The organism is Segeticoccus rhizosphaerae (assembly GCF_005222685.1).
Taxonomy (GTDB): domain Bacteria; phylum Actinomycetota; class Actinomycetes; order Actinomycetales; family Dermatophilaceae; genus Segeticoccus; species Segeticoccus rhizosphaerae.
Window position 1 is genome coordinate 54327 of sequence record NZ_SWMA01000005.1, and the last position, 57671, is coordinate 111997.

Consider the following 57671-nt stretch of genomic DNA (forward strand, 5'->3'; position numbering starts at 1 on the left):
GCGGCCGGGGGTGGCGCACCCGCCGATGGAACCAGGCTTGCGGTGGTTCTTGTGCGCGCCGTGGGAGGAGCTCACGCCGTGGAAGCCGTGCCGCTTCATGACGCCGGCGAAGCCCTTGCCCTTGGTCGTGCCGGTCACGTCGATCTCCTGGCCGACCTCGAAGGTCTCCACGGTGATCTCCTGGCCGAGCTCGTAGGAGCCCGCGTCGGACGTCCGCAGCTCCACCAGGTGACGGCGCGGGGTGACCCCGGCCGCGTCGAAGTGACCCTTCATGGGCTTGTTGACCTTGCGCGGGTCGATGGCGCCGTAGGCGATCTGGACGGCCTGGTAACGGTCCGTGTCGTCGGCGCGCACCTGCGTCACGACGCACGGGCCGGCCTGGACGACGGTCACCGGCACGAGCCGGTTGTCGGCATCCCAGACCTGGGTCATGCCGAGCTTCTCGCCGAGCACGCCCTTGACGGTGCGTTGGAACTTGGTAGAAGTGTTGGTCATCGTTCTCACAGCTTGATCTCGATGTTGACGTCGGCCGGGAGATCGAGGCGCATCAGCGAGTCGACCGCCTTCGGCGTCGGGTCAACGATGTCGATGAGCCGCTTGTGCGTGCGCATCTCGAAGTGCTCGCGGCTGTCCTTGTACTTGTGCGGCGAACGGATGACGCAGAAGACGTTCTTCTCCGTCGGGAGCGGCACGGGGCCGACAACCGTCGCGCCGGCACGGGTCACCGTGTCGACAATCTTGCGCGCCGAGCTGTCGATGACCTCGTGGTCATACGACTTCAGCCGGATGCGGATCTTTTGTCCCGCCATCGATTCGTCTGACTCTCTCTCGTCTACCGCCTGCTGATGGCCGACCAGTGCTGGCCTCCGACCCCCGCGCTCGGGTGTGTCGCACCCTCCGCGCGGTGCAGACCCTGCGATTTTCGCGCGGTAGGCCTGCGGATCGTCCTGGAGACCGGCCGAGGCCGGGGCTTGCGCTTCCCTTGCTCCTGCCTGCCGGGTCGTGCACAGTCAGTTGCTGCAAGGGACGGCGGTGGACGACATGGGTCGGCACCGCGCGTCAAGCAACTGGTCAATAGTGCCAGACACCGGGCCCTGCCACCAAATCGAGCCATCCCTCCCCAGGCCCGGCGGTACGTCCTGCGTCCTGGCTGGTGGGGCGACCGCAACGCAGGACGTTGCGACCCTCCCGGGCTGGGACGTCCTGCGCCCTGGCTGCCGGGGCGACCGCAACGCAGGACGTTGCGGCCCTCCCGGCCGGGGGGCCCACCGGGGTGCGGCACGGCATACGGAGGACGGCGAAGGGCCCCACAGCCGAAGCTGCGGGGCCCTTGCGGTGAAGCTGGGTCAGGCGGTGACCGGTGTGGTCACTTGTTGATCTTGGTGACGCGTCCGGCGCCCACGGTCCGGCCACCCTCACGGATGGCGAACTTCAGGCCCTCCTCCATGGCGATGGGCTGGATCAGCTCAACGGTCATCTCGGTGTTGTCGCCGGGCATGACCATCTCGGTGCCCTCGGGCAGGTGCACGACGCCCGTCACGTCCGTGGTGCGGAAGTAGAACTGGGGACGGTAGTTGTCGTAGAACGGCGTGTGCCGGCCACCCTCGTCCTTGGACAGGATGTAGACGTTGCCCTCGAAGTTGGTGTGCGGCGTGATCGAGCCGGGCTTGCAGATGACCTGCCCGCGCTCGACGTCCTCACGCTTGGTGCCGCGCAGCAGCAGGCCGACGTTCTCGCCCGCACGACCCTCGTCGAGCAGCTTGCGGAACATCTCGATGCCGGTCACGGTCGTCTTGGCGGGAGGACCGTCGTGGATGCCGACGATCTCGATCTCCTCGTTGACCTTGAGCACACCGCGCTCGATGCGGCCGGTGACGACGGTCCCACGACCGGTGATCGTGAAGACGTCCTCGACGGGCATCAGGAACGGCTTGTCGATGTCACGCTCGGGCTCGGGGATGGCGGTGTCGACCGCGTCCATGAGCTCCATGATCTTCTCGCCCCACTCGGCGTCGCCCTCGAGCGCCTTGAGCGCCGAGACCTTGACGACCGGGAGGTCGTCGCCGGGGAACTCGTAGGAGGACAGCAGCTCGCGGACCTCCATCTCGACGAGCTCCATGATCTCCTCGTCGTCGACCATGTCGGCCTTGTTGAGCGCCACCACGATGTAGGGGACACCGACCTGGCGGGCCAGGAGCACGTGCTCCTTGGTCTGCGGCATCGGGCCGTCGGTCGCGGCCACCACGAGGATCGCGCCGTCCATCTGCGCGGCACCCGTGATCATGTTCTTGACGTAGTCAGCGTGGCCCGGGCAGTCGACGTGGGCGTAGTGACGAGCCTCGGTCTGGTACTCGATGTGCGCGATCGAGATCGTGATGCCGCGCTGCTTCTCCTCAGGTGCCTTGTCGATGTCGTCAAAGGCAAACTGCGGGTTCAGCTCGGGGTGCTTGTCGTGCAGGACCTTGGAGATCGCTGCCGTCAGCGTCGTCTTGCCATGGTCGATGTGACCGATGGTGCCGATGTTGACGTGCGGCTTGGTCCGCTCGAACTTCGCCTTCGCCACTGGGGTCCTCCTCAGGACTTGTTGTGTAACGCCGTACGACCAGGCAGGACGTGGCGCGTCTGTGGGTTTGGGGTTGGGATGTTGGTTGCGTGCGCGGGAGTCTACCCGCGTCACTCGCCTCGGATCTTCTTGATGATCTCCTCCGCGACGTTCCGGGGAACCTCGGCGTAGGAATCGAACTGCATCGAGTAGTTGGCCCGCCCCTGGGTCTTGGACCGCAGGTCGCCAACGTACCCGAACATCTCGGACAGCGGGACGAGGCCGCGGACGACCTTCGCACCGCTGATGTCCTCCATGGCCTGGATCTGGCCACGGCGGGAGTTGATGTCGCCGATCACGTCGCCCATGTAGTCCTCGGGCGTGCGCACCTCGACGGCCATCATCGGCTCGAGCAACACCGGGTCGGCCTTGCGGACGGCCTCCTTGAGCGCCATCGAACCGGCGATCTTGAACGCCATCTCCGAGGAGTCGACGTCGTGGTAGGCGCCGTCGAGCAGCGTGGCCTTGATGCCCACGAGCGGGTAGCCCGCGAGGACACCGAGCTCCATGGCGCTCTGGATGCCCTGGTCGACGCTCGGGATGTACTCCCGCGGGATGCGCCCACCGGTGACCTTGTTCTCGAACTCGTAGAGCTCACCCTCGTGGGTGTCCAGCGGCTCCAACGTGATCTGGACCTTCGCGAACTGGCCCGAGCCACCCGTCTGCTTCTTGTGGGTGTAGTCGTACTTCTCGACGGTGCGACGGATCGTCTCGCGGTAGGCCACCTGCGGGGCGCCGACGTTGGCCTCGACCTTGAACTCGCGGCGCATCCGGTCCACCAGGATGTCCAGGTGCAGCTCGCCCATGCCGCCGATGACGGTCTGGCCGGTCTCGTCGTCCTGACGCACCGTGAAGGTGGGGTCCTCCTCGGCGAGCCGCTGGATCGCGGTGCCGAGCTTCTCCTGGTCACCCTTGGTCTTGGGCTCGATCGCCACGTGGATCACGGGCTCGGGGAAGCTCATCGACTCCAGGACCACCGGGTCCTGCGCGTCGCAGAGCGTGTCACCCGTGCTGGTGTCCTTCAGCCCGATGAACGCGTAGATGTGGCCGGCGCTCGCGCTGTCGACCGGGTTCTCCTTGTTGGAGTGCATCTGGAACAGCTTGCCGACGCGCTCCTTCTTGCCCTTGGTCGAGTTGAGGATCCCGGTCCCCGACTCGACGTGGCCGGAGTAGACCCGCACGTAGATCAGCTTGCCGAAGAAGGGGTGCACCGCGATCTTGTAGGCCAGCGCCGAGAACGGCTCCTTGGCGTCCGGCTTGCGGATGATCTCCTTCTCCGGGTCCTTCGGGTCGTGGCCCACCATCGGGGGGACGTCGACCGGCGAGGGCAGGTAGGAGACGACCGCGTCGAGCATGGGCTGGATGCCCTTGTTCTTGAAGGCGGTGCCGCACATGACCGGGTAGGCCTGCGACGAGATGGTCAGCTGGCGGATGCCGGCCTGGATCTCCTCGACGGTGAGCTCCTCGCCACCGAGGTACTTCTCCATCAGCTCGTCATCGGCCTCGGCCACCTGCTCCACGAGCTTCTCGTGGTACTCCGCGGCCTTGGCGGCCAGGTCGGCCGGGATCTCCTCGACGTCGTAGTCCTCACCCTTGACGGTCTCGCCGCGCCAGGTCAGGGCCCGCATGCGGACCAGGTCGACCACACCGATGAAGTCGTTCTCGGCACCGATCGGCAGCTGGACCACCAGCGGGGTCGCGCCCAGCCGGTCGATGATCGTCTGCACGGTGAAGTAGAAGTCGGCGCCCAGCTTGTCCATCTTGTTGACGAAGCAGATGCGGGGCACGTTGTACGTGTCCGCCTGCCGCCAGACGGTCTCGGACTGGGGCTCGACGCCCTCCTTGCCGTCGAACACGGCGACCGCGCCGTCGAGGACGCGCAGGGAACGCTCGACCTCGACCGTGAAGTCGACGTGCCCGGGCGTGTCGATGATGTTGATCTGGTTGTCTTTCCAGAAGGTCGTCGTCGCGGCCGACGTGATCGTGATGCCGCGCTCCTGCTCCTGCTCCATCCAGTCCATCGTCGACGCGCCGTCGTGCGTCTCGCCGATCTTGTAGTTGATCCCGGTGTAGAACAGGATCCGCTCGGTGGTCGTCGTCTTGCCGGCATCGATGTGAGCCATGATGCCGATGTTGCGGACCTTGGTCAGGTCCGTGAGGACGTCGAGTGCCACGGTGTCTTTTCTCGTCTCGTCTCGTGAGGTGGGTGCGACTGCGAACGCTGGTGCGCGGCCGGCATACCGGCTGCCGCTCCCCGCTCGCGGTAGTCCGCCCCGGGCCGGCGAACGTGGCCCGGGGGGAAGTGGTTACCAGCGGTAGTGCGCGAAGGCCTTGTTGGACTCGGCCATCTTGTGGGTGTCCTCGCGGCGCTTGACCGCGGCACCCAGACCGTTGCTGGCGTCGAGGATCTCGTTCATCAGCCGCTCGGTCATGGTCTTCTCGCGGCGCTGGCGCGCGTATCCGACCATCCAGCGCAGGGCCAAGGTGGTGGAGCGACCGGGCTTGACCTCGACGGGGACCTGGTAGGTCGCACCGCCGACGCGGCGGCTCTTGACCTCGAGGGCCGGCTTGATGTTGTCGAGGGCACGCTTGAGCGTGACGACGGGGTCGGTGCCGGTCTTGGACTTGCAGCCCTCGAGTGCGCCGTAGACGGTGCGCTCGGCGATGGACTTCTTGCCGTCCAGCAGGATCTTGTTGACCAGCTGGGTGACCAGCGGCGAGCCGTAGACCGGGTCGATGACGAGGGGGCGCTTCGGAGCGGGTCCCTTGCGAGGCATTACTTCTCCTTCTTCGCGCCGTAGCGGCTGCGTGCCTGCTTGCGACCCTTGACACCCTGGGTGTCGAGCGAGCCGCGCACGATCTTGTAGCGCACGCCCGGCAGGTCCTTCACCCGGCCGCCACGCACGAGCACGATGGAGTGCTCCTGCAGGTTGTGACCGACGCCGGGGATGTAGGCGGTGACCTCGATGCCGCTCGTCAGCTTGACGCGCGCGACCTTGCGCAGCGCGGAGTTCGGCTTCTTGGGCGTGGTCGTGTAGACGCGGGTGCAGACGCCGCGTCGCTGGGGGCTGCCCTTGAGGGCCGGGCTGTTGGTCTTGGTGACCTTGTCCTGGCGCCCCTTGCGGACGAGCTGGTTGATCGTGGGCACTGATTCTCCGTCAGTTGTCTGTGGTCTGCTCGCGGCCGCCGGGGCGGTACGAGCTCCTTGTCGTGTGCCGCTCCGACCCCCGCGTTCGGGTGTGTCGGACCGGCGCTCCCCCCTGCACTTCCCAGGACGCGTACCGTGTGGAGGCACGCTATGGACTGCCCGGCGAGAGGTTCGGGTCCTGGCCGCGGCCGCGTCGTGAACCTGCTTCGACGTGATCGCTGCTGGGTACCCTCGCGCATGGGTGAGCCCACGCACAGTCCGCAAGTTTAGCGCCCGGGCGGTGGCCGCACCAAATCGCGAACGGGACGGCCCCCGCAGGGTCCGTCCCGTTCGCGATCTGGGTATGCCGTGTGGCCTCCCCGGTGACTCAGTCGCGGTCGAAGCCGAGGCTCGCGTCGTCCAGACGGACCGCCTCGCCCGACCCCGGGCCGAACCCGGTGTAGTCGAACTGCTGGTAGTCCGGCATGGCGTACATCGCGGCCTTGGCCTCTTCGGTCGGCTCCACCTTGATGTTGCGGTAGCGGGGCAGACCGGTGCCGGCCGGGATCAGCTTGCCGAGGATCACGTTCTCCTTCAGCCCCAGCAGCGGGTCGGACTTGGCGTGGATCGCCGCGTCCGTGAGCACCCGGGTGGTCTCCTGGAAGGAAGCCGCCGACAGCCACGAGTCGGTCGCGAGCGAGGCCTTGGTGATGCCCATGAGCTCGGGACGGCCCGAGGCGGGACGCCCACCCTCGGACACCACGCGACGGTTCTCCTCCTCGAAGCGACCACGCTCGGCCAGTGAACCGGGCAGCAGCTCGGCGTCACCGTTGTCGATGATCGTCACGCGGCGCAGCATCTGCCGCACGATGACCTCGATGTGCTTGTCGTGGATCGACACACCCTGCTGGCGGTAGACGTGCTGCACCTCGTCGACCAGGTGCGTCTGCACCGAGCGGGGGCCGAGGATGCGCAGGATCTGCTTCGGGTCGATGGCGCCCTGGACCAGCTTGGTGCCGACCTCGACGTGCTCGCCCTCGGCGACCAGCAGGCGGGCCCGCTTGCTCACCGGGTAGGCGTGCTCGTCGGTGCCGTCGTCCGGCGTCAGCACGATCCGGCGCGCCTTGTCGGTCTCCTCGATCTGCACGCGGCCGGTGGCCTCGGCGATCGGCGCCACTCCCTTGGGGGTGCGGGCCTCGAAGAGCTCGACGACACGCGGCAGACCCTGGGTGATGTCGTCACCGGCCACACCACCGGTGTGGAAGGTGCGCATCGTCAGCTGGGTGCCGGGCTCACCGATGGACTGGGCGGCGATGATGCCGACCGCCTCACCGATGTCGACCATCTTGCCGGTGGCCAGCGAACGGCCGTAGCAGTGGGCGCAGGTGCCGACACGGGACTCACAGGTGAGCACCGAACGGACCCGGACCTTCTCCACACCGTGCGCGACCAGGGCGTCGATGACCACGTCACCGAGGTCCATGCCCGCCTCGGCGAGCACCTCCCCGTCCTGCACGACGTCCTCGGCGAGGGTGCGCGCATACACGCTGGTCTCGACGTCCTCGTGCTCGACGAGCTCGCCGCGGGCGTTCTTCTGCGCGATCGGCAGGACGACGCCACGCTCGGTGCCGCAGTCCTCCTCACGGATGATGACGTCCTGGCTGACGTCGACCAGCCGCCGGGTCAGGTAACCCGAGTCGGCGGTCCGCAGCGCGGTGTCCGCCAGGCCCTTGCGGGCGCCGTGCGTAGAGATGAAGAACTCACCCACGGACAGACCCTCACGGAAGTTGGCCTTGATCGGGCGCGGGATGATCTCGCCCTTCGGGTTGGCCATCAGACCGCGCATACCGGCGATCTGCCGCAGCTGGAACCAGTTGCCTCGGGCACCCGAGGACACCATGCGGAAGATGGTGTTGTCGTGCGGGAGGTTGTCCTCCATCTCCTTGGCGACCTCGTTGGTGGCCTGCGTCCAGATCTCGATGAGCTCCTGACGGCGCTCGTCGTCGGTGATCAGACCGCGCTCGTACTGCGCCTGGACCTTGGCGGCCTTGGCGTCATACGCCTCGAGGATCTCGGTCTTGCGCGGCGGGGTCACCACGTCCGAGATCGCGACGGTCGTGCCGGAGCGGGTGGCCCAGTGGAAACCGGCCTCCTTGAGGGCGTCCAGGGACGCGGCGACCTGCACCTTGGTGTAGCGCTCGGCGAGGTCGTTGACGATGCGCGAGAGCCGCTTCTTGTCGACGGTCTCGTCGATGAACGGGTAGTCCATCGGCAGCGTGACGTTGAACAGCGCACGGCCCAGGGTCGTCTCGACGATCAGCGACGGCACGGCGCCGTTCTCGTCGGGCTCGAGGCCCTCGGGCAGCTCGGTGCCGGGGATCGGGACGACGTCCTCGAGGCGGATCTTGGCGACCGCGCCGAGGTCGAGCTCGCCGGCGTCGAAGGCCATACGGGCCTCGCTGACCGACGAGAACGCCCGACCGGTGCCGACGCCGTTCTCCTTGACCGAGGTCAGGTGGAACAGGCCGATGATCATGTCCTGGGTGGGCATGGTCACCGGACGACCGTCGGCCGGCTTGAGGATGTTGTTGCTCGAGAGCATCAGGATCCGGGCCTCGGCCTGCGCCTCCGCGGACAGCGGCACGTGCACGGCCATCTGGTCACCGTCGAAGTCGGCGTTGAAGGCCGAGCAGACGAGCGGGTGGATCTGGATGGCCTTGCCCTCGACCAGCTGCGGCTCGAAGGCCTGGATGCCGAGGCGGTGCAGCGTGGGTGCGCGGTTCAGCAGCACCGGGTGCTCGGTGATGACCTCTTCGAGCACGTCCCAGACGACGGGACGGGCCCGCTCGACCATCCGCTTGGCCGACTTGATGTTCTGCGCGTGGTCGAGGTCGACCAGACGCTTCATCACGAACGGCTTGAACAGCTCGAGCGCCATCTGCTTGGGCAGGCCGCACTGGTGCAGCTTGAGCTGCGGGCCGACCACGATGACGCTGCGGCCGGAGTAGTCGACGCGCTTGCCGAGCAGGTTCTGGCGGAACCGGCCCTGCTTGCCCTTGAGCATGTCGGACAGCGACTTCAGCGGCCGGTTGCCCGGCCCGGTGACCGGACGACCGCGGCGGCCGTTGTCGAACAGCGCGTCCACGGCCTCCTGCAGCATCCGCTTTTCGTTGTTGACGATGATCTCCGGAGCACCCAGGTCGAGCAGTCGCTTGAGCCGGTTGTTGCGGTTGATCACGCGCCGGTAGAGGTCGTTGAGGTCCGAGGTGGCGAAGCGGCCACCGTCGAGCTGCACCATCGGGCGCAGGTCCGGCGGGATGACCGGCACGCAGTCGAGCACCATGCCCATGGGGTTGTTGGTGGTCGTCTGGAACGCCGTCACGACCTTGAGCCGCTTGATGGCACGGGTCTTCTTCTGGCCCTTGCCGGTCGTGATGATCTCGCGCAGCGAGGCAGCCTCGGCGTCCAGGTCGAAGGTCTCGAGCCGCTTCTGCAGCGCTGCCGCGCCCATGCCGCCCTCGAAGTAGAGGCCGAACCGGTCGCGCATCTCGCGGTAGAGGATCTCGTCGCCCTCGAGGTCCTGAACCTTGAGGTTCTTGAACCGGTCCCAGACCTGCTCGAGCCGCTCGACCTGCTGGTCGGCGCGCTTGCGGATCTGGTTCATCTCGCGCTCGGCGCTCTCGCGCACCTTGCGGCGGGCGTCGGCCTTGGCACCCTCGGCCTCGAGCGCGGCCAGGTCGGCCTCGAGCTTCTTGGCGCGGGTGTCGACGTCGACGTCGCGGCGGTTCTCGTGCTCCTTCTTCTCGGCCTCGATCTGCGCCTCGAGCGAGGGCAGGTCGCGGTGGCGCCCCTCCTCGTCGACGGACGTGATCATGTAGGCCGCGAAGTAGATGACCTTCTCGAGGTCCTTCGGAGCCAGGTCGAGCAGGTAGCCGAGCCGGCTCGGCACACCCTTGAAGTACCAGATGTGGGTGACCGGCGCGGCCAGCTCGATGTGGCCCATCCGCTCACGACGCACCTTGGCGCGGGTGACCTCGACGCCGCACCGCTCACAGATGATGCCCTTGAAGCGGACCCGCTTGTACTTGCCGCAGTAGCACTCCCAGTCGCGGGTGGGGCCGAAGATCTTCTCGCAGAAGAGCCCGTCCTTCTCCGGCTTGAGGGTGCGGTAGTTGATGGTCTCAGGCTTCTTGACCTCGCCGTGACTCCACTCGCGGATGTCGTCGGCGGTGGCGAGTCCGATGCGCAACTCGTCGAAGAAGTTAACGTCCAGCACTGCGTGCTTCCTTACTTTCGTATGCCGTGAAAGTTGAGTTCGTGGGTTGCAGGGGTCGTAGACCTCAGACCTCTTCAACCGAGCTGGGCTCACGCCGCGACAGGTCGATGCCGAGCTCCTCCGCAGCGCGGAAGACCTCGTCGTCGGAGTCCCTCATGTCGATGGACGTGCCGTCGCTGGAGAGCACCTCGACGTTGAGGCACAGCGACTGCATCTCCTTGATGAGCACCTTGAACGACTCGGGGATGCCGGGCTCGGGGATGTTCTCGCCCTTGACGATCGCCTCGTAGACCTTGACCCGTCCGGTCACGTCGTCCGACTTGATCGTCAGCAGCTCCTGCAGCGCGTAGGCCGCGCCGTAGGCCTCGAGTGCCCAGACCTCCATCTCACCGAAGCGCTGGCCACCGAACTGGGCCTTACCGCCGAGCGGCTGCTGGGTGATCATCGAGTAGGGACCGGTCGAGCGCGCGTGGATCTTGTCGTCGACCAGGTGGTGCAGCTTGAGGATGTACATGTAGCCCACCGACACCGGGTCCGGGAACGGCTCGCCGGAGCGGCCGTCGAACAGCCGGGTCTTGCCCGACTCGCCGACCAGTCGCTGGCCGTCCCGGGTCGGGGTCGTCGACTCCAGCAGGCCGGTGATCTCGTGCTCGCGGGCACCGTCGAACACCGGTGAGGCGACGCGGGTGCCCGGCTCGGCCGAGCGAGCGTCCTGCGGGATCATCGACGCCCAGTCGGGATCGCCCTCGATCTGCCAGCCGCGCGACGCCGCCCAGCCGAGGTGGATCTCGAGGATCTGGCCGACGTTCATCCGGCCCGGCACACCGAGCGGGTTGAGCACGATGTCGACCGGCGTGCCGTCGTCGAGGAACGGCATGTCCTCGACCGGCAGGATCTTGGAGATGACGCCCTTGTTGCCGTGGCGGCCGGCGAGCTTGTCGCCGTCGGTGATCTTGCGCTTGTTGGCGGTGTAGACGCGCACCAGCTGGTTGACGCCGGGCGGGAGCTCGTCGCCCTCCTCGCGGTCGAAGACCTTGACGCCGATGACCGTGCCGGTCTCGCCGTGCGGGACCTTCATCGAGGTGTCGCGGACCTCACGGGCCTTCTCACCGAAGATCGCGCGCAGCAGGCGCTCCTCGGGGGTCAGCTCGGTCTCGCCCTTGGGCGTGACCTTGCCGACCAGCAGGTCGCCGTCACGGACCTCGGCGCCGATGCGGATGATGCCGCGGTCGTCGAGGTCGGCCAGGACCTCCTCGGAGACGTTCGGGATGTCCCGGGTGATCTCCTCGGGGCCCAGCTTGGTGTCACGGGCGTCGATCTCGTGCTCCTCGATGTGGATCGAGGAGAGCACGTCGTCCTGCACGAGGCGCTGCGACAGGATGATCGCGTCCTCGTAGTTGTGCCCTTCCCAGGGCATGAACGCCACGAGCAGGTTCTTGCCCAGGGCCATCTCGCCGCCGTCGGTCGCGGGACCGTCGGCGATCACGCCGCCGGCCTCGAGCCGGTCACCCTCGTCCACCATGACCCGCTGGTTGTAGCTGGTGCCCTGGTTGGAGCGGGTGAACTTGGCGATGCGGTAGGTCTGGTAGGTGCCGTCGTCGGCGGCCACCGTGACGGTGTCCGCGGACACCTCCTGCACCACGCCGGGCTTCTCCGAGCGCACGACGTCGCCGGAGTCGAGCGCCGCGCGGTACTCGATGCCGGTGCCGACGAGGGGGGCCTCGGACTGCACCAGCGGCACGGCCTGACGCTGCATGTTGGCGCCCATGAGCGCACGGTTGGCGTCGTCGTGCTCGAGGAACGGGATCAGCGCGGTCGCCGCCGAGACCATCTGCCGGGCCGAGACGTCCATGTAGTCGACGTCCTCCGCCGGGATGTCGGCGACCTCTCCACCCTTGGTGCGGACCATGACCCGCTCCTCGGCGAAGTGGCCTTCCGCGGTCAGGGGCGCGTTGGCCTGCGCGATGACGAACTCGTCCTCCTCGTCGGCGGACAGGTAGTCGACGTCGTCGGTGACCTGGCCCTTGACCACCTTGCGGTAAGGGGTCTCGACGAAGCCGAACGGGTTGATCCGTCCGTAGGAGGCGAGCGAGCCGATCAGGCCGATGTTCGGGCCTTCCGGGGTCTCGATCGGGCACATCCGGCCGTAGTGGCTCGGGTGGACGTCACGGACCTCCATGCCGGCGCGGTCACGGGACAGACCGCCCGGGCCCAGCGCCGACAGGCGGCGCTTGTGGGTCAGACCCGCGAGCGGGTTGTTCTGGTCCATGAACTGCGACAGCTGGCTGGTGCCGAAGAACTCCTTGATGGAGGCGACGACCGGCCGGATGTTGATCAGGGTCTGCGGCGTGATGGCCTCGACGTCCTGGGTGGTCATCCGCTCGCGGACGACGCGCTCCATCCGGGACAGGCCCGTGCGGACCTGGTTCTGGATGAGCTCGCCGACGTTGCGCAGACGGCGGTTGCCGAAGTGGTCGATGTCGTCGACCTCGACCCGCACGTCGACGTCCTTGCCGTCGCGCCGACCGGCCATGGTCGTCTCACCGGCGTGCAGCGCGACGATGTAGCGGATCGTGGCGACGATGTCGTCGAGCGACAGCACGGACTCCGCCAGCGGCGCCTCGATGCCGAGCTTCTTGTTGATCTTGTAGCGGCCGACCTTGGCCAGGTCGTAGCGCTTGGGGTTGAAGTAGAGGTTGTCCAGCAGCGTCTGGGCGGCCTCACGGGTCGGCGGCTCGCCCGGGCGCAGCTTGCGGTAGATGTCGAGCAGCGCCTCGTCCTGGTCGGCCGTGTGGTCCTTCTCCAGGGTCTGGCGGATCGACTCGTAGTCGCCGAACTCCTCCAGGATCTGCGCCTCGGTCCAGCCGAGGGCCTTGAGCAGCACGGTCACCGACTGCTTGCGCTTGCGGTCGACGCGCACGCCGACCATGTCGCGCTTGTCGACCTCGAACTCGAGCCAGGCACCGCGGCTGGGGATGACCTTTGCGGTGTAGACGTCCTTGTCGGAGGTCTTGTCCAGGCTGCGCTCGAAGTAGACGCCGGGGCTACGCACCAGCTGGGAGACGACCACACGCTCGGTGCCGTTGATCACGAAGGTGCCGCGGTCGGTCATGAGCGGGAAGTCGCCCATGAAGACCGTCTGGCTCTTGATCTCACCGGTGGTGGTGTTCATGAACTCCGCCGTGACGAACAGCGGAGCGGAGTAAGTCATGTCCCGCTCTTTGCACTCCTCGATGGAGTACTTCTTCTCCTCGAAGCGGTGGTCGCGGAACGACAGCGACATCGATCCGGAGAAGTCCTCGATCGGGGAGATCTCCTCGAAGATCTCCTCGAGGCCGGATCGGTCGGGGACGTCCACACGGCCCTCGGCCTTGGCGGCCGCGATCCGTGCCTGCCAACGCTCGTTGCCGAGGAGCCAGTCAAAGCTCTCGGTCTGGAGGGCCAGCAGGTCAGGAACTTCGAGAGGTTCGCGAATCTTCGCGAAGGAGAGACGGCCAGAAGCCGTACGAGCAGTGGACACAGTCTGGGTCGCGGTACGCGAGGCAGCCAAGGAGGGTCCTTCCACGGGCCTGAAGTCAATGCGGCAAGTCGTGCGCGGGAGCCCGGCGGCTCAACCATGCATCCTGTCGTGTCCACAGGGCGCGCCCAAGGGGCACGAACGGCGGCGCGGAGGAGGTGGAGGAGACGTCAAGGCAGCGCAAAGCGATAGCATACCCGCATCAGGGCAGACAAGTCCAACTGCCTGTCCGGCAGTCACCTCTCCGCACGCCTGACCTCGTCATCTCTTGCGACGATGGTGACGCCCCGAGGCCCCCGCGTCAAGACGAAACGCCCCACGAGATTGGCTCGGCGGCGGGTCGGCGGCCCCTCGCGGGCGACGAGGGCACGTCATACGGCCTTCTTCTCCGGCGGCAGCCGGCCCCGTCCGGGAACGACGAAGGCGGGAGAGACCGTGTGGTCTCTCCCGCCTTGCGGCTCTCCCGCGCGGGTGTGGCGCGGCCTCAGCCGCGGGCCGCCGCCCGGGAAGGGGTCACTTGAGGGTGACGGTGGCGCCGGCGCCCTCGAGGGCGGCCTTGGCCTTCTCCGCGACGTCCTTGGCGGCGGCCTCGAGGACCGGCTTCGGGGCGCCGTCGACGAGGTCCTTGGCCTCCTTCAGGCCGAGGCTCGTGAGGGACCGCACCTCCTTGATGACCTGGATCTTCTTGTCGCCCGCGGCCTCGAGGATGACGTCGAACTCGTCCTTCTCCTCCGCGGCGGCGGCGTCGCCGCCACCGGCAGCCGGGGCACCGGCGGCCGCGACGGCAACCGGGGCAGCAGCGGTGACATCGAAGGTCTCCTCGAACTGCTTCACGAACTCGGAGAGCTCGATCAGGGTCATTTCCTTGAAAGCCTCGAGGAGCTCGTCAGTGCTGAGCTTCGCCATGATGGCGTCCTTTCTGTTCTTGCCGTGAGTGGCGTGATCTGGTGTGGAAGCTGGCGCGGAGCGCGTCAGCTCTCGTCGCCACCCGCGGCGACGTCTGGGGTGGCAGAGGCGTCGGCCTGGACCGAAGCCGCCTCGTCCGTGGTGGTGCTCTCGGCGGGCTCGGTCGAGTCCGCCTCGTTCGCGGTCTCGGGGACCGCCGCCCCCTCCGCCTCGACCTTGGCACGCAGAGCCTCGACCACACGGGCCGTCTGCGACAAGGGCGCGGCGAACAGGGATGCCGCCTGGCTGAGCGACGCCTTCATGGCGCCGGCCAGCTTGGCCAGCAGCACCTCGCGGGACTCGAGGTCCGCGAGCTGGGTGAGCTCCTCGGGAGACAGGGGCTTGCCGTCGAGGACGCCAGCCTTGATCACGAGGTGGGGGTTGGCCTTGGCGAAGTCACGCAGGCCCTTGGCCGCCTCGACCGGGTCACCGGTGATGAAGGCGATGGCCGAGGGGCCCTGGAGGTGTCCGTCGAAAGCCGTGACTCCGGCTTCCTTCGCGGCGATCTCGGTGAGCGTGTTCTTCACCACGGCGTAGGTTGCGTGCTCGCGAATGGAGGTGCGCAGCGAGGTCAGCTGCGCCACGGACAAGCCGCGGTACTCCGTGAGCACGGCCGCATCCGAGCTACGGAACTTGTCCGCCAGCTCGGCGATGGCAGCCTGCTTCTCGGGCTTTGCCATGGGGCCTCCTTCCGGGTGAGTGCCGGTGTGAAGGCCCTGGAGACGACGAGAGCCCCGGCGCAGGGCGCGGGGCTCACGGCATACGAACGGGTATGCCACGTGCTGCTCACCTGCGCTGGTCGCCCGCCTTCGGCGGGACCTTCGGGCCCGTGCACTCGCGCGCAGGGTCGACCGGCGGTCTTTGGTGTCGTCATCCTACGGGCCCGGTGACGCGGCGACCAAATCGTCGTCCGCCACAGCCCGGAACGGGCGAGAGCCCGCCTCCCCAATAAGGGTGGCGGGCTCTCGTGGGCTGGGTCAGCTGGCGACGTCGTCGACCACGCGGGTGCGGGTCGCGTCGATCGGGATGCCGGGCCCCATGGTGGTGCTCACGGTGGCCTTCTCGATGTAGCGGCCCTTCGAGGACGACGGCTTGAGCCGCAGCACCTCGTCGAGCGCCGCCGTGTAGTTCTCGAACAGCTTGTCCTCGCTGAACGAGGTCTTGCCGATGATGAAGTGCAGGTTGGCGTGCTTGTCGAGCCGGAACTCGATCTTGCCACCCTTGATGTCGGACACGGCCTTGGCCACGTCCATGGTCACGGTGCCGGTCTTCGGGTTGGGCATCAGGCCGCGGGGGCCCAGCACCTTGCCGAGCCGGCCGACCTTGCCCATCAGGTCGGGCGTGGCGACGACGGCGTCGAAGTCGAGCCAGCCACCCTGCACCTTCTCGAGCATGTCGTCGGAACCGACGAAGTCGGCACCGGCAGCGGTCGCCTGGGCGGCGCGGTCACCGGTGGCGAACACCAGGACCCGGGCGGTCTTGCCCGTGCCGTTGGGCAGGTTGACGGTGCCACGCACCATCTGGTCGGCCTTGCGGGGGTCGACCCCGAGGCGCATGGCGACCTCGACGGTCGCGTCGTACTTGGTGGTGGAGGTCTCCTTGGCCAGGTGCACGGCCTCGCGGGGCGAGTAGAGCCGGTCCTCCTGGATCTTGTCCGCTGCGGCGCGGTAGGCCTTGCTGCGCTTCACTGCTTCTCCTTGAAACTGATCCTGCTGGATGGGTGGAGCTGTGGTGCGGGCCAGCGCTGGCCCTCCCACGGATGTTCAGTATGCCGTGTGCTCACCGGCGGCTGCTTTGCTCACCTCGGGCCGCTCTTGCGTCCTCGAGAACCGGTCCCGGCGGAGCAATGCGGCCCGGAGTGAGCACGAGCCTGGGCGGGCGGCGTACCGGGTCTGTCGGTCAGAGCTCGGTGGTGATGCCCATCGAGCGTGCGGTGCCGGCGATGATCTTGCTCGCCTGGTCGAGGTCGTTGGCGTTGAGGTCGGCCATCTTCTGCTCAGCGATCTCGCGGACCTGTGCCGCGGTGAGCTTGGCGACCTTGGTCTTGTTCGGCTCACCGGAACCCTTGGCCACGCCGGCGGCCTTCTTGATCAGCTCGGCCGCGGGCGGCGTCTTGGTGATGAAGGTGAACGAGCGGTCCTCGAAGACCGTGATCTCCACCGGGATGACGTTGCCACGCTGGGACTCCGTCGCGGCATTGTAGGCCTTGACGAACTCCATGATGTTGACGCCGTGCTGACCGAGCGCCGGACCGACGGGCGGTGCGGGCGTGGCCTGGCCGGCCTGGATCTGCAGCTTGATGAAGCCGGAGACCTTCTTGCTCTTGGGGGGCATGCGATTCCTCTTTCGGTGATGGGCCGACGCCATGGGCGATGACCCGGTTGCATCCGAACCGCGAACGGGGCGAGCGGTTCAGGGTAGGAGTATTCAGTTGTGCGCGAGGCGAACGCCTCGCAGTCGGGGGCGCACAGGGGGTCGAGCCCCCCGTGCGTCTAGATCTTGGCGACCTGGTTGAACGACAGCTCGACGGGGGTCTCGCGGCCGAAGATCGAGACCAGCACCTTGAGCTTCTGGCTCTCGGGGTTGATCTCGGAGATGGTGGCGGGCAGGGTCTCGAACGGGCCCTCCATGACCGTGACGGACTCGCCGACCTCGAAGTCGACGACCTTGACCTCGGCCTGCTTGCTGCCGGCCGCGACCTCGCCGGTCGCCAGGTCCTTGGACTCGAACTGCGGCGCGAGCATGGTGACGACCTCGTCGAGGCTGAGCGGCACCGGCTGGTGGGTGTGGCCGACGAAGCCGGTCACACCCGGCGTGTGCCGCACCGCACCCCAGCTCTCGTCGGTGAGGTCCATCCGGACCAGCACGTAGCCGGGCATCCGCACCCGGGTGATCTGCTTGCGCTGCCCATTCTTGATCTCGGTGACGTCCTCGGTCGGCACCTCGACCTGGAAGATGTAGTCCTCCATGTTCAGGCTGGTGGCGCGCGTCTCGAGGTTGGTCTTGACCCGCTTCTCGTAGCCCGCGTAGGAGTGGATGACGTACCACTCACCGAACTGGCTGCGCAGCTCGTCCTTGAAGGCCTCGAGCGGGTCCTGCTCCGGCTCGGCGGCAGTCGCGTCCTCGCCCTCGGCAGCAGTCGCGTCCTCGCTCTCGCCCTCGGCGGCAGTCGCGTCCTCGCCCTCGGCCGCAGTGACGTCCTCCCCGTCGGGGGCGGTGTCGGCGTCGGGCGCGGCGTCGGCGTCGGGCGCCGGCACATCCCCCACGGTGTCCTCGACCCCCGTTGCGGCTTCCTCGGTCGCGGGCGCGTCAGCCGCCTCGGGAACCTCGGGCTCGGCCGGCACCTGGGGTGCGGCGGTCTCCGTGGTGCTCTCGGCGCTCTCGGCGTCGGCGGTCCATTGCTCGGACATGACCTGCTTCCTCACTGCTGAAGTCTGCGGAACTCATCTGTTGTCACTACTGCGACGGCACGGTCACTCGTAGCACTGCGCCGGGCGCGGTGACGCCGCGCGCGGCGGACACCGCCGCCACGGGCATCGCGGACGGCCAGGTCAGCCGCCGCCGCTGCCGAACACGAAGCTCACCACGCGTACGAAGATCTGGTCGAGACCGAACACGTAGGCCATCATCGCGCCCACGAAGACGATCACGACCGTGGTGTAGGTCGTGAGCTCCTGCCGCGTGGGCCGCACCACCTTGCGCAACTCGTCGAGGATCTGCGCAATGAAGAGGCTGATCGCCGCGAACATCCGGCTCACCGGGTTGCGCCGGGGCGGCATCGACGGCGAACGACCGGAGCCACGGGCACCTGCCGTGCTCGTTTCGGTCACAGTTCCTCATCTCTGGCTGCGGTCACGCTGCCGGTGGCGGCTGCCACCGGCACCGCGTCCGCGCGGTGTCATCCAACTCACGACGTCGTCCAACTGCGGTGCGTCGTCCAAATCACTACGCAGGGCAGGAGGGACTCGAACCCCCAACCGCCGGTTTTGGAGACCGGTGCTCTACCAATTGAGCCACTGCCCTAAGGGTGCTGCTGGGTCATGCAGGTGCGTCGTGCTCGTGCGCTGTGTTCGTGCAGGCGACCGGCGACGGGCATGCGTCAGCATGGTTGTCGTCAACCACCCGAGGTGCGAGTGTACGCGAGACGGTGCGCCGATGGCGAACCCGGGACCCGGGCCCGCGCCGGCCACCCCGGGCGACCGAGGAACGGACGGCGAGCACACGGCATACCGGCCTTCTGTCATCCTGAAGGACGTGACGTCTTCCCAGCCCCGCCCCCCGCTCCCCCGCGTCTCCCACCGGATCGGCTCCATCGCCGAGTCCGCGACGCTCGCCGTCGACGCCAAGGCCAAGGCGCTCAAGGCCGCCGGCCGGCCGGTCATCGGGTTCGGTGCCGGCGAGCCGGATTTCCCGACACCCGACTACGTCGTCGCCGCCGCCGTCGCCGCCGCGCAGGACCCGGCCAACCACCGCTACACGCCGGCCGGTGGGCTGCCCGACCTCAAGGCGGCCATCGTGGCCAAGACCGAGCGAGACAGCGGTTTCGCGTGCGCGCCCGAGAACGTGCTGGTCACCAACGGCGGCAAGCAGGCCGTCTACAACACCTTCGCCGCGCTGCTCGACCCCGGCGACGAGGTGCTGCTGCTCGCGCCCTACTGGACCACCTACCCCGAGGCCATCCGGCTGGCCGGCGGCGAGCCGGTCGAGGTCTTCGCCGACGAGACCCAGGGCTATCGCGTCACCGTCGACCAGCTCGAGTCGGCGCGCACCGACCACACCAAGGTGCTGCTGTTCAACTCCCCCGCCAACCCGACCGGTGCGGTCTACACCCCCGATCAGGTGCGCGCCATCGGCCGGTGGGCGCACGAGCACGGCGTGTGGGTGGTCACCGACGAGATCTACGAGCACCTGCGGTATGACGGTGTCCCCCTGGCCTCGATGCCCGTCGAGGTCCCGGAGCTGGTCGACACGTGCGTCGTGCTCAACGGGGTGGCGAAGACCTACGCCATGACCGGCTGGCGGGTCGGCTGGATGATCGGGCCCAAGGATGTGGTCAAGGCCGCGACCAACCTGCAGTCGCACGCCACCTCCAACGTGGCGAACGTGTCGCAGCGCGCCGCCGTCGCGGCGCTGTCCGGCTCGCTCGAGGCGGTCACGCAGATGAGGACCGCCTTCGACCGGCGCCGCCGGACCATCGTGTCGATGCTGAACGAGATCGACGGTGTCGAGTGCCCGACACCCGAGGGCGCGTTCTACGCCTATCCCTCGGTCAAGGGTGTGCTCGGTCGGACCATTCGCGGCCGGACACCCAAGACCTCGGTGGAGCTGGCCGAACTGATCCTCGAGGAGGCCGAGGTCGCGGTCGTCCCGGGTGAGGCCTTCGGGCCCAGCGGCTACCTGCGTCTGTCCTACGCGCTCGGTGACGCGGACCTCGAGGAGGGGGTCGGCCGGATCCAGCGGCTGCTGGGCGAGGCGAAGTAGGCCGCTGGGGATGCCTCACGGCGCCTGTCGGCCTAGAGTCGCAGCATGAGGAGCGACCACAGGGGGCGCGCATGACTGATCACGAGGACACCGGCGCGGAGGCCATGGGCAGCTTCAGCCTCGACGACGAGGACCAGCTGTCGGAGGAGGACACGCTCGTCGACCGTGGCGTCGATGACGCCCTCGACGAGGGCTACTCGCCACCCGAGCAGCCGCGCGGGGTGGACCGCTTCGGCACCACCGCCGCGGAGCAGGAGCGGGGCGAGACCCTGGAGCAGCGGATCGCCCAGGAGGTGCCCGACCCCGACTCGGCCTACGGCGCGCCGGACAACGAGAGCGGGCTCGATGAGGACCGTCTCGGGGGCGACGACCCCGACTCGATCGCCGCCGACGACGACTTCCTCGGCGACGACGAGGTGGGCGACGAGCGCACCGGACGGCTGATGGCTCCCGACGAGGGCGCCCACGAGGACGAGGACTCCGAGCTCTACGCCGAGGACGAAGGAATCGCGGGCGGCTCCGCCTCGGCCGAGGAAGCGGCCATGCACACCATCGACGGCGACGCGGATCCGGACCGGTCTACTCGTCGCCCGTGAGGTTGAAGCCCTGCAGCCGGCGGGCCGCCAGCAGGACGAACCCGGCCACGACGATCACCGAGGCGATCACGGCATACGGCAGTCCCAGGTCGGGCGAGACCAGCCGCAGCCGGTCATCGACGGCCTCGGCGATCGCGCTGGCCCACCAGCTGATGCTGACCCACCGCACGCCGCTCACGAGGCCACCGATCAGGCCCTCCCAGAGCAACACGTAGATCAGCCCGATGACCACGGCGTGGCGGGTCAACGCGGACAGCCAGGTAAACAGCGCCGCGTATGCCGTGCCCGCCACCAGCGCGCCGACCGCGTAGGCCACCGCCAGCAGCGGTGTGCCGGTGGCGAGGATGAGTCCGGCGATCAGGATCGGCACGACCGCGAACACGACGGTGCACCCGAGCGCCACCACCAGCTTGCTGGAGGTGATGGTGAACCGGGAGATCGGCTTGGCGAGCAGGTAGACGATCGAGCCGTCGTCGATCTCGGGGGCCAGGACGCTCGAGGCGGCGATCAGCGCGACCAGCGGCAACAGGACGTGGAGCCCGAGCGGGGGCAGGAGGTGGCCCGCGGTGTCGGTCCCCTCGCCGGCGAGCGCGCGCACCACAAAGGCCAGCAGGATGAGGATCACCGGCAGGATGAACAGCATGATGCCGCGCCGGCGGCCGAGCACCGCACGCACGCCGAGGCGGACGATGGTGGCGTTCACGAGGACACCAGGTAGGCGAAGACGCTCTCGAGCGACTCGTCGGTCGGCGCGACCTCGAGCAGGCGGACGGAGTGGTCACGGGCGAGCCGCGGCAGCACCTGGGCGAAGCGGCCGAAGTCGCTCGCCTCGACATCGAGACCACCCTGGGTGCGTAGGGTGGCGCCGCGGACCGACGGATCGGTCAGGAGCGCGGACGCCAGCGCCCTGTCGTCGCTGCTGCGCAGGACGTAGCGGTTGGGCCGATCGGTCATCAGCCGGCGGATCGCGCCGAAGTCACCGGATGCGGCGTGCCGGCCCGCGACGACAACCTCGATCTGGCGTGCCACCTGCTCGACCTCCTCGAGGATGTGCGAGCTGAACAGCACCGTGCGGCCCTCCGCCCCCATCCGCCTCAGCAGCTCCATCAGGTGCATCCGCTGACGGGGGTCCATCCCGTTGAACGGCTCGTCGAGGAGCAGCACGGCCGGGTCGTGCACGAGCGCCGAGGCCATCTTGACCCGCTGGCGCATGCCCTTGGAGTAGGTGGAGATGGCCCTGTCCTGCGCGTCGGTCATCTCCACCACGGCGAGCGCGTGGTGCGCGGCTGCTCCGGGGTCGGGCAGCCGGTGCAGCTCGGCGTTGGCCGTGACGAACTGCCGGCCCGTGAGGTAGTCGAACAGCGCCTCGCGCTCGGGCACCAGGCCGATGACGCGATAGATCTCCGGGTTGCGCCACAGCCGCTTCCCGTCCAAGGTGACCGACCCGGCCGAGGGCGCGAGGAAGCCGGACATCAGCGAGATCAGCGTCGACTTGCCGGCGCCGTTGGGGCCGAGCAGACCGGTGACGCCGGGCCCGATGGTCATCGAGACGTCGTTGACGGCCACGACGTTGTGGTACCAGCGGGAGACGTTCTCCAGCGCGATCACGCTCACGGGTTCTCCTCGTCGCGGCTCCTCGGCGGCAGAGTCGCTCCGCCGAACTGTCGCCGCTGGTCGTCGCCCCTCACACGGACACCGCCTTCCGGTAGCGCAACAGCATGGCCGTGACCGACCCGGCCAGCACGAGGACGGTCACGATCAGGAAGACCACGCCGATGCCGGTGCCTTCGGGCGGTGCCGGCGTCGACGGCGGTGCGTTGAAGACCCAGTGCTGGAGGCCGTCGATGAGAGTGAACGGGGAGAACAGCCCGACGGCCTGTCCGAGGGTGTCGTTGCCCTGGTCGACGGAGATGCCCTGGATCGCGCTCACCACGGTGTAGCTGACCAGCAGCACGACGATCACGGCCGCCACCGCGATGCCACGTTTGGTGGTGACCGCCGAGACCAGCGCGGACAGGCAGGCGAGGACCGCGGCGAGGACCAGCACGGCCGCGGTGGCCTCGAGGAAGCCGCGCACCTGTCCCCAGACGGACAGGTCGGCCAGCAGCCCGCCGAGCAGCAGCACGAGCAGGGGTGCGACCAGCAGGATGAATACGGCGGCCGTCAGCGAGGCGAGCCGCACCAGCACGTAGGTGCTGCGGCGCAGGGGCCGAGCCAGGTACAAGGTGATGGTCCGGAAGCGCAGGTCGCGTGAGATCAGCGCCGGCGCCTGCGCCGCGACGAACACCGAGACGAGCAACTGGGTGACCATCGCGTAGCGCGCATACGGCAGTAGCTGCTGGTCCATCTTGAGCTGGACCATGACGGCGACGAGGATCAGCGCCGGCAGGACCATGAGCACCAGCAGGAGCAGCGGGAGCACCTTCGACTTGCCCGAGCGCCCGAGGCCGAAGCAGTTGCGCAGCCCGGTCAGGAACAACGAGAAGGCGACCTGCCCCTCCCCCAGGCGCGGACCGGCATACGGCCGGTAACCGATGTCATGGATGACGCCGCGCGGTGGCGCCACCCTCGGGTCAGACGGGCTGGACACTGCCGGCCTCCCCTTCCTTGAAGACGTCCTCGATGCGGCGGTGGTGCTGCTGCATGCGCACCAGGCCGAGCTCGAGATCGCAGGCTAGGTCGCGGATGACGTCGTGGACAGCCGGGTCTGCGGCCTCCACCTCGATGAGGTCGCCGTGCGGCCGAGCCGCCAGACCGGCGTCGACGAGGGCCTGCCCCATCCGGTCGTGGTCGGCCCGGTTGCCGAAGACCTCGACGAGCAGGAGACCGGTGGACTGGGTGAACTCGGAGGTCGCGGACGACCGCAGCATCCGGCCACCGTCGAGGACCACCACGTGGTCGCTGATCCGCTCGAGCTCACCGAGCAGGTGGGAGGTGACCAGCACCGAGATGCCGAAGTCGTGGCCGATCCTGCGGACGAGCTCGAGCATGTCGTCGCGCGCGGCGGGGTCGAGTCCGTTGGTCGGCTCGTCGAGCAGGACCAGCCGCGGGTCGTGCACCAGGGCCTGGGCGAGCTTGGCGCGCTGCTTCATGCCGGTGGAGTAGCCGCCCATGACGCGGTAGCGCTCCTCGGCGAGGCCGACGTGGCGCAGGACGTCGGCAGCCCGCTCACGGGCGGCGGTGTGGGGCAGGCCGGACATCTGGGCCATGTGCACGACGAAGTCGCTGGCGGACACGTCGGCGGGCAGGCAGTCGTGCTCGGGCATGTAGCCGACCAGGGCACGGATCTGCGCCCCCTGGGCCGCCACGTCATACCCGAGGACCCGCGCTTCACCGCTGGTCGCGGGGAGCAGCCCGAGCAGGATCTTGATCAGGGTGGACTTGCCGGCGCCATTGGCCCCGACCAGGCCGGTCACGCCGTCCCCGATCGTCACGGTGAGGCCGTCGAGCGCGGTGACGCGAGGGTAGGCCTTGGTGAGGCCCCCCGTCTCGATCGCCGCCATGCGCCCAACCTATCCGCGGGGCAACCGGGGGGCGAACACATTCACCTCGACGGGCGCAAATTCTGTCGGGTGGCGCCCGTCGGGGCCGTGGCCACAGTGAGCGGGTGCGCTGCACCTGCCCGGCGACGTGCTGAACGCGTCGGGCCGGCCCGACCTCGGGGCGCGACAGGGGCCGGATGGCAGACTGACGGCATGGCTCGCCCGGTGCAGACCCTGCCCAAGGCCCACCTGCACCTCCACTTCACCGGTTCGATGCGACTGCCCACCCTGCTCGACATGGCCGACCGGCACTCGATGCGGCTCCCGGACTCGCTCACCGCCTCCTGGCCGCCACGGCTGAAGGCGACGGACGAGCGCGGGTGGTTCCGGTTCCAACGCCTGTATGACGCCGCCCGCCACTGCGTGCGTGGCGAGCAGGACATGCGGCGGATCGTCCGCGAGGCGGCCGAGGACGACGCCGCCGAGGGCTCGCGCTGGCTGGAGATCCAGGTCGACCCGACCTCCTACGCCCCGCACGTCGGCGGTATCACTCCGGCCCTCGAGATCGTCCTCGACGAGGCCCGGTCGGCCTCGGAGGCCACGGGGACGGGCGTGGGTGTGATCGTGGCGGCGAGCCGGATGCGCCATCCGCTGGACGCGCGCACCTTGGCGCGTCTCGCCGCCAAGCACGCCGGCGAGGGGCCGGGCACAGTCGTCGGCTTCGGCCTCAGCAACGACGAACGCCGTGGCAACACACCGGACTTCGCCCCTGCGTTTGCGATCGCCCGCAAGGCCGGTCTGGCGCTCGTGCCCCACGCCGGCGAGCTCCTCGGGGCGGACGCGGTGGCCGAAACGCTCCACTTCCTCGCCCCGGACCGGCTTGGGCACGGGGTGCGGAGCATCGAGGACCCGCGAGTCCTCGATACCGTCGTGCAGGACGAGGTGACGCTCGAGCTGTGCCCGGGCAGCAACGTGGCGCTCGGGGTCTACGACGCCGCCGCCCGGGTGCCGTTGCGGCAGCTGGTCGACGCCGGCGCTCGGCTCGCCCTCGGCGCCGACGACCCGTTGCTGTTCGGCAACCGGCTCGAGGCGCAGTACGAGAGCGCGCGGGTGGACCACGGACTGGACGACGGGCAGCTGGCCGACCTCGCACGAGGTTCGATCCGCGGGTCGCGGGCCCCGGTGGCCCTGCAGAAGGCCCTGTTGTCGGAGGTCGACGCGTGGCTCGCCGGATCCGGGCAGGCGGGACGCGACCAGCCGCCCGAGCCGAACAGGTCCGGCACGCCCGTCGTCGACCCGAGGAGGACCCCATGAGCGCCCGCGTCCTGGACCCGGCCGAGGTGGCTCGTTCCTTCGCCGAGGAGGTGCGCGGGCGGGTGGCGGCGCTGGGCCGGCCGCTGCGCATCGTCGGGCTGCTCACCCAGGCCGACGGGCCGGCCGCGACCTATGCCCGGTATGCCCGCCAGGGCGCCGAGTCGGTGGGCATCAAGTTCGACCTGGTCCAACCCGCGCCGGAGGAGGTCGTCACCGCCATCCAGCGAGCCAACGTCGACCCGGACGTGCACGGCATCTTCCTCTACTACCCGCTGCTGGGTGCCGAGGAGGACCGGTGGTTGCGCGAGCTCGTCGACCCGCGCAAGGACATCGAGGGGATGCACAGCTTCTGGAGCCGCAACCTCTACGAGAACCTCCGCTGGCTGGACGGTGCCCACACCCAGAAGGCGATCCTGCCCTGCACGCCGCTGGCGATCCTCAAGCTGTTGGACGCCGCAGGCATCGCGAGCCTCGCCGCGCCGGGTCCGCTGCCGCTCAGCGGGGTGACGGCGTGCGTGATCAACCGGTCGGACATCGTGGGCCGTCCCCTCGCCGCGATGCTGGCCAACGACGGCGCCGAGGTGGTCTCCCTCGACCTGGACGGCACCCAGGTCTTCGAGCCGGCCGGACGCCACCTCACCCACACCGTGCGCGACTCCGACGAGACCCGCGCCGAGGCGCTCGCACGCGCCGAGGTGGTGATCACGGGCGTGCCGAGCCGCGAGTTCCGGCTCGTCGCGGGTGAGGAGATCAGGGCCGGCGCGATCTGCGTGAACTTCTCGCAGTTCCGCAACTTCGACGACTCGATCCGTGCGGTGGCCTCCGTGTTCGTGCCCCGAGTGGGTCCGATGACCGTGACCATGGCCACCCGCAACCTGACCCGCCTGGCCGGGATGGCGGGGGCCCCCTCGTCCGGCTGAGCGAGGGCCACCTCGGACGGGAAGAGGTCGCTGCACGTTCCGGCCGCAGCAACCGGGCGCCGACGCCGGACCGGGCGGTCGAGGCACGAAGAGGAGGCGACATGGAGCTCTGGCAGGACCTCGTCGAGCAGTACCGCTCCTTCGCGCAGCACGCGCGCGATGAGTCACCGTGCTTCCACGACTGGGCGAGCGCTGTGGCGGACGACCAGGAGGTGCTGACGTGGATCCGGCAGCTCCCCAGGATCAAGCAGCAACCCAACCTCGTCTTCGCCGCGGCGCGTTGGCACGGCGTCGCCGCACCGGGCCCCTACGACGGACTGCGCCGCGCGCTGCTGCAGGACCGCGGCGCGATCCGCGAGACGATCCTGGCCCGCGCCACCCAGACCAACGAGCCGGGCCGCCTCGCCACGCTGGCACCGGTCTTTGCCGCGCTGGCCGCTGGCGCCGGCCGGCCGCTGGCACTGCTCGAGGTGGGCGCGAGCGCCGGGTTGTGCCTGTACCCCGACCGCTACGCCTACCGTTTCCGCGCGACCGACGGCGACCTCACCTGGGACCCGGCCCCGTCCGCGCGGGGCGCCCGGCCGGAGCTCGCGGCGCGCATGGCCGGCGGCTTCACGGCCCCCACGGGAGGAGTCCCGGTGGGCTGGCGCGGTGGGCTCGACCTGCATCCAGTGGACCTGGCCGACCGCGACCAGGTCGCCTGGTTGGAGACGTTGGTCTGGCCGGAGCAGGACGACCGCCGCGCGCGGTTGGCGCAGGGCGTACGCATCGCCCGCCACGATCCCCCGGTCGTGGTGCGCGGCGACCTCCGCTCCGACCTGCCCGCCCTGCTCGACCGGGCCTCCCGGCACGGGGCGGTCATCGTGTTCCACACGGCCGTGCTCGCCTACCTCGAGGCGCCCGAGCGCGAGGCGTTCCAGGACCGTATGACGGAGCTCGTCGCCGCTGGTGCGTGTCACTGGGTGAGCAACGAGGGTCTGCAGGTGCTGCCACGGGTCACGGCCTCCGCGCCCGGATCGCCCGGTCCCGGCCTCGATTTCGTCCTCGGCGTCGACGGAGAGGCGGTTGCCTGGACGCACGGCCACGGCATCGCCGCGACCTGGTTCTGAGGGCCAGGGGACTCGGCCCGGCCGCACCTCGACCTCGTCGTGGCCCAGGACCTGACCTCGTCGCGGCTCAGGCCGCCCCGAGCAGGCCTCGCAGCACCGCCTCCACCTCGACCGCGGCCGGCGCCCGGCCGGTCACGTGCCCCTGGATCAGCATGCCGTCGACATAGGCACAGACCACTCGCACCGTCTGCGGGTCGGCGCCCCATCCCTGCGCGAGCGAGCCCAGGTCGGTCAGCCACCGGGTGGCCGCCGGGCGCAACGCCGGGGTACGAGCGGCCAGCAGGTAGAGCTCGTACTCGGCGAGACACGCCGCCTGGTCCGGGCCGAAGTCGTCGGCCAACCAGCGCGCCAGCTCGGCGACCGGGTCGGCAGCGGCCTCGATGCGCGCCAGCTCTGTCGAGTTGCGCTCGTCGGCGGCCAGCAGTGCCGCCTCGAGCAGGTCGGTGATGGACGGGAAGTGGTAGGCCGCCGAGCTGGCGGGCTGGCCGGCCTCCTGGCAGACCCGCCGGTGCGTCACGGCACCGATCCCGTCTGCGGCGACGACCCGCAGCGTCGCCTCCATGAGGGCATGCCGGGTCCGCTCGCCCCGGGCCCGCCGCCCGTCGACCTCCGGGCTGCTCACGCCGTCGTGCCGCCGAGCTCGAGCGCCGCGACGCCGAGGACGACCAGGAGGAGGCCGCCCACCTGCAGGGGGCTCAGGCGCTCACCGAAGAAGAGGATGTCGACGAGGACGATGAGCGCGACCCCGACAGCCGACCACACGGCATACACGACACCGAGGTTCATCCCCCTGGCCAGGATCCGCGCGAGCAGGTAGAAGGACACGAGGTAGCCGACCACGACGAGCCCCGAGGGCACGAACCGGCTGAACCCGTCGGAGACCTTGAGCGCCACGGTCGCGAAGACCTCGGCCACGATGGCGCCGCTGAGCATGAGCCAGCCAGCCACGAGAGCACCTCTTCAGACATCAATTTGAACGAACGACCAAATTGTATGCCGTGCCGCTGCACCGCCGCGAGCCGTTTCCCGCGCGGGAGATCGGTCAGAGGGTGTGGCCGACGAGCACCGGTTCGTTGACCAGGGTGACCCCGAAGGCGTCCCGCACGCCGTCGCGGACCTCACGCGCCAGGGCGACGACGTCGTCCGCCTTGGCGTCACCGCGGTTGGTGATCGCCAGGGTGTGCTTGGTCGACAGGGCCGCCGGACCGGGCATCGCGTAGCCCTTGGTGAAGCCGGCCCGCTCGATCAGCCACGCGGCGCTGGTCTTGCCCTTGCCACCCTCGCCGGGGAAGCGCGGGGGCGCCGGAGAATCGGCACCGAGCCGCTCCCGGACGCGGTCGTGCAGGGCGGCGAACTCCACATCGGTCAGGAAGGGGTTGGTGAAGAACGAGCCGCACGACCAGGTGTCGTGGTCGTCCTCGTCGAGCACCATGCCCCGTCGCCGGCGCTGGGCCAGGACCGCCTCACGCGCGTCACCCAGCGGGACCCGCTCCCCCGCCTCGGCCCCGAGGCCGCGTGCCAGGTCGGCATAGGCGATCGGGGTCGACAGCTCACTGATCGCGAGCTGGAAGACCACGTCGAGCACCACGAAACGGCTGGAGGACTTGAAGATCGAGTGCCGGTAGGTGAACCGGCAGTCGGCGTTCGCGAAGGTCCGCACCTGCTGCTCCCGGCGGTCCCACACCCGCACCTGCGCGATCGTCTGGGCCACCTCCTGGCCGTAGGCGCCGACGTTCTGGACCGGCGTCGACCCGGCCGCGCCGGGGATCCCCGACAGTGCCTCGATCCCCGACCACCCCTCGGTGACCGCCCGCACCACCACGTCGTCCCACGCCTCACCGGCGGCGACGCGGACGGTCACACCACCGCACCGGTCCGACGACTCGACGCGTATGCCCCGGGTCGCGATGCGCACGACCGTGCCGGCAAACCCCTCGTCGCTCACCACGAGGTTGGAGCCGCCCCCGACCACGAGCAGCGGCTCGTCGGCGTCGTCGACCTCACGGATGGCGTCGACGACCTCGTCGGTGCTCTCAGCGGTGACGAGACGCGCAGCGGGCCCACCCACGTGCATGGTGGTCAGGCCGGCCAGCGGTATGCCGTGCTCCTCACGCATCCGGGTGGTCGCCTGCTCAGTCCAGCGCCACGACAGCCAAGGCCCGACCGAGCACCTTCACTCCGTCACAGGTGACCGTCAGCTCGACGGTGGCCCGCCGGGTCTCCTGGTCGAGCTTCTTGACGACCGCGGCCACCTCGATGTCGGCACCGCCCTCGTAGCGGACGACGACCGGCTTGGTGAAGCGGACGCCATACTCGACCACCCGTCCCGCGTCACCGGCCCAGTCGCTCACGACGCCGACGACAGAGCCCATGGTGAACATCCCGTGCGCGATGACGTCGGGCAGGCCGACCGACTTCGCGAAGCGCTCGTCCCAGTGGATGGGGTTGCGGTCGAGGCTGGCCCCGGCGTACTGCACGAGGGTCGCGCGCTCGACGTGGACGGTGCGGCCGGGCAGCTCCTCGCCGACCGCGACGTCGGTGGCCTTGCGGATCGCCATCACTCGCGTCCTCGGATCACGATGGTGGAGGTGGCCGTGCAGAGCGGCTCGCCCCCCGTGGTGGCCAGCTCGGAGCGGGTGGTGACCATGGCGTGCCCGCCGGCCTCCTTGACGCTGTCGACGGTCAGCACGCCGACGACCTCGTCCCCTGCGGTGATCGGCCGGTGGTGGGCGAAGCGCTGCTCCCCGTGGACCACCCGGCTGTAGTCGATGCCCGCCTCGGGATCCCGGATCAGCTGCGCGTCGCACTGCTGGGCGATCAGCACGGCAAACGTCGGGGGCGCGATGACGTCGGCGTAGCCGCGGCCGGTCGCGACGGAGGGGTCGACGTGCACGGGGTCGGAGGCGCCGACCGCCTCGGCGAACTCGCGGATCTTGGCCCGGCCCACGGCATACGGCGGCGTCGGTGGGTAGGTGCGCCCCTGGAAGTCTGCGTTCACGGCCATGTCCGCGAGCCTAATGGGCCCGCGGGAACGCGAACGACCGCCCTGCCGGTGGGCAGGACGGTCGGGCGTGGTGCGTCAGCGGACGCGAAACCGTGGGCTCAGCGGGTCTCGCGGTGGGTGGTGTGCTTGCCGCAGTTGGGGCAGAACTTCATCATGTCCAGGCGATCCGGGTTGTTGCGCCGGTTCTTCTTGGTGATGTAGTTGCGGTTCTTGCACTCCACGCAAGCCATGGTGATCTTGGGGCGGACGTCGGCGCTCTTGCTGGCCACGGGGCAACCTGCTCTCGAAACTGGGGTAACTCACGGATCTGCGACACAACTCTCGGCGATGGCGCTGCACGACGTGAGCACGCAACGACACGCAAGGCTACGCGACCAGCACCCGATCGGGGAAATCGGGCGAGATCACGGCCAGTAGCGGGGGCGGGCATCGATCCCGCGACCTCACGATTATGAGTCGTGCGCTCTAACCATCTGAGCTACCCCGCCAAGGGAATCCGGCCACCGGGGTGGCACGGGACCGAGCCCCCAAACGGAATCGAACCGTTGACCTTCTCCTTACCATGGAGACGCTCTACCGACTGAGCTATAGGGGCCTGCACGCGCGCACGGACGTGGTGCGCAGCGGTGCAGCGACGAGGCTACACGGTCCGTGGCCTCGACGAGAAATCGGCTCAGCCGCCGGTGCCGGCGAGCATCCAGGACAGCACGGGCGTGGTCTGCAGGTAGACCAGCACGCACATGAACGCCAGGAAGAGCAGGCTCCACTTGAGCACCTTGCGGAAGACGTCGCCCTCCCGCCCGGACATCCCGACCGCCGCCGCGGCGATGGCCAGGTTCTGCGGCGAGACCATCTTGCCGAGGACACCCCCGGAGGAGTTCGCGGCGGCCATCAGCGCAGGGCTGAGCCCGGTCTTGTGGGCGGCCTGCACCTGCAGTGCTCCGAACAGTGAGTTGGAGGAGGTGTCCGAGCCGGTCACCGCGACACCCAGCCACCCGAGGATCGGGGAGATCACGGCGAAGGCCGCACCGGCCCCGGCCATCCAGGCGCCGAGCGAGGCGGTCTCACCCGAGGCATTCATCACGTAGGCGAGGCCCAGGACCGCCATGACGGTCACGATCGCACCGACCAGCTGCTTGTAGGTGTCGAGGTAGGCCCTGAACGCCCTGGCCGGTGAGATCCCGATGATCGGCATGGAGATCAGGCCGGAGATGATCAGCAGCGTGCCGGCGGCACCCAGCCAGTTGAACTTGAAGGTGGGGATCGTGGACGGGTCGCCGGTCGGCGTCGCCAGGTCGAGGCCGGGCCACTGGAACTTCACCGTCGGTGCGTCGAAGAGGTCCTTGACCCCTGGCAGCTGGGTGATGACGAAGACCGCGATGATCACCAGGTATGGCGCGTAGGCCCTGGCCACCTCGGCCGGGCTGTCGTGGGCGGCGGCGTCGCGCGCCTGGATGTCGTCCAGACCCAGGTTGTCGCCGACCGGCTCGTCGGTCCGGACCGTCGCGCCCGAGCCGGCGCCCAGTGCGGTCCCCGCGGACGTGACCGCCACCTCCTCCTCGGAGGTGTCCACGAAGGCGGCGCTCGGTGTCCAGACGCGCATCAGGAGCACCACGCAGGCTGCGCTGAACAGCGACGCCACGATGTCCGACAGCTGCACCGACAGGTAGTTGGACGTGACGAACTGCGCGAGCGCGAAGGAGATCCCGCAGACCACGGTGGCCGGCAGGGTCGCTCGCACGCCCTTGCCCTTGTCGATGATGAAGACGAGCGCCATCGGCACGAACAGGGCCAGGACCGGGGTCTGCCGGCCGACGATCGCTCCCAACGTGTCCTGCGGGATGTTGCTGACCGACGAGAGGGTCGTGATCGGCACCGCGAGCGCGCCGAACGCCACCGGAGCCGTGTTGGCGACGAGGGCCACCACCGCGGCCTTGAGGGGTCGGAACCCGAGGGCGATCAGCATCACGCTGGTGATCGCCACCGGGGTGCCGAAGCCGGCCAGGGCCTCGAGCAGCGCTCCGAAGCAGAAGGCGACGATGACCGCCTGGATGCGTTGGTCGTCACTGACCTTGGCGAACGACCGTCGCAACACGTCGAAGTGACCGGTGACGACGGTCATGTTGTAGATCCAGATCGCGTTGATGACGATCCACAGGATCGGGAAGAACCCGAACACGGCGCCCTCGACGCCGGACATCACGGCCTGCCCGGCGGGCATCGAGTAGGCGAGGATGGCCACCACGATCGACACCACCAACGAGACGATGGCGGCCTTCCATGCGGTGACGCGAAAGACCCCGAGCATGACGAACAGGGCCAGCAGGGGAAGCATGGCCGTCAGGGCGGTCAGCAGGAGCGACCCTCCCACGGCATCGAGAACCGGACGGTACATCTGTCACCTCTTCGGTAGTCCGTTACTGCGGTGGCGGAACTGCGGTTACTGCGGTGGCGGAACGGCGGTGGTGTCCCGCGGTGCGGGTTCGACCCCGAGCGATCCCGGGGAGGCACCGCGGATCGAGGCATCGAGCACCTCGACGGTGTGCGCGAGGGCGATGGAGGCGCCCCGACGCTCGAGCGACGAGGCGACCTGCATCAGGCACCCCGGATTGGCCGTGACCAGCAACGCAGCGCCGGTGCGCTGCACGTTGGCCGCCTTGCGATCCCCGAGCTCTCGCGCAGCCTGCGGCTGGAGCAGGTTGTAGACGCCCGCAGACCCGCAGCACAGGTCACCCTCCGCGATCTCCCGCAGCGTGAGACCCGGTATGCCGTGCAGCAGCTGCCGCGGCTGGGTCCGGACCCCTTGGGCGTGGGCGAGGTGGCAGGCGTCGTGGTAGGCGATCTCGACCGGTAGCGGGTGGCGCTCGGCGACCGGGGGCACCTCGGCGAGGAACTCCGCCACGTCACGGACCTTGTCGGCGAACTGGGCTGCCCGCTCGGCGTACTGGGGGTCGTCGGCCAGCAGGTCGGCATACTCCTTCATGGAGGAGCCGCAGCCGGCCGAGTTGACGATGACGTGCTCGACCCCGTGCTGGCTGAAGGTGTCGATCAGCGCCCGCGCGAAGCGCTGCGCCTCCGGCTCCCGGCCGTTGTGCGCCGACAGGGCCCCGCAGCACCCCTGGGCCGCCGGGGCGAGCACCTCGAAGCCCTCGGCGGAGAGCACCCGTGCGGTGGCCGCGTTGACGCCGGGAAAGAACTCGCGCTGGACGCAGCCGAGCAGCAGGCCGACGGTGCCGCGGCGCACGCCCTGTGCGGGCGTGCGCTCCGGCACGGGTGCGGCTCGGCCGAGTCTGGGCGCCAAGGACTCCATGGCCTCCAGGGACGGCGAGATGCGTTGCAGGACGCCGTGTTTGCGCAGGAACCTCGACAGGCCCGAGCGCTGGTGCAACCGCAACGGTCCCCGCAGCAGGTGGAGCCGCCTGGGGTAGGGAAAGAGCGCGAAGATGGCGCTGCGCAGGGCCCGCTCCTTCGCCGACCGGCGGTGCCGACGCTCGACCTGTGCCCGCGTGGCCTCGATCAGCTTGTCGTACTGCACGCCCGACGGACACGCGGTGACACAGGCCATGCAGCCCAGACAGGCGTCGTAGTGCTGCACCATGGCGGGGGTCATCGGCTCGCCCTGAAGGCCCTCGTTCATCAGGTAGATCCGGCCTCGGGGGGAGTCCATCTCCTCGCCCCAGAGGGTGTAGGTCGGGCAGGAGGGCAGGCAGAACCCGCAGTGCACGCAGTCACCGACGATCGCCGCTGACGGCGGCCGGTGGTCGTCGAAGGCCGGTTCGCCGGCGGGCGCCGTCTCGATCCGCAACGGGCCGTCGCTGCCGAGCGTGCCGGCGGTCGAGGCCACTGGGGGTTTGCCCTGCTGCACCATCAGATCCCTCCGACGAATCGTCCCGGGGACAAGCGGGCCCCGGGGTCGAACCGGTCCTTCACGCTGCGCATCAGGGCGAGGCCCGACACCGGGCCCCACACGTCGACCGCCTCCTTGACGGCCCGCGGCGCGTCGCGCACCACGACGCTGCCGCCGAAGTCCGCTGCGCGGCCGCGCAGTTCGCCGACGAGGGCCGCCACCGCGCCCGGATCCGCCGAGGCGTCGACGCCCGCGAGCACCGAACCCACCCCGACGCTGCCACGCAGCCGCACGGCCAGACCCGTGGCGTCCTGGCCCGATTCGAGGGCCTGCAGGAGGGTGTCCAACGCGCCGAGCTCGTGGGTGAGGCGCAGCTCGACGTCGCCCGCCGTGAAGGGCTCGTGGCCCCACCACGGCGGCGGCTCGGTGAACCTCTCGGCCTGCGGGCCGAGCAGCCCACACATCGTCGCGGCCCGCTGCTCGACGCCGGGCCCGACACCTTCGAGCTGGACGCAGAGGGTGCCCTCGCGCGGGGTGGCCAGGTCGAGCTCGAGGGCCGCCGGCATGGTCTGGGAGTGGACCGCCGCCTGCGTCAGGCGGTGTGCCTCGTCGCCGCCGGTGACCGGCGCGGTCACCCAGGCTCGGGCGTGTGGCTCGGGGTGGAGCCGGAAGGCCGCCTGCGTGATGACCGCGAGGGTGCCGAGGGAGCCGGTGAGCAGCTTGGCGACGTCGTAGCCCGCGACGTTCTTGACGACCTTGCCGCCGGAGTGTGCGACGGTGCCGTCGGCGAGCACGAAGGTGGCCCCGATGACCAGGTCACGGACTGCGCCGTGCGCCAAGCGGATCGGTCCGGTGGCCGCGCTGGCGATCGTGCCGCCGATCGTGCCGTCTTGGGGTGGGTCGATCGAGAGCCGCTGGCCGGCCTCGGCCAGGTCCGCCTGCACCTGGCCCAGTCGCCGCCCGGCGCCCGCCACCACCACGAGGTCGCCGGCGGCGTGCTCCACCAGTCGATCCATCCGTGTGGTGTCGAGCACGACGTCCACGCGGCGCGGCGGCAGGCCCCACCCCAGCTTGGTGCCCGCGCCCCTGGTCACGACGGCGAGGCCGCCCTCGGCACAGGTGCGCAGCACGGCAGCGGTCTCGGCCTCGTCGGCGGGACGGGCCACCCACTGCGCGGCCACGCCGTCGACGGCATCCGACGAGTCGGCCTCGGCGGCGTGGCCGCCGCAGTCGTCCTCGAGCTGGGCCAGCGGATCGCCCATCAGAAGACCTCCGCCACGCCGGCCTCGGCGAGCGGGTGGGCTCCCTTGTGCCTGCCCGGCACCTCACCGCACAGGCGAGGGGTCGGAAACACCTTGCCAGGGTTGGAGATCGAATCCGGGTCGAAGGCGCACCGGACCAGCTGCATGGTGTCGAGGTCGTCGTCGGAGAACATCCGGGGCATGAACTTGGCCTTGTCCGAACCGACTCCGTGCTCGCCCGTGATGGAGCCACCGTGCTGGATGCACAGGTCGAGGATCGCGCCGGAGGCCTCCTCGGCTCGCTCGGCCTCGCCGGGGTTGGCGTCGTCGAAGAGCACCAGTGGGTGCAGGTTGCCGTCGCCGGCGTGGAAGACGTTCGCCACCCGGACCCCCTTGTCGACGCCGATGGCCTCGATGGCGCGCAGCACCTCCGGCAGCGAGGTGCGCGGGATCACCCCGTCCTGGACGATGTAGTCGGGGCTGATCCGGCCGACGGCGGCGAAGGCGGACTTGCGCCCCTTCCAGAACAGCGCGCGCTCGGCGTCGTCGCGGGCGATCCGGATCTCGAAGGCGTCGTGCTCGCGGCAGAACCGCTCGACCTGCTCGAAGACGTGCTCGACCTCCGGCGTGGGGCCGTCGAGCTCGACGACCAGCACCGCACCGGCACCGGCCGGGTAGTCGCAGTGCACCGCGGCCTCGGCGGCCTCGATCGCCAGCGCGTCCATCATCTCGATGGCCGCCGGGATCACGCCCGCGCCGATGATCGCCGAGACCGCTCCCCCGGCCTGGTCGGTGTGCGGGAACGCCGCCAGCAGCGTCCGCACGGACTCGGGCGAGCGGGTCAGCCGCACCGTGACCCGGGTGGCGATCCCGAGGGTCCCCTCGGAACCGACGAGGGCGCCGAGCAGGTCGTATCCGGGCGGGTCCGGCGCCTTGCCGCCGATCTCCACGACCTCGCCCGCCGGGGTGACCAGCTCCAACCCGGTGACGTGGTTGGTGGTGAAGCCGTACTTGAGGCAGTGCGCCCCACCGGAGTTCTCGGCCACGTTGCCGCCGATCGAGCAGACCTGCTGGCTGGAGGGATCGGGCGCGTAGTAGTAGCCCTGCGGCTGCGTGGCCTGGCTCAGGTGCAGGTTGATCACGCCCGGTTCGACGACGGCGCGCTGGCTGTCCCGGTCGATCTCGAGGATCTGCCGCATCCGCGAGGTGACGATCAGGACCCCATCGGCGTGGGGCAGTGCGCCGCCGGACAGGCCCGTGCCAGAGCCCCGAGCCACGAACGGCACGCCGGCCTGCGCGCAGGCCTTGACGCACGCCGCGATCTGGGCGGTCGTCTCGGCCAGCACGACGAGCGCCGGGGTCACCTTGTAGTGGGCGAGCCCATCGCACTCGTAGGTGCGCAGCCGCTGGTGGTCGGTGATGACGGCGTCGTCACCCAGCAGGGGCCGCAGCTGGTCGGCCAGGCCTCTCGCGTCCATCGGGTCAGGGCATCCGTTCGTAGGCCGGCAGGGTGAGGAACTCCTCGAAGTCGTCGGAGACGGCGACGTCGAGGAAGGTCGCCTTCGCGTCCGCGTAGTCTGCCGCGTCACCGGGCAGCTTGGCGATCTCCTCGTCCACGATGCGGTGCACCAGTTCCCGGGTCACCGTCTCCCCGTCCTCCAGCTCGACGTCGTTGTGGAGCCACTGCCACACCTGCGAGCGCGAGATCTCCGCCGTGGCGGCGTCCTCCATCAGGTTGAAGATCGCCACCGCACCGGTCCCCCTCAACCATGAGGCGAGGTACTGGATGCCGACGCTGATGTTGGCCCGCAGACCCGCTTCCGTGACGCTGCCCGGCGTCGCTGCCACGTCCAGCAGCTCGGCTGCGGTCACGTGCACGTCGTCACGCAGCCGGTCGAGCTGGTTGGGCCGATCTCCCAGCACGGCGTCGAAGGCCTTGCGGCAGATCGGCACGAGGTCGGGGTGGGCCACCCAGGACCCGTCGAAGCCGTCGCTCGCCTCGCGCTCCTTGTCCTCGGTCACCTTGGCCATCGCGACCTTGTTGACCTCGGCGTCGCGGCGGCTCGGGATGAAGGCGGCCATGCCGCCGATGGCGTGGGCGCCGCGGCGGTGACAGGTGGAGACGAGCAGCTCGGTGTAGCTGCGCATGAAGGGCACGGTCATGGTGACCTGGGCCCGGTCGGGCAGCAGGAAGTCTCGACCGCGGGTGCGGAACTTCTTGATCACGCTGAAGATGTAGTCCCACCGCCCGGCGTTGAGCCCCGCGCTGTGGTCGCGCAGCTCGTAGAGGATCTCCTCCATCTCGAAGGCCGCGGGGTAGGTCTCGATCAGCACGGTGGCCCGGATGGTGCCCTGCGGCATGCCGAGCCGGTCCTGGGCGCGGACGAAGACGTCGTTCCAGAGCCGGGCCTCTTTGTGGCTCTCCATCTTCGGTAGGTAGAAGTAGGGTCCCTTGCCGGCGTCGAGCTGGCGCTGGCCGCAGTGGAACAGGTAGAGCCCGAAGTCGACCAGGCTGCCCGACATCGGTTGACCGTCGACCAGGATGTGCTTCTCGGGCAGGTGCCAACCGCGCGGCCGGGCCACGATGGTCGCCAGCTCGTCTCCGAGGGCGTAGGTCTTGCCCTCCTCACTGGTGAAGTCGATCTGCCGGTCCAAGGCGTCCCGAAGGTTGCGTTGGCCGTCGATGACGTTGCGCCACAAGGGAGTCGACGCGTCCTCGAAGTCGGCGAGCCAGACCTTGGCGCCGGAGTTCAGCGCGTTGATGGTCATCTTGCGATCAGTCGGGCCGGTGATCTCCACCCGGCGGTCGACCAGTCCCGGCGCGGGCGGCGCCACCTGCCAGTCGCCCTCCCGGATCTCGCGCGTCTCCGGGAGGAAGTCCAGCGTGCCGCCGGCGGCCAGCTCGGCATACCGGCTCTCCCGCGCGGCGAGCAGCTCCTGCCGCCGCGCCTCGAAGGTGCGGTGCAGGTCGGCCAGCAGCTCCAACGCGTCCGGAGTGAGGATCTCGCGATCCGCGTCGGAGAGGTCGACGGTGACTGTGACGTCCTTCGGCTCGGTCATCTGGACAAACTCACCCGTATTTCCATATCGTGGAAGTGTTCTTCTGTTTTCCGGTTGACTGTAGGACCGCTCCCGTTCTTGCGTCAACGGTTTGCGAGGTGGCAGTTCAGGCTCTCCGGAGCCCGGCGGACACGAGAGGCAGCTGGCATGGGCACGGTCCCTCGGGGAAAGGTGCAGGGCGTTCGTCCCGGCACAAGCGGCAGGATCCAGTCCGTCGAGCGCGCGTTTGCCGTCCTCGAGGCGATGGTGGACGCAGGTGGCGCCATCTCGCTGACCGATCTGTCGGACGCCGTGCGGTTGCCGCTGCCCACCATCCACCGGCTGCTGCGCACGTTCGTCGAGCTCGGCTACGTCCGGCAGGAACCGTCGCGGCAGTACGTCCTCGGCCCCGGGCTCATCCGTCTGGGCGAGACCTCGTCACTCGCCCTCGGGACCTGGGCACGGCCGCACCTTGCGCGCCTCGTCGACGAACTCGGCGAGAGCGCGAACCTGGCCATGCTGGAGGGCGATCGGGTCGTCTACGTCGGCCAGGTGCCGTCGCGCCACAGCATGCGGATGTTCACCGAGGTCGGCCGACAGGTCCCCGCGCACTGCACGGCCGTCGGCAAGGCCATGCTCGCGAGGGAATCCGCCGACCAGGTGCGCACCCTGCTCGACAGGGCGGGGATGCTGGCGCAGACCGAGCACACGATCACGACGCCGGACGCGATGTTCGAGGAGCTCGACAGGGTCCGTCGTGACGGTTACGCCATGGACAACGGGGAGCAGGAGGTCGGGGTGCGGTGCGTCGGTGTGGCCGTGCCGGAGGCGCCCTTCCGGGTGGCCATGTCGGTCTCCGGGCCGGCCACGCGGATCTCCGACGCGTTCGTGCAGCGTGCCGTCCCACAGCTACTGCGTGCGGCGGCCGACCTCTCCCGCGACCTGCGTCGGGCGCACGCCTGAACGGCCCCGGCAGGGGTCAGGCGCTGCCGGCGATGTGCTCGATGAGTCCGGTCGTCGAGACCGACGGCGTGCGGGGCAGGTAGACCACCTCGCACAGGTCGCTGACGAAGTCGAACTTGCCCTTCCAGTCGTCGCCCATGACGAGCACGTCCGCGGCGTACTTCTCGATGTAGTCGCGCTTGAGCTCGAGGCTCTCCTCGACGAAGACCTCGTCCACGACGGCGAGCGCACCCACGATCTCCATGCGCTCGTCCTGGGTGAACACCGGGGCGCGGTTCTTCTTCTTCAGGTTCAGCGCATCGGCCGAGACTCCGACGACGAGCCGGTCGCCGAGCGCTGCGGCTCGCTTGAGGACCCGGACGTGCCCGACGTGGAGCACGTCGAAGGTCCCGAACGTGATGACGGTGCGGTTGCTCACGACGGCGACCCTACCGGCGCGGTGGGGTCACGGCATACCCGCTGTTCAGCGACGCGGGACCGCGCGCGGGTGGGTGGTCCCCCGACGGCACCCGGCGACGCGCACCTCCAGCGCGTGGGCCAGTGCAGCCACGGCACGCTCCGGGTCGGGAATCGTGGGCACGCGCTGGGGACCGGTGCAGACCGTGTCCTGCACCGCCGAGACGATGCTGGTGCTCGGGTTGACCTGGGCGACCTCGTCGAGCAGGTGGCCGATCTCGCAGGCCTGCAGATGGGGCAGCGCGGTGATCTGCGCGACGACGGCGTCGACGCCCGGGTCCTCCGCCACCGCCATCAGGGCCTTCCGCAGGTGGTCGATGGTGGCCGCGGAGGTCGCGTCGACCGCCGGGCCGACCGAAGCGCCCGGGGGCAGGACCGTGCTCAGCCGCCGATCGGCGTGCTGCGACAGGTCGGCCGGCAGGAGCCCGTGCCGGGTCACGGCCTGCAGCGCCAACCGGCCGGAGCCGCTGGCGTTGCCCAGCACTGCCACTCGGCGACCGGCGGGGTGACCCGCCTTGGCCAGCAGGTCGGCAGTGTCGACAAGCTCGGTCAACGACCCGACGCGGACGACTCCTGCGGCAAGGCCCGGATCCTCCTCGTCCGAGGGATCTGTCGCTGACCCGGTGGTGGTCAGCAGGAGCACGGGCAACACGCCTCGACTGCCTGGTCGCTCACGAGGCCGGTATGCCGCCAGCTCGCCTTCGTCCCCCACACACACCACCGCGAGCGACGTGCGGGGGTCAGCGGCCGCGAAGGACAGCGCGTCGACGGCGCTGATCTCGCCTCGGGCGCCGCCGAGGTTCACCACCGTGGAGACTCCGGTCCCACTCATGCCCAGCCGAGCGACGATCGCCGTGGTGAGCGCCCAGGAGTCAGCGACCACGCAGACCGGACCCGGGGCCGGCGATGGGTGCAGGAAACTTGCATCGAGCCGGACCCGCGGGTCGGTGTTGACCAGTCCGATGATGTCGGGACCGAGGAATCGCGCACCCGCTGCGCGGCAGCTGGCCCGCAGGTCCTCCCCCCGGACCGTGTCCGGATCCGCGGAGGGTCCGCCGCCCAGGACGGCGACCGCTCTGGACCCCGCCGCGGTGGCCTCTCGCACGGCCGTCGTGACCGCGTCGCCCGGGACCGCGATCACGGCCAGGTCGACGGCCTCGGGCAGGTCGGCGACGGCGCGAAAGCTCGCCGTGCGGCCGACGACCTCCCCGGACGGGTTGACCACGTAGACCCGGCCCGCGAAGTCGGAGTGCTGCAAACGCTGCACGACCTGCCGGCCCACTCCGTCGCGTTGCACGCCGGCACCGACGACGGCCACCGAGCGTGGTCGCAGGAACGGCTGCAAGGCAAGACCGTCGGTCAGCGACGCACGGCCAGCGGCCGGCCGAGCCGGTCCAGCCTGCTCGTCGAGCTGGAGGGTGACCGCGCAGGTCCCGTCGGCGGAGTCGACCCGCATCGGGAGCCCCATGTGGTCGAACACCCGGAGCATCGGGTCGTTGCTCGCCAGCGTCAGGGCGACCAGCTCCAGCAGTCCACGTGCCCGTGCGCGGGCCACCAGGTCGCCCAGCACCAGCGTGCCGAGACCGTGGCGCTGGTGTGCGTCGTCGATCGCGAGCGCGACCTCGGCAGCGGTCTGGGACACCCGGTGGGTCGAGCCCACCGCCACGACCTCGCCTCGCCACACGACCAACGCGGCGTCCAGCGTCCGACCCGGGTCATCGAGGTCCGCGACGTACTCCCTCGCGGACACCATGGAGGCGGTGAGGAACCGCTGGCGCAACGAGCGTGGCGACATCCGCTCGAACAGCGCCTCGATCGCCTGGCGGTCCTCCGCCCGGGCCGGTCGCAACTGGAGCGGCGAACCGTCACACGTCAGCCCCGAGTGTGCGTCAGGCGGCCCCGCGGGCCGGCGCCGGTCGTGGCGCACCTGTGGATGTCGAACGATGGTGGTCATGGCGCTGCCTCCGGGGTCTGTGCTGTGCCCGAGGCAAGCCTCGCCCGGAACGGCCCGCTCGGACAGGGCCAGAAGTCCCTTGCCCCACTTCGTCACTGACCGCCGAGGCCCAGGACGCGGGCCTCCTCCCACAGCTCGTCCCGCACCCGGGGATGGGCCGTCTGCTCGATCAGGTTCCGCGCCTGGGCGAGCTGGTCGTTGCCGAACAGCGGCGCCACACCGTGCTCGGTCACGACGGCGCTGGGTTGGAAGGAGGTGACCGGCTCGTCGAGGAACGCCACGATGGTCGAGACATCCGCTCTGGGGTGCCAGCTACGCAGCGCCAGCAGCGCCTGCCCGCCTCCCGAGTGGAGCGCGCCGACGATGAAGTCGGTCTGGCCGCCGTAGCCGGAGTGGATCCGGCCCCGCACACGGGAGGCGTTGGCCTGGCCGTAGAGATCCACCTCGAGGGCGGTGTTGATGCTCGTCATGGCGGGATTCGCAGCGATCAGGGAGGGGCTGTTGGTCTTCTCGGTGCGCAACATCCTGATCGCAGGGTTGAGGTTGACATGGTCGTACAACTCAGCCGAACCGAAGCAGAACGAGGCGATGACCGGATGGTCGGCGTCGAGCGAGCCGGACCGCTCCAGCGTGAGCAGCCCGTCGGAGAACATCTCCGTCCAGATCCGCAGGCCATGGCGCGACGCGAGTTGGCCGACGGCTGCATCGGGCACGGCGCCGATGCCCATCTGCAGCGTCGCTCCGTCGTGGACCAGGCCGGCAACGTGTTCGGCCACCGCCTGGCTTGCGTCATCGGGCACAGGCGCCGCCGCAGGGGTGGGCAGTGGGACGTCGACCTCCACCACCACGTCCACGAGGGACTCGTCGAGCTGGGCATCGCCAAAGGTGTAGGGCATCTGGCGGTTCACGACCGCTACCACCAGACCGGCGCGGGCACGGCACGCCTCGATGGCGGCCGGCAGCACGTTGACCTCCGTCCCCAGGCTCAGCAACCCACCCCGCGCCGGAGCACAGTGCACGACGACGACATCCGGGGGTCGCACGGTCGAAAAGAGCAGCGGGACCATCGACAAGCGGCTGGGGAGGTAGTCGAGCGCGCTGTGCCGGCGCATCCCCACGCCCACGAAGGGGGTCTCAGCGATCACCCCTGGTCGGTCGGGTACACCGCTCGCGGCATTGAGCATCCACAAGCGGTATGCCGGGAGGGAGCGGTCCAGCGCGGCGACCGCCTCCCACGGTGTGGCGGCGTTCCCACTGACCACCACACGTGGCACGCCCGGGAGGCCGGCGAACAGCCGTTGGAGCTGATCGAGATCGGCCCGCCTCACGCGGCGGTCGCAGACTCGAGGTCTTCCCCGGGGACGGTGTTGGTCTCAGGGCCCATGGCGGTCACTGTGCCGGGGCCGCGCGGTCCTGTCGAGGGTCCTTGGTCCCTGCCTCGGTCCAACAGTCCGGGTCCGAGGTGCGCGCGGGGGCGGCGTTGGTGGACTGCAGTCCCTCCGTGCTGAGGAGCACGACGACGGCGTCGTCGGGCACGTCGAGGTCGGCACGGCGCCGCGAGTCGAGGAGGACGGCGCGGGCGCCGGCGAGGGTGGCGGCGCCGCAGGCTCCGGAGGACACGTCGAGCGACTTCAGGTCCGAGGAGGCCTGCAACGCATCGTCGTCGGTGACGGCCACGGCGGCATCGCACCCGCGCTGCAGCACCGGCCAGGCGCTGCTCGAGACGGTGCCGCAGTTCAGGCCGGCCATGACGGTGGCGCCCGTTGCGACGCTGGTGGGCGCACCGTGCGCGAGGCTGGTCAGGAGGCACGCAGCGGTGTCCGGTTCCACCGAGAGGACCGACGGATGAGCGACTCCTGGCCGGCGGTAGTGGGCGACCACCGCCTGTGCCAGCGAGCCGACACCCACCGGCACCACGACCAGGTCCGGCGCGCACCCGAGCGCCTCATCCACCTCGGCCACCAAGGTCTCGTAGCCCTCCACGATCCACGCCGGCACGTCCTCGTAGCCGGGCCACGCGGTGTCCTGCACCAACGCCCGGTGCTCGTCCGCAGTCGCATGCTCGGCGGCGGCACGCACGGTCTGGTCGTAGTCCCCGTCGACCCGGACGACCCGTGCGCCTTCGGCGACGATGCGGCCCGCGGCCTCCTCCTGCATGACGTGTGGAACGAATACCGTCGCGGTGGTCCCGAAGTGCGTGGCCATGCGGGCCACCGCCCGGCCGTGGTTGCCGTCGGTGGCCGTCACCAGGACCGCCCCGGGCTTGCGGTCCAGAACCTGCTTGCAGGCCCACGAGGCGCCGAGCACCTTGAACGCCGGCAGACCCAGCCGTGCCGACTCGTCCTTGACCAGAAGTCGCCCCACGCCGAGCTCCGTCGCCACGGTCGGGAGCTCGACCAGCGGTGTGGGCGCATACCCCGGCAGCGAGACATGGAAGGATCGCGCCGCCGGTGCCGCCTGTTTCGACGACCAACCGCGCGCCGCGGGGTTGCAGTACCAGTCGTTCATGCCGATCAGTCTGCGACACCTCGAGCGACCACGTTCAGGCGGCGGTCCGCGTCCGGCGCGGATGGCAGAGTGCTGCGTATGAGCGAACACCCCGCAGAGGGTGATGCCGGCCCGGAGTCCAACCTGACTGATGAGGCCTTCTCGCCCGTCTGGGCCGACGACGACCGCCCGCGCATCCCGCGCGTGGCCGGCGAGCGCGAGGCGCTGGCGGCATACCTGGAGTACTACCGGGCGACGGTGGAGATGAAGTGCCGCGGCCTGGCCCCTCAGCAGGCCCGAGCTCGGTCGATGCCGCCGTCCACCATGTCGCTTCACGGACTGGTCCGACACCTGGCCGGCGTAGAGCGCTGGTGGTTCCAGCAGAACTTCGAGCGCCGCAACGTGCCGTTCCGCTTCTTCGCCGCAGACAACCCCGACCTCGACTTCGACCTGCCCGCGGACGCCGACTTCGCCGCCGACCTGGAGGCCTGGCGTACCGAATGTGCGGTCTCCCGCGAAATCGTCGCGGCTCATGCTCTCGACGACCTTGCGCGACCGCTTGACTGGCACGAAGACGTGGACCTGCGCTGGCTGGTGCTCCGGATGACCACCGAGTATGCCCGGCATTGCGGACACCTCGACTTGCTTCGTGAGGGGGTCGACGGGAGGACCGGCGCATGAGCTCGGTGGCGAACTGCGGGAGGCGGCCCATGGGTGGCAGGATGACCGGGTGCCTCGTGGTGTCGTCCGCCGTAGGGTGCTGCGGCACAACTCGCAGAACGCTGTCACCGACGTGGTGGAGCGGGTCACCCTGGCAGACGGCTCCACGCTGGTCCACAAGCGGCTGCGGGCACCCTCGGTCGACTCCGGGGGCGCCTGGGCAGCTTCCCAGGATCCGCGGCACTGGAACTATTGGCGGCGGGAGGTCGACGCCTACCGCGGCGCCGTGCTCCGGAGCAGCCTGGCTGGAACCGGGCTCGACATACCCGCTGCCGATGTCGAGGAGCGTGCCGCTGAGGCGGACCTGTGGCTTGAGGATGTCACTGGCAAGCCCGGCACCGCGTTCAGCCTGGCCGACCACACGGCGGTGGCTGCTGGACTAGGCCGCTGGCAGGCCGCCGGCCCTCTCCTCACGCCCTGGACTTCCGAGGGCTTTCTCCGTGCCTACTCGGCCAGCAGGCCTGTCCCTTGGCAGGTGCTGCACGACGACGCCGCCTGGGACCAGCCGTTGATCCGACGCACCTGGCCCGCCGGTCTGCGCGAAGGATGGGCCCAGCTGATGGCTCACCGCGAGCAGTTGCTGCGGGTGATGGAGTACCTGCCGCGTACCCGCAGCCACCTCGACGTCTGGGTCAGCAACCAGATCCGCCGTCCTGGTGGCGACGTGGTACTGCTGGACTGGGCCTTCGTCGGTGATGGCGCTCTCGGTGAGGACCTGGGCAACCATCTCCCCGATGCCGTGTTCGACTTGCTCTGGCCGGCGCAGGAGCTGGCCACCCTGGAGGCCGCATGCTTCGAGGCGTACCTGGGCGGCCTGCGCGAGGCCGGCTGGCGCGGTGACCAGCGCCAGGTGCGCCTGGGCGTGGTCGCCTCCTGTGTGAAGTACACCTGGCTGCTGCCGTTGGCGCTGACGCAGGCCGGCCGAGACGAGCACTCCGCCTACCACGAGGTCGCCGACAGCGAGCACCTCTACCACCAGCGTGGCCTGGCCTTCGCTTACTTGGTCGGTTGGTGCCGAGAGGCACTTCACCTCATGAACCGGCAGTAGCCTCCGCAGGATGCGGCCCTCTGACCTGCCCGGACGTCGCGCATGGCCATCTTTGCCCGCGAATAGCCCGCGCTCCCGGACACCGGCAGCCCTCGACGCCCGGCGCCTTGGCCGAATCTCACTTCGTCTCGTTGGGGTGGTGGGTGTGCACGTCGATGAGGTGGACGACCTGCCCGGAGACGTAGAACCAGATGCGAGCGCCGCCTGGCAACTCGTACTGCCATCGCTCATACGTCTTGCCGCTGTGAGTGACGGTCGCGAGCTCGCCCTTCAACCGGTGGTTGCGCTCGGACTCCTCACGAGGGGTCCTGGTCAGGGAGTCCCACGCATCGACCACGGCATTTCGAGTGGTGCCGAGCAGGTCGCGCCAGCCCTTCTCGGCCTGCCGCGTCGCGAACGCGATCTGGTACTCGGCCTTCTTGCGCGGTCGAGGAACCGACTGCGCCTTGCTCACGCAGTGCGCGGGTCGGCGATCGGCGTGGGGTCCTCAAGCCAGTCGAGGTCGTCGTCGGCCGTATAGCCGGCGGCGATCGCCTCGGCGGTCGACTGCCACCTCCTGAGGGTGATCAGCAGCCGATCGAACTGGGACACCGCAGCACAGGCCCGGGCAACGTCGACAACCTCCTGGGCGAAGGCGTCCCGGTCCGAGGAGCGGAGGAACTCCAGCCAGGGGAACGGGCCTCGGAGCCGATCCACGAAGGGAACGTCGGTAGGCGCCAGTGACGCCGCAACGAGCTGGGCGGCAAGCTCGAGCCCGGCGCGCTGCCGGGCCACGTCGCTCGCCTTGGCCAGCACGAGGGCCTCACCGTCGCGCCGAGTGATGGTGACCGGACCTTCCTCGACCGCCTTGAACACCGAAGCTGAGTTGCGGGACAGCTCGGAGGACTGGACCGTACGGGAGACTACTGGCGCGCTCATGCTCACCAGTATTCAGAACAGGTTCTGAATAGTCAACCGGCGCCGGTGCCTGACCCAGCCGGCATCGCTCAGAGCTCGGGTCCGGTGGGGTGGCGGGAGGGCGGCTCGTGGGTGGGCGTGCGGCGTTCGGCAACGTCGTGGCTACGGCGTCGAGCACCAGCGGCTTGTCGGATGAGCTCGGCGCGGTCGGCCAGCGCGCGCTCCACATCAGGATCAGCGATGTTGTCGTGGTGTTCGGCGGCGCGGGCGATGGTGACGTATTCGGCCGACTGCCGGGTCACGGAATGGGCCTCGGCCCATTGTTCGGCGATGGTCGCCGTGGCGGACTGGTCGACGCCGGTGGTGGCCACGACGTGGCGCAGCACGTCGGCCGCCTCCCCGAAGCTGCGCGTGGCCAGGTGCGCGGTGTCGGGGTCGGTGTCCCGGGTGGTCTCGACGTAGAGGCGGTTGGCGTCGCGGCCGCGGGTGGCCATGACGTACAACGGTTCTCGCCGGGTGTCGGCGGTGATGTAGGCGTGGGCGGTGTCGACGGTGCGGCCTTGGGCGCGGTGGGCGGTGGTGGCGTAGCCGAGCTCGAGGTGCTCACGCACGTAGTGCACGGGCAGGGTGGTGGCCCCGCCACGGCCGGCGCGCTGGACGGTGACGGCGCCGGAGGTGTCGATGGCGGTGACGGTCCAGGTGTCGCCGTTCTTGACCCACCCCTGCCCGGTGGCCAGGGTCCGGTCGTTGCGGCGGGTGACCACCAGGTCCCCGACGGTGGCGGTGGAGCCGTCCGCCAGCCCCGCCCGGCGCGACCCCTCGTGGCTGGTGGCGGTGCGGCGTTCGGTTTGGGCGCGGGTGTTCAGGTCGGCAACGGTGGTGTTGTCGTCGGCGATCATCAGCGACCGCCGGCCGGCGGCGACGTCGGCGCGCCACCCGGCGAACAGGGTGTCGAGCATGGCCTCCCGCTCGCCGCCGGTGACCCGGCCGGCGGCGGTGTAGGCGTCCACGGCGTCGATGTCCCCGTCTCGCAGTCGCAGGGACGCGGCGCGTTCCCAGTCCCGGGTGAACCGGTGCACCTGGGTCAGGCGTGGAGCCTCGCGGCCGCGGTCGTGGACCAGCAGGGCGAACGCTCCCCCGGCGCTCACGGGTGAGAGCTGGGCGGGGTCGCCGACCAGCAGCACCTTCGCGCCCGCCTCTCGGGCGTGCGCGGTGAGGGCGTCCAGCTCGGCGGTGCCGGCCATCGAGGCTTCGTCCACGATGAGCAGCTGCCCCGGCGCCAGGGACCACGCCCGGTACTCGCCGATCAGGGCCGCCAGCCGATCCCGCCGCATCCTGGTGGCCAACGACGGGCTGGCCCGCCACAACTTGGCCTGCAGCGCCCGGATCTGCTCGCATCGCTCGGGGTTGCGGGCGTGCTCGGTCAGCCACTTGACCGTGTTCTCGGTCGGGAGCCCGACCGCCTCGGACAACACCTCGGCCGCGGCCGCGGACGGGGCCAGGCCGACGACCGACCCGGGCCCGTGGTGGGCTTCCCAGACCCGCCGCAGCCCGGCCATCGTGGTGGACTTGCCGGTGCCCGCCGCGCCGACCAGCACGTCCAGCACCCGCCCCGAGCCCGCCACGTCGCCCACCACCCGCGCCTGCTCCGCCGACAGATCCGACTCGGGCGAGGCGCAGGCGGCCGCGACTTGTGCGGGGACGGCGGGGCCCTGCAGGCATCGGCCGGCGTCGACCAGCCGGGCTTCCGCGTCCAGGGTCGACTGGGTGGTGTAGGTCTCCAGGTGGGGGAACCGGAACCGGGACGAGCCGTCCTGGCGGCGCAGCAGCGCCGGGGTGTGCGCCAGCTGCGGCGCACTGATCGACACCACCAGTCCCAACGCCATACCGGTAGTCCGATCGATCACGGTGACCCGCTCGGCCGGGTCGCTGAACCGGGCGCCGTGCAGCTGGCGCGTCACCTCGGCCAGCACGTTCAACCGGGTGAAGGTCGCCCGCTGGCCCGCCACCACGCGCACCGCGATCGCCGCGACATCACCCAAGGTGGCGTCATCCAGGGCCGTGGAGGTGAGCAGCGGCAGGGTGTTGCGGTCCTCCAGCGCGCGGACCCACCCGGCCGGGTCCGCGCCGCTCAGGTGGGCCCCGGCACGGCTCCGCCAGCTGTCCATCTGTTCCGCCAGAACGTGCTGCTGCTTGTCCGGGCGGGTCGCGAGCGTGGCCTGCTGGCGCAGCTTGAGGACCTGCCGAGCCGACGGCTGGTAGCCGTGTGCGGCCACGAACGCCTCGACCAGGGCGTCCTTGGCCGCCTCGATCGCCCCCGACCGACGGGAGAACTCGGTCTGCAACGCCGGGCTCACCCCGGCGACCTCGTACTTCGGCACCGCCGATTGGGCGCGAGTCACCGGTTCCCAGCCCCACCCCAGCGCCTGGGTCAGGTAGTCCGACAGCACCCCGTTGTACAGCTCGGAGAGCGCCACCGTGCCGGCGAACAGCACCCGCCCGTCCAGGGTGCGCCAGGTCCCGTCGGCGCACTGGGCCCGGTTCATCACCACCACGTGGGTGTGCAGCTGCGGATCCCCCGCCCGCGAGTCCCAGTGGTCGAAGCCGGCCGCCACCACACCCCGCACCTCCTCGTGCACCACCCCGGCGTTCCCCGAGCGGGAGGAGAAGATGCCCGCGCTCTCCGCGTAGGAGATCACCTGCTGCACCGCTCGCAGGTGCGCCTCATACACCACTGCCTGCGTCCGAGCGTCGCCCAACGCCCAGGCGACGCTGACGCTCTTGGGCGCGCTGAACGTCAAGTCGAACCCGGCGACCGGCCGGGCCGGGGCACGCGTCCGGCCGGCCCCGTCCATCCGCGCGCTGCCTGCCCGTCGCGGCGCCCGGCCCAACGGCGCGCCGGTCACCGGGTCCTGCAACATCCCCAACATCCGGAACAAGTGCTCCTCGGAGACCTCGGTGCCAGGACCTACCCCGACTCCGTCGCCCAGCCCGGCCAGGCCCGCGCCCAGGAACCGGCCCGGCGGGGTTCCCGACGCCGCGTAGTAGCGAGTCAAAGCCGTCCCGGCCGGGCCGGTCACGTCACCGCGGGCAACGCTGGACATCAGGTACCGGTAGCCCGCGCCCAAGCTCATCTTGCGGATCGATACCGTCACACCCACCACTCCCATTCGGCCATGGTCCGGGCCACCGGGTATCGGCGCGGACACCCCGTATACGCCGCCATGGGCCACTATCGGGACACGGGCGCCACAGAAGCCGACCACGTGCAAGACGTGTGCGATCTCTGGGATGAAGTTTCAGCGTGGGAGGAGCACGACGACTGCTGCCCTGCTGAGCCAGCAGATCGACGCAAGGTTCCGAAGCTGCCTGGACTCAGGGGAGCATCGAAGGACCAGTGTCGAAGCGAGCGCGTGTTGACCGATGGGAGCCGAGCGCAGGTTGCCCTTGGGGCAGTCGCCTGGCGGATGTGTGAGCACGGCCTTGTCGCGCTGCGCCACGCGCCGCGCCGTGTCTCATTCTCACGTGCATCGCGTGCGGGGGGTGAGCCACGGTCATCACCGACGAGGACGAGCTGGACGCCTTCTGGGACATCGCCCAGGAACACGCGAGCCTTGTCGGGGTACCGGTGAGCACCCGCTCAGAACGCTCCGGGAGACCGCACGCCTACAGGGCAGAGCCGGCCCGGCTCCGCTCCGTAACAGGATCCGCATACTGGAATCGACGACCGGCACGAGCCGGTCGGATCTGGGTCGGTCCAGCGCAGCGGAAGGAGACTCGGTTTGGAGACACCCAATGAGGCGCTCCGATGCCCCGGGTGCTCGAGTACTGACCGTGGCATCGACGGCCGGTCGACCTATCAAGCCTCGGCATGGCGGGCGATCACCTCGATGCACCGGCGGAACTGTGCTGGAGAGGCGGGGGTCTGCCAGCTGAGAACCTCCAACGCCCAGGCGACCGCGAAGGCCGGCACCAAACCGGCATCACCGGACGGGAGATCGGCTACTCGCGCGTATCCACGCAGGAGGAGATCCGAGCGGTCATGCAGGTTGTCGCCGGCGGACACCTCCCAACGCGCAAGGTCGAACGCTCGCGACGCACGGCCCGCGAACTCCCAGTCGATGACGCCCCCGATCGCCTCATCGCTGATCAAGAGATGCTTAGGCAGGAAGTCTCCGTGCGTGAAGGCCCTGGCCGAAGCGGGACAGGTCGTCACCACATGGCACAGGAAGTCAGCACCTCGTTCGATGAGCGCGGCCGCTCCCGGGCCCATCTCGTCTCGGACGATGCCTCGAGCCCGAGCGATAGCGCGCTCCTCAGGCAGTCGCAGGTCGTGGCGGATGCCCGCGCCCGGCTCGAGGCTGTGCAGCCGTGCCAGGAGCTCACCACCATCGACGACGAGTCGCGCGAGGTTCTCGGGAGGGTCCATGCCGCCACTGCTTGTCGTAGAGACTGACCATGATGGTGAGCACGCCTCGGCCCGTCATTGAATCGGTGGTGGCGTCGGTATGCGGTCGCGGCGTCGAACGTCTCCTCCCTCTCCCGAGCGGGGGCATGAACGAGACGTACCGGGTGGAGCTCTCCGGCGGTCGCGCGGTGATCGCCCGGATAGCGCGGCAAGAGACGCCCTGGTTCACCGACGAGGCGCAGTTGATGGTGCGTGCGCGAGATGCTGGCATCCCGGTCCCAGAGGTGCTCGCCACCGTCGTTGCGAGGTCGCCGATGTGGGGAGCGCTCGTTGGATTCGTCCTCCGGCAGGACGTGCTCCGCCATGGGTGACTGAGTCGAGGAGGTCATCCTCAGCGGGGGCCTCCGCTTGGCAAGCGCTGATCACCGGCAAGCCCAAGAGCGCGCCCCAGCGGGATCTGACACCATTGCGGTGTGGGACTGGCCATGTTTGACGTAGCGCCCGCCGAGCGGGAATTGAACCTGCCCGGCGCTGCCACGACGTCCCTGCGCAAAGACGGGCTGAGGCAAACCCCCGTAACGTATCTGGACTTCACAGCCAATGGTGATCGCCTCTTCGAGACGTTGGCCGCTTACTTCCCGCAGCCCCCCGACTATGTTGGCGTCATCCAGGACGCGTGGCCCGTCGAAACCGTCGCCGCAATCGAGCGGCTGCTCGGCCAGGCTCCGGGCGACCTGCCCGACGGCCGGGTCTCCCTGTACGTCTGTCCCGAGTGCGGCGACCTGGGCTGTGGCGCCATCACGACACGACTCAGCCTGGAACCCGAAACAGTGAGCTGGCGAACTATCGGGATCCAAACGGGCAACGAAGATGAGGTTCATCCGCTCGGAGGCCCTAACGACTTCCCAGAAGTCACCTTCAAGCGGGACGGTCACGAACAGGTGCTTGTGCACGAGCTCGCCCGGGCTCGCCAGTTGTGTGTTGGCTTTGAATACCCCTATGAGCGTGATCGGCGGCTACGTCGAGAGCGCCGCACGCGCCTGCTTCGCCGGCTACTAGGTCGGCGCCAGTAGCCCGGCCACCCGAAGGTGAGGCGTACCGAGTCCGCCTCCGACCCGCCCGAGACCCACGAGCGACAAGTCCGCAAGCGGAACGGTCACCGGCGACGAGACGAACGATCGCGGCGGCGACCGGCGCATGAGGTCCTCCCGTCCCGCAGGGGTGTGCCCTACGGAACAGCCCCGGACGCGTCGCCGATTGACGATCGGCTAATGGGCTGAGCGAGGTCCACTCCGAGCGCCGGAGTGTCCGCGCCGCTGGCGTAGACGCGGCTCTCGAGGCGAAGACCGATGTTGGCGGTGACGCGTTGTGATGGCAGCTTGTCGGGTGAACGATCGCGACCAGGTGGCCCACGCCGGCGTCCCTGGCAGCGTCGTGGTGGGCATGGCTGTCTCGGCGCTGCCATACTCCAGTCGTGAGGCCCGTTTTGGTGGCGGTAATCCCGGCAGCGGTCACTTTCGCCGTCGCGGAAGTCATTTGCCGGCTGCTGCTGCACCTGCCCGACGAATTGGTGCCGCTCGTCGTGCTCCCGGCCACGTTCCCAGTCTGGGGAGTCGCCACGAGGTACCTAGCGGTACGACGGAATCCGTAACCGGACATGAGTAGGGAGCCGATACGCGCCCCTCAGGTCTAGGTCGCTTAGCGTGGCATCGCCCGGCGCGCAATCCAAGGCCTGTGGCGGGTTTCAGGGCCCGATGCCCGGCCAGGAGGGCGTGATTCCCAGCCCCGGGGCCATACTCACCAGATAGGAAACGGCTTCGTTGAGTCGGCGCACCAGCGCGCTGTCCTCGAGGAGGACGCGGGTCGGCTCCACGACAGCCGGGTCGATGAACGCGCTCCGGCTCAGGACGTGTTCCGCCACGTCGGCGCACCACGCTACAGCGAGCACGCCATGGTCCTGCGCCGTGGCCGGCTCGGCCCCGTGGATCACGTTGCGCAGGTGAGCGCGAGCCCGGTGGGTGGCGCCGCGATCCGGACGGTGCCGCGGCGTCAACCAGCGCCGCACCGGCCGACGGACGGCGATCGCCAGGCCGCGGTGTACGAGATCCGTCCCTACCGCCTCCCACATCCCTGATCCGAGGGTGTTGATCGCGTGGATGACGGGGATCGGCTGTGACGGTGCGGCCTGAGTGAGCCGGGCAGCCCATGCCCTGGTGAGCGGGTCCGAGGGGCTGACACCGGTGGCCCGCACCTGCGGCTCGTCGTCGGTGCCAGCCCAACCCGCCGCGCCACTGTCAAGGACGTCGAGGAGTGCTCCTGCGGTGATCGCCACGCGGAGGGTCCCCACCCGTGGCCGCAGCAACTGTTCATCTTGCCCCAACAGCCACAGCACCTGTGCCACCAACAGCTCCGCCATTCACTGACCCTCCCACGTCCAGAGGGGCCCACGCGGACTGAAGCGGCCGACTCCATGACGCCCGCTGGGTGGCTGTGCAGGGAGGACGGCGCCAGACGGGAGAGCACCACGGCCCCCGCTGTCGCAGGTCACTCCGCAAAGGAATCCCGCCACGGCACACGGTTGACGCATCAGCGATCCATGCGCCATAAGCCGAACCACCTACGGGAACGAGCAGGGCGAAACGGGTCAGCGAGCCTGCGTGAGGGACCATCGTCGCCGTATAGGTCGTCCGGATCTCGTACCGGGACGGGGGCCCTCTACGGGGCGGTTCCGGTGATGGTGCTTGGTGCCCTCGTCGGCAGAGCCGGCGTAACCAACCGCGCAAGGCGGCAATAACCCGGACGACCCGCGCTCAGCCTTCCCAAGATTGATGATCGAGCAGGACGACCAGTCCTTGCCGAACTGGATCGGGCGAGGGTCCATCAGAGTGCAGAGCGATGGTGCCCCCGAACCGGAGTAGACAACCCGTGATCCGATGCGGCAGCGGGAGAGTGCGCAGAGCGCGGGCAAGATTCCCGGCGACAACACGTGGCAGAACGCGCCAGTCCGTCCCGAGCTCCTCGTCCACAGAACCGCCCCAACCCGGTGCTGGAAACGCACCGCCGACTCATGCTGGCGTTGACGTCCAATGGTGGACCGCCGCGCCGGTAGTCGAACCAGACCCAACGGCGCCGAAGGAGCCGAGATGACCATTCACAAACTCCCGGTCAACGGCAGGACCACCGCCCGCGACCTCCTCACCGTCGCCGAGGTCTGCGCCGAGCTCGGCGTGGCTAGATCCACCTTCTACGACTGGCGCGCCGCACACAAAGGACCCCATGGCCTCAAACTGCCGAATGGTGAGGTCCGCATCCGCCGGGACGAGCTCGACCGCTGGCTGAAGTGCCTGGAAGAGATGGCATGACGCCCATGTCCCACCGCCGGCTCACGCCGGGTGACCTGACGTGACGCGCTCCGACCCCACCGCGTTCAACGTGCGCATCTGGGACATCCGGGCTCGAAAGGGTCGCAGCCGGAATGGGTACGTCGTGCGACGGCTCGTGGCCGGCCGTTCCCACCAACGCACCTTCGCCACGCGCAAGCTCGCCGATTCCTTCCGTACCAGCATTGTCGTCGCCGCCCGAGAAGGGTCTGCGTTCGACCCACAGATCGGCCTGCCCACCGTCCTGACGGACATCGGCGTGAGAACGACCTGGTACGAGCATGCCTGCGCCTTCGTTGACCTCAAGTGGGACCACGTCTCGGCCCGCCACCGCAAGGGGATCGCCGAGGCCCTCACCACCGTGACCTGTGCCCTGGTGATCGACCCCGACAGCGCTCCGCCCGGTGGCCTGAGGCTTGCCTTGATGGGCTGGTCGTTCAACAAGACCGCCCGGGGTGCAACGGCACTCTCAGAGGCGGGCGTCCCGCCCCAACAGTGGGCATCAAGCCTGCGATGGATGGAACGCCGCTCGGAGCCGCTCGCGCGCTTGGCGCAACCCGAGGTCGTGCGCCGAGGCTTGGACGCCATCTCGACGACGCTCGAAGGCAAACCAGCCTCCTCCGCGACCGTCAGACGGAAGCGATCTGCCTTCTACAGCGCCTTGGCCTACGCGGTCGAGCTCGGCCAGCTGCAAGCGAATCCCCTGGACAAGCTGAGGTGGTCTCCCCCACCGCACACGGACATCGTCGATCGGCGCGTTGTCGTCAACCCGGACCAAGCGCGCAGACTGCTCGGCGAGGTGGCCAGGGCACGCCCGGCCCTGGAAGCGTTCTTCGCGTGCATCTACTTCGCCGCCATGCGCCCCTCAGAGGTGCGCCACCTGCGGGTTCAGGACTGTGTCCTGCCCGAGTCCGGGTGGGGCACCCTCCTCCTCGCGGGGTCCACCCAAGAAGCGGGACGGGGCTGGACCGACTCCGGAGAGGGCAACGAGGATCGCGCACTCAAGCACCGAGCGATGCGCCAAGTCCGGCCGGTGCCTGCCACCCCCGAGCTGGTTGCCATCCTCCGCCGGCACGTGGACGCCTTTCCGCCGGGCACCGGTGGCCGGTTGTTCGTGACGCGCACCGGTCGTGCCGGTGTCCCCTTGGTCGCGCCATACTCCAAGCCGATCTCGATGGGGATTGTCTACCGGACGTGGTCCGCGGCCCGTCGGGAGGCGCTCACGGAGACGGAGGCGGCCTCCCCGCTTGCCCGACGGCCGTACGACCTGCGCCACGCCGCCGTATCGCTGTGGCTGAACGCCGGAGTCCCCGCCACCCAGGTGGCCGAGTGGGCAGGGCACAGCGTGAACGTCCTGCTACGTGTCTACGCGTCCTGCGTCGCCGGCCAGGAGGACCTTGCCATGTCGCGCATCGAGTCCATCCTGCGGCAGTAGCCCTTCGCCCGCCTCAGCTGGTTGCCCGCATTTGCCCGCGTATTGCCCGCGAACACCCGTAGAACGCCGGTTTTGGCCGGTGACGGCCGGATCAAAGGGGGCGGGCCCCCGACCCGCGTTTCCGCAGGTCAGGGGCCCGTTCACGCACGTGGTGGCAGGTGAAGGATTCGAACCTTCGAAGCTTTCGCGACGGATTTACAGTCCGCTCCCATTGGCCGCTCGGGCAACCTGCCGTGGTGCAGGTGGCAGGATAGCAACAGGCCCGCGGGGCGCGTCCAATCGGCGCCCGCGGGAAGATCGCGAAAGGCACCGACCCGAGGAGTTCCATGGCCGACTCATCCTTCGACATCGTCAGCAAGGTGGACCGCCAGGAGGTCAGCAACGCGCTCAACCAGGCCAGCAAGGAGGTGGGGCAGCGCTACGACTTCAAGAACATCGGCGCCGACATCGCCTGGAGCGGCGACACGATCGTCATGAAGGCGAACAGCGAGGAGCGTGTGCGCGCCGTCCTCGACGTGTTCCAGACCAAGCTGGTCAAGCGCGGTGTCTCGCTGAAGACCCTGGATCTGAGCAACGACGGGGACCCGAAGCCCAGCGGCAAGGAGTATCGACTCGAGGCGACCCTCAAGGAGGGCATCAGCCAGGAGGACGCCAAGAAGGTGTCCAAGCTGATCCGGGACGAGTTCGGCAAGAAGGTCAAGGCCACGATCCAGGGAGACGAGCTGCGGGTGTCGGGCAAGTCGCGCGACGACCTGCAGGCGGTCCAGCAGATGCTCAAGGGCGCCGACCTCGACGTGGCCCTGCAGTTCGTGAACTACCGCTAGCCCGCGCACCGCGCTCTCTGTGCCTCAACCCGGTTCGCAGGGACGAAGAGGCGGGTGACAGCGCTCTGACTGACAGAAAGCGGGGTGGGCCGAGCATGGGTGGAGGCGTCCGGGCCGCCACGCAGTCGTCACCGACGCGGTCACGCAAGCTGGCGGTGCTCGTCGTCCTCGGAGGGCTGAGCGCATTCGGTCCGCTGTCGATCGACATGTACCTCCCGGCTCTGCCGCGGATCGCCGGGGATCTGTCGACCACCGACACCCTCGTCCAGATCACCCTTACGGCCTGCCTGGTCGGTCTCGCCCTGGGGCAGGCCCTGGCTGGCCCGCTCAGTGACACGCTCGGGCGCCGCAGGCCGCTGCTCGCCAGCCTTGTCGTGTATGCCGTCGCGTCGGTGCTCTGCGCCGTGGCACCCTCGATCTCCCTGCTCATCGCGATGCGCCTGTTGCAGGGGCTCGCCGGCGCCGCCGGGATCGTCATCGCCAGGGCGGTGATCCGAGACCTGCGCGAGGGACCGGCGTTGGCGCGCCTCTTCGCCATGGTGATGATGATCAACGGACTGGCGCCCATCCTGGCGCCGGTGGTCGGTGGGCAGGTGCTG

General features: G+C 69.6%; 51 protein-coding genes, 4 tRNA genes and 1 pseudogene (2 of these 56 cut by a window edge). 14 read left to right on the plus strand and 42 right to left on the minus strand.

Annotation, left to right across the window (positions count from 1 at the left end; all coding sequences use genetic code 11):
- The 15 genes from rplC to FCN22_RS05775 all read right to left on the minus strand — a co-directional run.
- On the minus strand, positions 1-495 hold the 5' portion of the coding sequence (gene rplC, locus FCN22_RS05705; RefSeq protein WP_202911426.1) for a 50S ribosomal protein L3. It extends 171 nt beyond the left edge of the window; only the first 495 of its 666 coding nucleotides appear in the window; it begins with the start codon at positions 493-495; its stop codon lies beyond the left edge, outside the window.
- A gap of 5 nt (positions 496-500) precedes the next feature.
- Entirely contained in the window at positions 501-809 is a 309-nt protein-coding gene (rpsJ, locus tag FCN22_RS05710; protein ID WP_006946210.1) for a 30S ribosomal protein S10, read from the minus strand.
- A gap of 557 nt (positions 810-1366) precedes the next feature.
- On the minus strand, positions 1367-2563 hold the full coding sequence (gene tuf, locus FCN22_RS05715) for an elongation factor Tu (protein WP_137120586.1): 1197 nt from the start codon (positions 2561-2563) through the stop codon (positions 1367-1369).
- A 110-nt stretch (positions 2564-2673) separates the two neighbouring features.
- Complete coding sequence (gene fusA, locus FCN22_RS05720) at positions 2674-4776, minus strand: elongation factor G (protein WP_137120587.1); 2103 nt, start codon at positions 4774-4776, stop codon at positions 2674-2676.
- Positions 4777-4908: 132 nt separating this feature from the next.
- On the minus strand, positions 4909-5379 hold the full coding sequence (gene rpsG, locus FCN22_RS05725; RefSeq protein WP_137120588.1) for a 30S ribosomal protein S7: 471 nt from the start codon (positions 5377-5379) through the stop codon (positions 4909-4911).
- Positions 5379-5750, minus strand: coding sequence for a 30S ribosomal protein S12 (rpsL, locus tag FCN22_RS05730; RefSeq protein ID WP_137120589.1), 372 nt, complete (start codon positions 5748-5750; stop codon positions 5379-5381). Before rpsL ends, rpsG begins: the two co-directional genes overlap by 1 nt.
- Positions 5751-6117: 367 nt before the next feature.
- The gene (locus FCN22_RS05735) at positions 6118-10005 is read right to left on the minus strand and encodes a DNA-directed RNA polymerase subunit beta' (protein ID WP_137120590.1); all 3888 of its coding nucleotides are present in this window, start codon (positions 10003-10005) and stop codon (positions 6118-6120) included.
- Positions 10006-10069: 64 nt separating this feature from the next.
- Positions 10070-13555 (minus strand): DNA-directed RNA polymerase subunit beta, encoded by a 3486-nt coding sequence (gene rpoB, locus FCN22_RS05740; RefSeq protein WP_137120591.1) that lies wholly within the window; start codon positions 13553-13555, stop codon positions 10070-10072.
- Between the two features lie 480 nt (positions 13556-14035).
- Positions 14036-14428, minus strand: coding sequence for a 50S ribosomal protein L7/L12 (gene rplL / locus FCN22_RS05745; protein ID WP_137120592.1), 393 nt, complete (start codon positions 14426-14428; stop codon positions 14036-14038).
- Between the two features lie 65 nt (positions 14429-14493).
- Positions 14494-15147 carry a 50S ribosomal protein L10 gene (gene rplJ / locus FCN22_RS05750; RefSeq protein ID WP_137120593.1) on the minus strand — a complete coding sequence of 218 codons (654 nt, stop codon included), beginning with the start codon at positions 15145-15147 and terminating at the stop codon, positions 14494-14496.
- 297 nt (positions 15148-15444) lie between these two features.
- On the minus strand, positions 15445-16155 hold the full coding sequence (gene rplA, locus FCN22_RS05755; protein ID WP_137120594.1) for a 50S ribosomal protein L1: 711 nt from the start codon (positions 16153-16155) through the stop codon (positions 15445-15447).
- A 211-nt stretch (positions 16156-16366) separates the two neighbouring features.
- Positions 16367-16801: a 50S ribosomal protein L11 gene (rplK, locus tag FCN22_RS05760; protein WP_137120595.1), complete on the minus strand. Its 435-nt coding sequence runs from the start codon at positions 16799-16801 to the stop codon at positions 16367-16369.
- Between the two features lie 158 nt (positions 16802-16959).
- On the minus strand, positions 16960-17877 hold the full coding sequence (nusG, locus tag FCN22_RS05765) for a transcription termination/antitermination protein NusG (RefSeq protein WP_137120729.1): 918 nt from the start codon (positions 17875-17877) through the stop codon (positions 16960-16962).
- A gap of 141 nt (positions 17878-18018) precedes the next feature.
- A complete protein-coding gene (gene secE / locus FCN22_RS05770; RefSeq protein WP_373681283.1) occupies positions 18019-18297 on the minus strand; it encodes a preprotein translocase subunit SecE in 279 nt (92 codons plus the stop codon).
- 120 nt (positions 18298-18417) lie between these two features.
- Positions 18418-18490, minus strand: a tRNA-Trp gene (locus tag FCN22_RS05775).
- 231 nt (positions 18491-18721) lie between these two features.
- Here FCN22_RS05775 and FCN22_RS05780 point away from each other — a divergent pair.
- Both FCN22_RS05780 and FCN22_RS05785 read left to right on the plus strand, forming a co-directional pair.
- Positions 18722-19948: a pyridoxal phosphate-dependent aminotransferase gene (locus tag FCN22_RS05780; protein ID WP_162308141.1), complete on the plus strand. Its 1227-nt coding sequence runs from the start codon at positions 18722-18724 to the stop codon at positions 19946-19948.
- Positions 19949-20019: 71 nt separating this feature from the next.
- On the plus strand, positions 20020-20544 hold the full coding sequence (locus FCN22_RS05785; protein WP_137120597.1) for a DUF5709 domain-containing protein: 525 nt from the start codon (positions 20020-20022) through the stop codon (positions 20542-20544).
- Here the strand turns inward: FCN22_RS05785 and FCN22_RS05790 are convergent.
- The 4 genes and pseudogenes from FCN22_RS05790 to FCN22_RS05805 all read right to left on the minus strand — a co-directional run bounded on the left by FCN22_RS05790 (position 20528) and on the right by FCN22_RS05805 (position 24047).
- Positions 20528-21247, minus strand: a complete 720-nt coding sequence (locus FCN22_RS05790; RefSeq protein ID WP_137120598.1) for an ABC transporter permease — start codon at positions 21245-21247, stop codon at positions 20528-20530. The genes FCN22_RS05785 and FCN22_RS05790 overlap by 17 nt on opposite strands.
- Positions 21244-22092, minus strand: a pseudogene (locus tag FCN22_RS05795) (ABC transporter ATP-binding protein); the annotation flags it as partial. The gene FCN22_RS05790 and the pseudogene FCN22_RS05795, both read right to left, overlap by 4 nt.
- Before the next feature lie 136 nt (positions 22093-22228).
- A complete protein-coding gene (locus FCN22_RS05800; protein ID WP_137120600.1) occupies positions 22229-23134 on the minus strand; it encodes an ABC transporter permease subunit in 906 nt (301 codons plus the stop codon).
- On the minus strand, positions 23118-24047 hold the full coding sequence (locus FCN22_RS05805; RefSeq protein WP_137120601.1) for an ABC transporter ATP-binding protein: 930 nt from the start codon (positions 24045-24047) through the stop codon (positions 23118-23120). The genes FCN22_RS05800 and FCN22_RS05805 overlap by 17 nt, the downstream gene beginning before the upstream one ends.
- Positions 24048-24239: 192 nt before the next feature.
- Here FCN22_RS05805 and FCN22_RS05810 point away from each other — a divergent pair, with 192 nt between their 5' ends.
- The 3 genes from FCN22_RS05810 (at position 24240) to FCN22_RS05820 (ending at position 27369) form a co-directional block, all read left to right on the plus strand.
- Complete coding sequence (locus FCN22_RS05810; protein ID WP_137120602.1) at positions 24240-25340, plus strand: adenosine deaminase; 1101 nt, start codon at positions 24240-24242, stop codon at positions 25338-25340.
- Positions 25337-26260, plus strand: a complete 924-nt coding sequence (locus FCN22_RS05815) for a bifunctional methylenetetrahydrofolate dehydrogenase/methenyltetrahydrofolate cyclohydrolase (RefSeq protein WP_137120603.1) — start codon at positions 25337-25339, stop codon at positions 26258-26260. The genes FCN22_RS05810 and FCN22_RS05815 overlap by 4 nt, the downstream gene beginning before the upstream one ends.
- 101 nt (positions 26261-26361) lie before the next feature.
- The gene (locus tag FCN22_RS05820) at positions 26362-27369 is read left to right on the plus strand and encodes a DUF2332 domain-containing protein (RefSeq protein ID WP_137120604.1); all 1008 of its coding nucleotides are present in this window, start codon (positions 26362-26364) and stop codon (positions 27367-27369) included.
- A 67-nt stretch (positions 27370-27436) separates the two neighbouring features.
- On the opposite strand, the gene FCN22_RS05825 is transcribed toward FCN22_RS05820, so the two are convergent.
- The 13 genes from FCN22_RS05825 to aceB form a co-directional block, all read right to left on the minus strand.
- A complete protein-coding gene (locus FCN22_RS05825) occupies positions 27437-27991 on the minus strand; it encodes a TetR/AcrR family transcriptional regulator (RefSeq protein ID WP_137120605.1) in 555 nt (184 codons plus the stop codon).
- On the minus strand, positions 27988-28317 hold the full coding sequence (locus FCN22_RS05830; protein WP_202911427.1) for a DMT family transporter: 330 nt from the start codon (positions 28315-28317) through the stop codon (positions 27988-27990). The genes FCN22_RS05825 and FCN22_RS05830 overlap by 4 nt, the downstream gene beginning before the upstream one ends.
- Positions 28318-28411: 94 nt before the next feature.
- Entirely contained in the window at positions 28412-29521 is a 1110-nt protein-coding gene (locus FCN22_RS05835; protein WP_274381547.1) for a UDP-N-acetylmuramate dehydrogenase, read from the minus strand.
- A complete protein-coding gene (locus tag FCN22_RS05840) occupies positions 29502-29927 on the minus strand; it encodes a MaoC family dehydratase (protein WP_137120607.1) in 426 nt (141 codons plus the stop codon). The genes FCN22_RS05835 and FCN22_RS05840 overlap by 20 nt, the downstream gene beginning before the upstream one ends.
- The gene (locus tag FCN22_RS05845) at positions 29927-30373 is read right to left on the minus strand and encodes an FAS1-like dehydratase domain-containing protein (RefSeq protein ID WP_137120608.1); all 447 of its coding nucleotides are present in this window, start codon (positions 30371-30373) and stop codon (positions 29927-29929) included. Before FCN22_RS05845 ends, FCN22_RS05840 begins: the two co-directional genes overlap by 1 nt.
- 98 nt (positions 30374-30471) lie before the next feature.
- Positions 30472-30642, minus strand: coding sequence for a 50S ribosomal protein L33 (gene rpmG, locus FCN22_RS05850; RefSeq protein WP_137120609.1), 171 nt, complete (start codon positions 30640-30642; stop codon positions 30472-30474).
- Between the two features lie 145 nt (positions 30643-30787).
- Positions 30788-30861 (minus strand) — tRNA-Met (locus FCN22_RS05855).
- Positions 30862-30895: 34 nt separating this feature from the next.
- Positions 30896-30968 (minus strand) — tRNA-Thr (locus FCN22_RS05860).
- A gap of 78 nt (positions 30969-31046) precedes the next feature.
- Positions 31047-32768 (minus strand): L-lactate permease, encoded by a 1722-nt coding sequence (locus FCN22_RS05865; RefSeq protein ID WP_137120610.1) that lies wholly within the window; start codon positions 32766-32768, stop codon positions 31047-31049.
- 45 nt (positions 32769-32813) lie between these two features.
- Positions 32814-34241, minus strand: coding sequence for a (Fe-S)-binding protein (locus tag FCN22_RS05870; protein WP_137120611.1), 1428 nt, complete (start codon positions 34239-34241; stop codon positions 32814-32816).
- Positions 34241-35482, minus strand: coding sequence for an FAD-binding oxidoreductase (locus tag FCN22_RS05875; RefSeq protein ID WP_137120612.1), 1242 nt, complete (start codon positions 35480-35482; stop codon positions 34241-34243). Before FCN22_RS05875 ends, FCN22_RS05870 begins: the two co-directional genes overlap by 1 nt.
- Complete coding sequence (locus tag FCN22_RS05880) at positions 35482-36939, minus strand: FAD-linked oxidase C-terminal domain-containing protein (protein WP_137120613.1); 1458 nt, start codon at positions 36937-36939, stop codon at positions 35482-35484. Before FCN22_RS05880 ends, FCN22_RS05875 begins: the two co-directional genes overlap by 1 nt.
- Before the next feature lie 4 nt (positions 36940-36943).
- A complete protein-coding gene (gene aceB, locus FCN22_RS05885; protein ID WP_137120614.1) occupies positions 36944-38521 on the minus strand; it encodes a malate synthase A in 1578 nt (525 codons plus the stop codon).
- Positions 38522-38668: 147 nt separating this feature from the next.
- Here aceB and FCN22_RS05890 point away from each other — a divergent pair, with 147 nt between their 5' ends.
- Positions 38669-39463, plus strand: a complete 795-nt coding sequence (locus tag FCN22_RS05890) for an IclR family transcriptional regulator (protein WP_137120615.1) — start codon at positions 38669-38671, stop codon at positions 39461-39463.
- A 16-nt stretch (positions 39464-39479) separates the two neighbouring features.
- Here the strand turns inward: FCN22_RS05890 and FCN22_RS05895 are convergent, their stop codons facing one another.
- The 4 genes from FCN22_RS05895 to FCN22_RS05910 all read right to left on the minus strand — a co-directional run bounded on the left by FCN22_RS05895 (position 39480) and on the right by FCN22_RS05910 (position 44381).
- Positions 39480-39881 carry an FAD synthase family protein gene (locus FCN22_RS05895; protein WP_137120616.1) on the minus strand — a complete coding sequence of 134 codons (402 nt, stop codon included), beginning with the start codon at positions 39879-39881 and terminating at the stop codon, positions 39480-39482.
- A 45-nt stretch (positions 39882-39926) separates the two neighbouring features.
- Positions 39927-41873, minus strand: a complete 1947-nt coding sequence (locus FCN22_RS05900; RefSeq protein ID WP_137120617.1) for a GNAT family N-acetyltransferase — start codon at positions 41871-41873, stop codon at positions 39927-39929.
- A 92-nt stretch (positions 41874-41965) separates the two neighbouring features.
- Positions 41966-43201 carry an acetyl-CoA hydrolase/transferase family protein gene (locus FCN22_RS05905; protein ID WP_202911428.1) on the minus strand — a complete coding sequence of 412 codons (1236 nt, stop codon included), beginning with the start codon at positions 43199-43201 and terminating at the stop codon, positions 41966-41968.
- 61 nt (positions 43202-43262) lie between these two features.
- Positions 43263-44381 (minus strand): pyridoxal-phosphate dependent enzyme, encoded by a 1119-nt coding sequence (locus tag FCN22_RS05910; RefSeq protein ID WP_137120618.1) that lies wholly within the window; start codon positions 44379-44381, stop codon positions 43263-43265.
- 78 nt (positions 44382-44459) lie between these two features.
- Here FCN22_RS05910 and FCN22_RS05915 point away from each other — a divergent pair, with 78 nt between their 5' ends.
- Together FCN22_RS05915 and FCN22_RS05920 are read left to right on the plus strand one after the other, a co-directional pair.
- Complete coding sequence (locus tag FCN22_RS05915; protein WP_137120619.1) at positions 44460-45041, plus strand: DinB family protein; 582 nt, start codon at positions 44460-44462, stop codon at positions 45039-45041.
- 49 nt (positions 45042-45090) lie between these two features.
- A complete protein-coding gene (locus FCN22_RS05920; RefSeq protein ID WP_137120620.1) occupies positions 45091-46128 on the plus strand; it encodes an aminoglycoside phosphotransferase family protein in 1038 nt (345 codons plus the stop codon).
- A 118-nt stretch (positions 46129-46246) separates the two neighbouring features.
- On the opposite strand, the gene FCN22_RS05925 is transcribed toward FCN22_RS05920, so the two are convergent.
- The 4 genes from FCN22_RS05925 to FCN22_RS05940 form a co-directional block, all read right to left on the minus strand.
- The gene (locus FCN22_RS05925) at positions 46247-46582 is read right to left on the minus strand and encodes a hypothetical protein (RefSeq protein WP_137120621.1); all 336 of its coding nucleotides are present in this window, start codon (positions 46580-46582) and stop codon (positions 46247-46249) included.
- Positions 46579-47046: a type II toxin-antitoxin system Phd/YefM family antitoxin gene (locus tag FCN22_RS05930; protein WP_137120622.1), complete on the minus strand. Its 468-nt coding sequence runs from the start codon at positions 47044-47046 to the stop codon at positions 46579-46581. The genes FCN22_RS05925 and FCN22_RS05930 overlap by 4 nt, the downstream gene beginning before the upstream one ends.
- Before the next feature lie 68 nt (positions 47047-47114).
- Positions 47115-50180, minus strand: coding sequence for a MobF family relaxase (mobF, locus tag FCN22_RS05935; protein ID WP_162308142.1), 3066 nt, complete (start codon positions 50178-50180; stop codon positions 47115-47117).
- Positions 50181-50884: 704 nt separating this feature from the next.
- Positions 50885-51454: a phosphotransferase gene (locus FCN22_RS05940; RefSeq protein ID WP_137120624.1), complete on the minus strand. Its 570-nt coding sequence runs from the start codon at positions 51452-51454 to the stop codon at positions 50885-50887.
- Positions 51455-51483: 29 nt separating this feature from the next.
- On the opposite strand from FCN22_RS05940, the gene FCN22_RS05945 reads away from it, so the two are divergent.
- Positions 51484-51804 carry a phosphotransferase gene (locus tag FCN22_RS05945; protein WP_202911429.1) on the plus strand — a complete coding sequence of 107 codons (321 nt, stop codon included), beginning with the start codon at positions 51484-51486 and terminating at the stop codon, positions 51802-51804.
- A 102-nt stretch (positions 51805-51906) separates the two neighbouring features.
- Entirely contained in the window at positions 51907-52506 is a 600-nt protein-coding gene (locus tag FCN22_RS05950; RefSeq protein WP_137120625.1) for a hypothetical protein, read from the plus strand.
- Positions 52507-53177: 671 nt separating this feature from the next.
- Here the strand turns inward: FCN22_RS05950 and FCN22_RS05955 are convergent.
- A complete protein-coding gene (locus tag FCN22_RS05955; protein ID WP_137120626.1) occupies positions 53178-53849 on the minus strand; it encodes a GPP34 family phosphoprotein in 672 nt (223 codons plus the stop codon).
- A gap of 727 nt (positions 53850-54576) precedes the next feature.
- On the opposite strand from FCN22_RS05955, the gene FCN22_RS05960 reads away from it, so the two are divergent.
- Positions 54577-54795 carry a helix-turn-helix transcriptional regulator gene (locus FCN22_RS05960; RefSeq protein WP_137120627.1) on the plus strand — a complete coding sequence of 73 codons (219 nt, stop codon included), beginning with the start codon at positions 54577-54579 and terminating at the stop codon, positions 54793-54795.
- A 40-nt stretch (positions 54796-54835) separates the two neighbouring features.
- Entirely contained in the window at positions 54836-56248 is a 1413-nt protein-coding gene (locus tag FCN22_RS05965; RefSeq protein ID WP_137120628.1) for a tyrosine-type recombinase/integrase, read from the plus strand.
- Between the two features lie 149 nt (positions 56249-56397).
- On the opposite strand, the gene FCN22_RS05970 is transcribed toward FCN22_RS05965, so the two are convergent.
- Positions 56398-56481 (minus strand) — tRNA-Tyr (locus tag FCN22_RS05970).
- Between the two features lie 93 nt (positions 56482-56574).
- Between FCN22_RS05970 and FCN22_RS05975 the strand changes: the two genes are divergently transcribed.
- Both FCN22_RS05975 and FCN22_RS05980 read left to right on the plus strand, forming a co-directional pair.
- Complete coding sequence (locus tag FCN22_RS05975) at positions 56575-57072, plus strand: YajQ family cyclic di-GMP-binding protein (RefSeq protein ID WP_137120629.1); 498 nt, start codon at positions 56575-56577, stop codon at positions 57070-57072.
- 95 nt (positions 57073-57167) lie between these two features.
- Positions 57168-57671: the 5' end (the start) of a Bcr/CflA family multidrug efflux MFS transporter gene (locus FCN22_RS05980; RefSeq protein WP_137120630.1), read on the plus strand. It continues 717 nt past the right edge of the window; only the first 504 of its 1221 coding nucleotides appear in the window; its start codon is at positions 57168-57170; its stop codon lies beyond the right edge, outside the window.

Bases quoted from the DNA above. Each gene is read 5' to 3' on its own strand.
- FCN22_RS05890 (WP_137120615.1), top strand. From the start codon at position 38,669: ATGGGCACGGTCCCTCGGGGAAAGGTGCAGGGCGTTCGTCCCGGCACA.
- aceB (WP_137120614.1), bottom strand. From the start codon at position 38,521: ATGACCGAGCCGAAGGACGTCACAGTCACCGTCGACCTCTCCGACGCG.
- FCN22_RS05955 (WP_137120626.1), bottom strand. From the start codon at position 53,849: ATGGCGGAGCTGTTGGTGGCACAGGTGCTGTGGCTGTTGGGGCAAGAT.
- FCN22_RS05930 (WP_137120622.1), bottom strand. From the start codon at position 47,046: ATGAGCGCGCCAGTAGTCTCCCGTACGGTCCAGTCCTCCGAGCTGTCC.
- rplL (WP_137120592.1), bottom strand. From the start codon at position 14,428: ATGGCGAAGCTCAGCACTGACGAGCTCCTCGAGGCTTTCAAGGAAATG.
- FCN22_RS05845 (WP_137120608.1), bottom strand. From the start codon at position 30,373: ATGGCCGTGAACGCAGACTTCCAGGGGCGCACCTACCCACCGACGCCG.
- FCN22_RS05875 (WP_137120612.1), bottom strand. From the start codon at position 35,482: ATGGGCGATCCGCTGGCCCAGCTCGAGGACGACTGCGGCGGCCACGCC.
- FCN22_RS05805 (WP_137120601.1), bottom strand. From the start codon at position 24,047: ATGGCGGCGATCGAGACGGGGGGCCTCACCAAGGCCTACCCTCGCGTC.
- FCN22_RS05870 (WP_137120611.1), bottom strand. From the start codon at position 34,241: ATGGTGCAGCAGGGCAAACCCCCAGTGGCCTCGACCGCCGGCACGCTC.
- FCN22_RS05785 (WP_137120597.1), top strand. From the start codon at position 20,020: ATGACTGATCACGAGGACACCGGCGCGGAGGCCATGGGCAGCTTCAGC.
- FCN22_RS05910 (WP_137120618.1), bottom strand. From the start codon at position 44,381: ATGAACGACTGGTACTGCAACCCCGCGGCGCGCGGTTGGTCGTCGAAA.
- FCN22_RS05915 (WP_137120619.1), top strand. From the start codon at position 44,460: ATGAGCGAACACCCCGCAGAGGGTGATGCCGGCCCGGAGTCCAACCTG.
- FCN22_RS05840 (WP_137120607.1), bottom strand. From the start codon at position 29,927: ATGGCGATCCGCAAGGCCACCGACGTCGCGGTCGGCGAGGAGCTGCCC.
- FCN22_RS05975 (WP_137120629.1), top strand. From the start codon at position 56,575: ATGGCCGACTCATCCTTCGACATCGTCAGCAAGGTGGACCGCCAGGAG.
- rpsG (WP_137120588.1), bottom strand. From the start codon at position 5,379: ATGCCTCGCAAGGGACCCGCTCCGAAGCGCCCCCTCGTCATCGACCCG.
- FCN22_RS05960 (WP_137120627.1), top strand. From the start codon at position 54,577: ATGACCATTCACAAACTCCCGGTCAACGGCAGGACCACCGCCCGCGAC.
- FCN22_RS05945 (WP_202911429.1), top strand. From the start codon at position 51,484: ATGATGGTGAGCACGCCTCGGCCCGTCATTGAATCGGTGGTGGCGTCG.
- rplK (WP_137120595.1), bottom strand. From the start codon at position 16,801: ATGCCCCCCAAGAGCAAGAAGGTCTCCGGCTTCATCAAGCTGCAGATC.
- FCN22_RS05820 (WP_137120604.1), top strand. From the start codon at position 26,362: ATGGAGCTCTGGCAGGACCTCGTCGAGCAGTACCGCTCCTTCGCGCAG.
- nusG (WP_137120729.1), bottom strand. From the start codon at position 17,877: ATGTCCGAGCAATGGACCGCCGACGCCGAGAGCGCCGAGAGCACCACG.
- rpsJ (WP_006946210.1), bottom strand. From the start codon at position 809: ATGGCGGGACAAAAGATCCGCATCCGGCTGAAGTCGTATGACCACGAG.
- rplJ (WP_137120593.1), bottom strand. From the start codon at position 15,147: ATGGCAAAGCCCGAGAAGCAGGCTGCCATCGCCGAGCTGGCGGACAAG.
- FCN22_RS05865 (WP_137120610.1), bottom strand. From the start codon at position 32,768: ATGTACCGTCCGGTTCTCGATGCCGTGGGAGGGTCGCTCCTGCTGACC.
- FCN22_RS05900 (WP_137120617.1), bottom strand. From the start codon at position 41,873: ATGACCACCATCGTTCGACATCCACAGGTGCGCCACGACCGGCGCCGG.
- FCN22_RS05810 (WP_137120602.1), top strand. From the start codon at position 24,240: ATGGCTCGCCCGGTGCAGACCCTGCCCAAGGCCCACCTGCACCTCCAC.
- FCN22_RS05815 (WP_137120603.1), top strand. From the start codon at position 25,337: ATGAGCGCCCGCGTCCTGGACCCGGCCGAGGTGGCTCGTTCCTTCGCC.
- FCN22_RS05940 (WP_137120624.1), bottom strand. From the start codon at position 51,454: ATGGACCCTCCCGAGAACCTCGCGCGACTCGTCGTCGATGGTGGTGAG.
- FCN22_RS05880 (WP_137120613.1), bottom strand. From the start codon at position 36,939: ATGGACGCGAGAGGCCTGGCCGACCAGCTGCGGCCCCTGCTGGGTGAC.